This window comes from Sphingomonas sp. P4_D12 (genome assembly GCF_056401895.1).
This window is the reverse complement of sequence record NZ_JBFUIL010000010.1, coordinates 113,750-171,420: the sequence shown is the minus strand read 5'-3', so window position 1 is coordinate 171,420 and position 57,671 is coordinate 113,750. Positions and strand designations below refer to the sequence as shown.

General features: G+C 64.8%; 48 protein-coding genes and 1 tRNA gene (2 of these 49 running past the window's edge). 16 read left to right on the top strand and 33 right to left on the bottom strand.

Going from position 1 to position 57,671, the window contains the following annotated elements:
* The 8 genes from AC1DSD_RS18810 to pnuC form a co-directional block, all read right to left on the bottom strand.
* Window positions 1-1,593, bottom strand: partial view of a trifunctional glycoside hydrolase family 18/polysaccharide deacetylase/glycosyltransferase family 2 protein gene (locus AC1DSD_RS18810; protein WP_478032243.1) — the start only. The gene continues 1,788 nt to the left of window position 1, outside the view; 1,593 of the gene's 3,381 nt are visible here — the first part of the coding sequence; the start codon lies at window positions 1,591-1,593; its stop codon lies off the left edge, out of view.
* Window positions 1,594-1,665: 72 nt separating this feature from the next.
* Window positions 1,666-2,835 (bottom strand): glycosyltransferase, encoded by a 1,170-nt coding sequence (locus tag AC1DSD_RS18805; protein WP_478032241.1) that lies wholly within the window; start codon window positions 2,833-2,835, stop codon window positions 1,666-1,668.
* Window positions 2,835-3,782: a hypothetical protein gene (locus AC1DSD_RS18800; protein ID WP_478032239.1), complete on the bottom strand. Its 948-nt coding sequence runs from the start codon at window positions 3,780-3,782 to the stop codon at window positions 2,835-2,837. The genes AC1DSD_RS18805 and AC1DSD_RS18800 overlap by 1 nt, the downstream gene beginning before the upstream one ends.
* A 47-nt stretch (window positions 3,783-3,829) precedes the next feature.
* Window positions 3,830-4,588 (bottom strand): DUF2334 domain-containing protein, encoded by a 759-nt coding sequence (locus AC1DSD_RS18795; protein ID WP_478032238.1) that lies wholly within the window; start codon window positions 4,586-4,588, stop codon window positions 3,830-3,832.
* Window positions 4,589-4,698: 110 nt separating this feature from the next.
* Window positions 4,699-5,379 (bottom strand): spermidine synthase, encoded by a 681-nt coding sequence (locus AC1DSD_RS18790; protein WP_478032237.1) that lies wholly within the window; start codon window positions 5,377-5,379, stop codon window positions 4,699-4,701.
* Between the two features lie 146 nt (window positions 5,380-5,525).
* Window positions 5,526-7,337: a translation elongation factor 4 gene (gene lepA, locus AC1DSD_RS18785; RefSeq protein WP_066807655.1), complete on the bottom strand. Its 1,812-nt coding sequence runs from the start codon at window positions 7,335-7,337 to the stop codon at window positions 5,526-5,528.
* Between the two features lie 74 nt (window positions 7,338-7,411).
* Complete coding sequence (locus AC1DSD_RS18780) at window positions 7,412-7,945, bottom strand: AAA family ATPase (RefSeq protein ID WP_478032235.1); 534 nt, start codon at window positions 7,943-7,945, stop codon at window positions 7,412-7,414.
* A complete protein-coding gene (pnuC, locus tag AC1DSD_RS18775; protein WP_478032234.1) occupies window positions 7,942-8,547 on the bottom strand; it encodes a nicotinamide riboside transporter PnuC in 606 nt (201 codons plus the stop codon). The genes AC1DSD_RS18780 and pnuC overlap by 4 nt, the downstream gene beginning before the upstream one ends.
* A gap of 248 nt (window positions 8,548-8,795) precedes the next feature.
* On the opposite strand from pnuC, the gene AC1DSD_RS18770 reads away from it, so the two are divergent.
* The 3 genes from AC1DSD_RS18770 (at window position 8,796) to AC1DSD_RS18760 (ending at window position 11,253) form a co-directional block, all read left to right on the top strand.
* Window positions 8,796-9,542, top strand: a complete 747-nt coding sequence (locus tag AC1DSD_RS18770; protein ID WP_478032233.1) for a CsgG/HfaB family protein — start codon at window positions 8,796-8,798, stop codon at window positions 9,540-9,542.
* Between the two features lie 256 nt (window positions 9,543-9,798).
* Complete coding sequence (locus tag AC1DSD_RS18765) at window positions 9,799-11,097, top strand: FAD-dependent oxidoreductase (protein WP_478032232.1); 1,299 nt, start codon at window positions 9,799-9,801, stop codon at window positions 11,095-11,097.
* Window positions 11,098-11,176: 79 nt separating this feature from the next.
* Window positions 11,177-11,253 (top strand) — tRNA-Pro (locus AC1DSD_RS18760).
* Window positions 11,254-11,416: 163 nt separating this feature from the next.
* Here AC1DSD_RS18760 and AC1DSD_RS18755 read toward each other — a convergent pair.
* From AC1DSD_RS18755 to AC1DSD_RS18730, 6 genes are read right to left on the bottom strand one after another with little or no spacing between them, the layout of a single operon-like run.
* The gene (locus AC1DSD_RS18755) at window positions 11,417-13,918 is read right to left on the bottom strand and encodes an ABC transporter permease (RefSeq protein WP_478032230.1); all 2,502 of its coding nucleotides are present in this window, start codon (window positions 13,916-13,918) and stop codon (window positions 11,417-11,419) included.
* A 10-nt stretch (window positions 13,919-13,928) separates the two neighbouring features.
* Window positions 13,929-16,436: an ABC transporter permease gene (locus AC1DSD_RS18750; protein ID WP_478032229.1), complete on the bottom strand. Its 2,508-nt coding sequence runs from the start codon at window positions 16,434-16,436 to the stop codon at window positions 13,929-13,931.
* 10 nt (window positions 16,437-16,446) lie between these two features.
* Window positions 16,447-18,882: an FtsX-like permease family protein gene (locus AC1DSD_RS18745; protein WP_478032227.1), complete on the bottom strand. Its 2,436-nt coding sequence runs from the start codon at window positions 18,880-18,882 to the stop codon at window positions 16,447-16,449.
* A 31-nt stretch (window positions 18,883-18,913) separates the two neighbouring features.
* Window positions 18,914-19,594: an ABC transporter ATP-binding protein gene (locus AC1DSD_RS18740; protein WP_478032226.1), complete on the bottom strand. Its 681-nt coding sequence runs from the start codon at window positions 19,592-19,594 to the stop codon at window positions 18,914-18,916.
* A gap of 5 nt (window positions 19,595-19,599) precedes the next feature.
* Window positions 19,600-20,925 (bottom strand): efflux RND transporter periplasmic adaptor subunit, encoded by a 1,326-nt coding sequence (locus tag AC1DSD_RS18735; RefSeq protein WP_478032225.1) that lies wholly within the window; start codon window positions 20,923-20,925, stop codon window positions 19,600-19,602.
* On the bottom strand, window positions 20,922-21,146 hold the full coding sequence (locus tag AC1DSD_RS18730) for a hypothetical protein (protein ID WP_478032224.1): 225 nt from the start codon (window positions 21,144-21,146) through the stop codon (window positions 20,922-20,924). The genes AC1DSD_RS18735 and AC1DSD_RS18730 overlap by 4 nt, the downstream gene beginning before the upstream one ends.
* 384 nt (window positions 21,147-21,530) lie before the next feature.
* Here AC1DSD_RS18730 and AC1DSD_RS18725 point away from each other — a divergent pair, with 384 nt between their 5' ends.
* Together AC1DSD_RS18725 and AC1DSD_RS18720 are read left to right on the top strand one after the other, a co-directional pair.
* A complete protein-coding gene (locus AC1DSD_RS18725; RefSeq protein ID WP_478032223.1) occupies window positions 21,531-22,910 on the top strand; it encodes a sigma-54-dependent transcriptional regulator in 1,380 nt (459 codons plus the stop codon).
* Window positions 22,900-24,216: a sensor histidine kinase gene (locus AC1DSD_RS18720; RefSeq protein WP_478032222.1), complete on the top strand. Its 1,317-nt coding sequence runs from the start codon at window positions 22,900-22,902 to the stop codon at window positions 24,214-24,216. The genes AC1DSD_RS18725 and AC1DSD_RS18720 overlap by 11 nt, the downstream gene beginning before the upstream one ends.
* 9 nt (window positions 24,217-24,225) lie before the next feature.
* On the opposite strand, the gene dinB is transcribed toward AC1DSD_RS18720, so the two are convergent.
* Complete coding sequence (dinB, locus tag AC1DSD_RS18715; protein ID WP_478032220.1) at window positions 24,226-25,302, bottom strand: DNA polymerase IV; 1,077 nt, start codon at window positions 25,300-25,302, stop codon at window positions 24,226-24,228.
* Window positions 25,303-25,402: 100 nt separating this feature from the next.
* Here dinB and AC1DSD_RS18710 point away from each other — a divergent pair, with 100 nt between their 5' ends.
* The 3 genes from AC1DSD_RS18710 (at window position 25,403) to AC1DSD_RS18700 (ending at window position 28,490) form a co-directional block, all read left to right on the top strand.
* Window positions 25,403-26,890: a S41 family peptidase gene (locus AC1DSD_RS18710; protein WP_478032218.1), complete on the top strand. Its 1,488-nt coding sequence runs from the start codon at window positions 25,403-25,405 to the stop codon at window positions 26,888-26,890.
* 95 nt (window positions 26,891-26,985) lie between these two features.
* A complete protein-coding gene (locus AC1DSD_RS18705; RefSeq protein ID WP_478032217.1) occupies window positions 26,986-27,744 on the top strand; it encodes an NUDIX hydrolase in 759 nt (252 codons plus the stop codon).
* A gap of 92 nt (window positions 27,745-27,836) precedes the next feature.
* Window positions 27,837-28,490, top strand: coding sequence for an extensin-like domain-containing protein (locus tag AC1DSD_RS18700; protein WP_478032278.1), 654 nt, complete (start codon window positions 27,837-27,839; stop codon window positions 28,488-28,490).
* Between the two features lie 27 nt (window positions 28,491-28,517).
* On the opposite strand, the gene AC1DSD_RS18695 is transcribed toward AC1DSD_RS18700, so the two are convergent.
* From AC1DSD_RS18695 to AC1DSD_RS18685, 3 genes are all read right to left on the bottom strand, one after another.
* Complete coding sequence (locus AC1DSD_RS18695) at window positions 28,518-29,072, bottom strand: hypothetical protein (RefSeq protein WP_066591361.1); 555 nt, start codon at window positions 29,070-29,072, stop codon at window positions 28,518-28,520.
* Between the two features lie 231 nt (window positions 29,073-29,303).
* Window positions 29,304-29,579 carry a hypothetical protein gene (locus AC1DSD_RS18690; protein ID WP_478032216.1) on the bottom strand — a complete coding sequence of 92 codons (276 nt, stop codon included), beginning with the start codon at window positions 29,577-29,579 and terminating at the stop codon, window positions 29,304-29,306.
* Window positions 29,580-29,711: 132 nt separating this feature from the next.
* On the bottom strand, window positions 29,712-30,464 hold the full coding sequence (locus tag AC1DSD_RS18685; RefSeq protein WP_478032215.1) for a Bax inhibitor-1/YccA family protein: 753 nt from the start codon (window positions 30,462-30,464) through the stop codon (window positions 29,712-29,714).
* Between the two features lie 131 nt (window positions 30,465-30,595).
* Here AC1DSD_RS18685 and thpR point away from each other — a divergent pair, with 131 nt between their 5' ends.
* Window positions 30,596-31,138 (top strand): RNA 2',3'-cyclic phosphodiesterase, encoded by a 543-nt coding sequence (thpR, locus tag AC1DSD_RS18680; RefSeq protein WP_478032214.1) that lies wholly within the window; start codon window positions 30,596-30,598, stop codon window positions 31,136-31,138.
* 238 nt (window positions 31,139-31,376) lie between these two features.
* Here thpR and AC1DSD_RS18675 read toward each other — a convergent pair whose 3' ends face one another.
* Complete coding sequence (locus AC1DSD_RS18675) at window positions 31,377-31,913, bottom strand: superoxide dismutase family protein (protein WP_478032213.1); 537 nt, start codon at window positions 31,911-31,913, stop codon at window positions 31,377-31,379.
* 134 nt (window positions 31,914-32,047) lie between these two features.
* On the opposite strand from AC1DSD_RS18675, the gene AC1DSD_RS18670 reads away from it, so the two are divergent.
* Window positions 32,048-33,550, top strand: coding sequence for a DUF4403 family protein (locus tag AC1DSD_RS18670; RefSeq protein WP_478032212.1), 1,503 nt, complete (start codon window positions 32,048-32,050; stop codon window positions 33,548-33,550).
* A gap of 265 nt (window positions 33,551-33,815) precedes the next feature.
* On the opposite strand, the gene AC1DSD_RS18665 is transcribed toward AC1DSD_RS18670, so the two are convergent.
* The 5 genes from AC1DSD_RS18665 to AC1DSD_RS18645 all read right to left on the bottom strand — a co-directional run bounded on the left by AC1DSD_RS18665 (window position 33,816) and on the right by AC1DSD_RS18645 (window position 39,461).
* Window positions 33,816-34,898 (bottom strand): hypothetical protein, encoded by a 1,083-nt coding sequence (locus tag AC1DSD_RS18665; protein WP_478032210.1) that lies wholly within the window; start codon window positions 34,896-34,898, stop codon window positions 33,816-33,818.
* A gap of 2 nt (window positions 34,899-34,900) precedes the next feature.
* Complete coding sequence (locus tag AC1DSD_RS18660) at window positions 34,901-35,611, bottom strand: VC0807 family protein (protein ID WP_478032209.1); 711 nt, start codon at window positions 35,609-35,611, stop codon at window positions 34,901-34,903.
* A 98-nt stretch (window positions 35,612-35,709) separates the two neighbouring features.
* Window positions 35,710-36,489 carry a hypothetical protein gene (locus tag AC1DSD_RS18655; RefSeq protein WP_478032207.1) on the bottom strand — a complete coding sequence of 260 codons (780 nt, stop codon included), beginning with the start codon at window positions 36,487-36,489 and terminating at the stop codon, window positions 35,710-35,712.
* Window positions 36,490-36,724: 235 nt separating this feature from the next.
* Window positions 36,725-38,170, bottom strand: a complete 1,446-nt coding sequence (locus AC1DSD_RS18650) for a hypothetical protein (RefSeq protein WP_478032206.1) — start codon at window positions 38,168-38,170, stop codon at window positions 36,725-36,727.
* A complete protein-coding gene (locus tag AC1DSD_RS18645; RefSeq protein ID WP_478032204.1) occupies window positions 38,160-39,461 on the bottom strand; it encodes a KGGVGR-motif variant AAA ATPase in 1,302 nt (433 codons plus the stop codon). Before AC1DSD_RS18645 ends, AC1DSD_RS18650 begins: the two co-directional genes overlap by 11 nt.
* A gap of 626 nt (window positions 39,462-40,087) precedes the next feature.
* On the opposite strand from AC1DSD_RS18645, the gene acnA reads away from it, so the two are divergent.
* Together acnA and AC1DSD_RS18635 are read left to right on the top strand one after the other, a co-directional pair.
* The gene (gene acnA, locus AC1DSD_RS18640; protein WP_478032203.1) at window positions 40,088-42,778 is read left to right on the top strand and encodes an aconitate hydratase AcnA; all 2,691 of its coding nucleotides are present in this window, start codon (window positions 40,088-40,090) and stop codon (window positions 42,776-42,778) included.
* 644 nt (window positions 42,779-43,422) lie between these two features.
* Entirely contained in the window at window positions 43,423-44,115 is a 693-nt protein-coding gene (locus AC1DSD_RS18635; protein WP_478032202.1) for a hypothetical protein, read from the top strand.
* 37 nt (window positions 44,116-44,152) lie between these two features.
* Here AC1DSD_RS18635 and AC1DSD_RS18630 read toward each other — a convergent pair whose 3' ends face one another.
* The 4 genes from AC1DSD_RS18630 to AC1DSD_RS18615 all read right to left on the bottom strand — a co-directional run bounded on the left by AC1DSD_RS18630 (window position 44,153) and on the right by AC1DSD_RS18615 (window position 48,649).
* The gene (locus tag AC1DSD_RS18630) at window positions 44,153-45,844 is read right to left on the bottom strand and encodes a putative bifunctional diguanylate cyclase/phosphodiesterase (protein ID WP_478032201.1); all 1,692 of its coding nucleotides are present in this window, start codon (window positions 45,842-45,844) and stop codon (window positions 44,153-44,155) included.
* 73 nt (window positions 45,845-45,917) lie between these two features.
* Window positions 45,918-46,481: a Smr/MutS family protein gene (locus AC1DSD_RS18625; protein WP_478032275.1), complete on the bottom strand. Its 564-nt coding sequence runs from the start codon at window positions 46,479-46,481 to the stop codon at window positions 45,918-45,920.
* 25 nt (window positions 46,482-46,506) lie between these two features.
* Window positions 46,507-47,760 carry a murein transglycosylase A gene (gene mltA / locus AC1DSD_RS18620; RefSeq protein ID WP_478032200.1) on the bottom strand — a complete coding sequence of 418 codons (1,254 nt, stop codon included), beginning with the start codon at window positions 47,758-47,760 and terminating at the stop codon, window positions 46,507-46,509.
* Window positions 47,761-48,001: 241 nt separating this feature from the next.
* A complete protein-coding gene (locus AC1DSD_RS18615) occupies window positions 48,002-48,649 on the bottom strand; it encodes a Tim44/TimA family putative adaptor protein (RefSeq protein WP_478032199.1) in 648 nt (215 codons plus the stop codon).
* A gap of 178 nt (window positions 48,650-48,827) precedes the next feature.
* Between AC1DSD_RS18615 and secB the strand changes: the two genes are divergently transcribed.
* Genes secB through trpS form a run of 3 tightly spaced genes read left to right on the top strand, consistent with a single transcriptional unit; the run spans window position 48,828 to window position 51,998 of the window.
* Entirely contained in the window at window positions 48,828-49,343 is a 516-nt protein-coding gene (gene secB / locus AC1DSD_RS18610; RefSeq protein WP_478032198.1) for a protein-export chaperone SecB, read from the top strand.
* Window positions 49,344-49,382: 39 nt separating this feature from the next.
* Window positions 49,383-50,981: a murein biosynthesis integral membrane protein MurJ gene (gene murJ / locus AC1DSD_RS18605; RefSeq protein ID WP_478032197.1), complete on the top strand. Its 1,599-nt coding sequence runs from the start codon at window positions 49,383-49,385 to the stop codon at window positions 50,979-50,981.
* A 9-nt stretch (window positions 50,982-50,990) separates the two neighbouring features.
* On the top strand, window positions 50,991-51,998 hold the full coding sequence (trpS, locus tag AC1DSD_RS18600) for a tryptophan--tRNA ligase (RefSeq protein WP_478032195.1): 1,008 nt from the start codon (window positions 50,991-50,993) through the stop codon (window positions 51,996-51,998).
* 175 nt (window positions 51,999-52,173) lie between these two features.
* On the opposite strand, the gene AC1DSD_RS18595 is transcribed toward trpS, so the two are convergent.
* From AC1DSD_RS18595 to AC1DSD_RS18575, 5 genes are all read right to left on the bottom strand, one after another.
* Complete coding sequence (locus AC1DSD_RS18595) at window positions 52,174-52,878, bottom strand: hypothetical protein (protein ID WP_478032193.1); 705 nt, start codon at window positions 52,876-52,878, stop codon at window positions 52,174-52,176.
* The gene (locus tag AC1DSD_RS18590) at window positions 52,879-54,090 is read right to left on the bottom strand and encodes a toxic anion resistance protein (protein ID WP_478032192.1); all 1,212 of its coding nucleotides are present in this window, start codon (window positions 54,088-54,090) and stop codon (window positions 52,879-52,881) included.
* A 144-nt stretch (window positions 54,091-54,234) separates the two neighbouring features.
* Window positions 54,235-55,146 (bottom strand): hypothetical protein, encoded by a 912-nt coding sequence (locus AC1DSD_RS18585; protein ID WP_478032191.1) that lies wholly within the window; start codon window positions 55,144-55,146, stop codon window positions 54,235-54,237.
* Between the two features lie 7 nt (window positions 55,147-55,153).
* On the bottom strand, window positions 55,154-55,723 hold the full coding sequence (locus AC1DSD_RS18580) for an NADPH-dependent FMN reductase (protein WP_478032190.1): 570 nt from the start codon (window positions 55,721-55,723) through the stop codon (window positions 55,154-55,156).
* Between the two features lie 65 nt (window positions 55,724-55,788).
* Window positions 55,789-56,481, bottom strand: a complete 693-nt coding sequence (locus AC1DSD_RS18575; protein ID WP_478032189.1) for a DUF6058 family natural product biosynthesis protein — start codon at window positions 56,479-56,481, stop codon at window positions 55,789-55,791.
* A 164-nt stretch (window positions 56,482-56,645) separates the two neighbouring features.
* On the opposite strand from AC1DSD_RS18575, the gene typA reads away from it, so the two are divergent.
* A protein-coding gene (gene typA, locus AC1DSD_RS18570; RefSeq protein ID WP_478032188.1) for a translational GTPase TypA crosses the window boundary here: on the top strand, window positions 56,646-57,671 show its 5' portion. The gene runs 813 nt beyond the window's last position; the window shows 1,026 of its 1,839 coding nt (coding positions 1-1,026); its start codon is at window positions 56,646-56,648; its stop codon lies off the right edge, out of view.

Sequence of the window (57,671 nt, the reverse complement as noted above, 5' to 3'; positions counted from 1 at the left end):
GTGGCTGCCGACCTCATGTCCCTCGCGCACGATGCGTTCGAGCAGCCCGCGTTCGGTCAGTCCGTTTTCCCCGACCATGAAGAAGGTCGCCGGCGCGTTGTAACGCTTCAGGATGTCGAGGATCTTCGGTGTCCATTGCGGATCGGGACCATCGTCGAAAGTCAGCGCGATCTTGTTGGGACTATAGCCGGTCCGCTGGATCATATACTGGCTGGGCAACGTCAGGAAATCGACCGCGGTGATGCCGCCGTCGCGCCCGGTCGTCACCTTGCGTTGTCCGGCGGCAGGCGTCGCCCCGACCTTCAGGATCTCGCCACGACCCTCGATGTCGACATCGGTACCGTTCGGGATCGCCTCGATCACGTTGGCCGGTGGCAGCGTGGGATGCGATCGACCGAAGATCGACCAGATGCCGGGGTCTTCAGATCCCAGCCGCCACAACGCGATTCCGCCCAGGCCGGCACGCCGCAAAAAGCCAATCTGGTTGTAGGCGGACGCCGCGTCGAGGAACCAGACGACGTGTTTCTTGCCATCCTCCTCGTACGAGAAGCCCGAATTGCCACTCGCCGAATCGAAGCTCGGCATGGCGTCCGAATCGCGCGCTATCTGCCATGCTTCTTCGACCGTGACGGGATCGCCGCCACCGGGATACCAGTTGTAACCGTAACTGCCGATCGTCACGACCAGCTTCGATGCCGAGACGCCGTGCGCCGCATCGGCCACGGCGCGCGCGAACCAAGCCTGCGATGCGACCGGCCCGGGATCGCCCGAATTCTCATGCTCGTCATACGACATCAGAAAGATGCGATCGACGATCTTGGCGTATGCCGGCAGGTTCCACGACCGGTCACCGACTGGCACCGCGATCGTTATCAGCCAACCGTGTCGGTCGAATCGGGTGTTTGCCTCGGCGAGAAACGCGAGATAGTCGCGTTGCGCCGATGGCGGCAGCTGCTCGAAATCGAACATCGCGCCCGCCGCGTGGTTGGCGAGCAGCCAGGGCTCGAGCTTGTCGAGGAACGCCTTGCGCAGCGTCGGGTCGTGGAGCATCGCCGCCATACCGGGTCCGTCGAACTGCCCCTGGATCGCGTTCTGGATCATCGGCAGGATCAGCGGGCGGTGCGCAGCGCCATTGATCACGGCACGCCCCGCGGTATCGCTGAACACGGTGATAGTGTGCTTCGGTCCGGTGACCGAAACCCAGCCAGGAATCACCCAGTCGAGATCGTTGATGTGACGGCGCAGCGATTCGGCGCTCTGCCCGTCCCACGGCACGTGGAAGGCGATCGCCAGCGGAACGTTGCCGACGGTCTTGGCTTCCTTCGACCGCGTCTCGCCGGTCAGCTTACGCCCATACCAGTCGATCGTGCGGCCAGTGCGTTTGAGCAGGGTGTCGTGCGGCGGCGCCAGCCGGTGCAGCGGCCGCTCGGTGTTGATCGGCAGCAACGGTTGCGACGGCACGATCCCGATCGAGGCGCCGAACACCACCGCGGACAGTAGCAGCAGCACGATGAACGCCGCGACGCCGAGCGCGAAGCGTCGCCGCCGCCGGCCCGAGGGATCATAGAAGATTGGGGCGCCTGCTGCGGTCATCGGATGCGCGTCGTGGCACTGCCTGCGTCCGCCTTCAAGTGGGTGCGTTCGATCGGCGCGATCGGCCGCGCATCACGCCGCCGCACGCGCGACCGATCGCTCGTAAACCGCGAACAGATCGCTGAAATGCGCGTCCATCAACCGCACCTGCGGCGCCAGCGCCGCGGCACGCCGACGTTCCCCATGAAGATCGTCGCCAAGATAAGCCGTCAGCCGCTCGCCGAGATCGCGCGCGTCACATGCGGCATAGCGGATGCCGCATCCCGGGCGGTGATGGTCGGCGGCACCGCCGCGATCGGGCAGGATCAGCGGCAGCCCGCTCGCCGCGCCCTCGGCGGCGACCATGCAGAACGTCTCCGCCTCACAGCCATGGATCAGCGCGTCGGCGCTGGCCAGCATCCGCGCCAGCCGGTCGCGATCGGTGATCGCCGGGGCGACGATGATATGCGGCGACCCGCGCGTCGCGCGAATCACCCGCGCGCGATCGCGTCCAGCACCGAACAGGACCAGCCCGATGGCGTGGTGCGATCCCGCCGCCAGCACCGCCTCGCAGATCATCGGCCAGCGCTTCTCGGGCGCCATGCGGCCAAGCCCGACCAGCAACGTCGCCTCGGGCGGCAGGCCGCATTGTTCGAGCATCTCGCGGCGCAAATCCTCGTCGCGCAGATCGGGAGAGAAAACCCCCGGCTGCACGCCCATCGGAATGGTCTGGGCCTTGGTCACGCCGCCGGCGCGCAAACGCTGCGTCAAATCGTCGCTGGCGCTCACCACGAAGTCGAACTGGCGATCGAGCTTGCGCAAATGCCGCCAATACCATTCGAGCCGGCGGTCGATCGTCGAGATCGAGAACATCCCCTGCAGCCAGCGATAAGGATAGGCCGACAGGAAATCGCAATGCATGATCAGCGCGCGCGGGGCATCGCCGCGCCACTGCCCGACCATCGACGCGCTGGTCCAGGGCGAGGCGACCTCGACCAGATCGGGCCGCCATTGGTCGAGCGCAGCGTGCAGCCGGTCCTGATCGTCGAAATAATGATAATTGCGATCGAGCGGAAACGGCGCCGCAGCGATCGTCGCGATGATCGCACCGGGTGCTACTTCCTCGATCCGGTCCTCGTCGCCGGGCGCGAGAATGACGATTTCATGCCCCGCGCGGGGACCCGCCTGCAGCTTGCGCTCGACATAGGTTTTCACGCCCCCGCCGGCGGGTGTGTAGAAAGCGCAGACATCGACAATGCGCATCAGCGTGCCTCGACGTGCAGGGCTTCGCGCGCCAGGTCGGCGATAGCGAGCGCGGCGCCGATCACGACCTGGCCGGCAAAGAGCACGCCCGCGACCAGGGCGACCGTATCGGCGACGTCGGGCACATCGTGCAGCATGCCGGCGGCGAGGCCGGCAAACACCAGATCCTTGTTGGGCAGAAACGGTAGGCGAGTGACGAACTGACGCGCCGCCGACAGCAGCAACCACCAGCCCACAGACGCGCCCGGCATGACCATTGCCCACAGCAATCCGAACATCAGCGTCACCGCGATCGACCGCGCCGTGTGGATCGCCGCGATCCGCCAGAATTGGGCGCGCGACAGCGCGAACAGGCGATGACGGAACAGCATCACCGCCATCGACGAGGTGACCAGGAGCACGCCCGACCACAGGATGTGCGGGTTCATCGCGCCGAACTCTAGCGGCCCCGGCACCGCGATCGCCGCCAGCAGCAGCGCCAGGGTAACGATATTGCCGGCCAGCGCCGACAGCACCGCGACGTCGCGCACTGCCCCGAAGGGCGAGCCGGGGATCGACGCGTTGCGGCGTGCCCAGAGGTAGAATTGCAACTCGCCCGAATAGCCGAACAGCAATTCGTTCGACGCCGATTTGCGGAGCAAGGCGGTGAGCCCACCGATCAGCGGCAACGGCCATAATCCGCGGAAGATGATATAATCGGCGATCGGCTGGATCGCGAGCAGCAGCGCCATGCCCACCCAGAAGCCGGCTGATACCGGCAGCAGTTGATCGAGCGCGATCAGGTCGGCTCGACCCAGAACGCGTGCAACGACGAAGATGATCGCGATCGAGAGGATGGGCCCCGTCCAACGAAGCCAGGGGGCAGCAGCGCGATCCCCCGCGCTTCGTGCCCAATCGGCAACCGTGGCGGCCTCCATTCCGCGTACGGCCCGTGACATGTCGTTCATTCGATCGCTACCTTACCCGTCCCTTTCCCGTGTTGGTCTCTGGCCGCTCACGCCCCCATGGCCGGCAGAAGTTCGCTGTACCGCGCAAAACGCGCCCCGCGCGACAAACTGGCAACCGTGCGCGCGATACTGTCCGTCAGTGCCGGTACGTTGGTGTCTCCAGGATGAACGGCGAGGCGCATCCATGGACGGCGCGGCAAAGCGGCGCGCGCCACAGCCGCGACGGCGAGCGACGAAGCGATCCGCCAGCGGCTGCGGCTGGCCCAGGTGATCACCGGCCCCTTGGCGACGACCTCACCGGTCGTGGGACGCCACACTTTCATGTGATCCTCAGCAAGCGCGAAGCCTTCCTCGCCCAGCGCCCGCATCGCGCCCTCGCCATAGAGCCAGGCGGGCGCGACGAATCCGGTCGCCGGTCGGCCGATAATGTCCTCGATCAGCTTGCGCCCATCAGCCATCCGACTGCGCGCGGTATCGTGATCGAGGCCCAGAAACTCCCCCTCACCGGCGGTCATCCGCTTCGCCTTGAACTTGGCCAGCGCGCCGTCATGCTCGCTGCGGTCGAGGTGGAACCAGCCATGGACGAACATGTCGACCCCGGCGTCCGACCAGGCCCGCAGCCGCGAGGCGAAGGGCGTGCCCCCGCGGATCGGTGAATCGCCCCAGTGATCGGGCACGACCAGCATCGCATAACGCGGCGCCGGCATGTCGCGCGAGACGAGCTCGGCGAGCCGATCGACCTTCCCCTCGAACTTCGGGGAAACGTCGTGGATCGAAACTAGCAGGGAGGGTTCTGGGCGGGGCATAAGGGAATGGGCAACAGCGTCGCGTCGGGTTGCGCGCCGCTAGGCCCGTTTCGGGTGGACCGCAAGTGCAGGAATGTCGCAGCCTGTCGCCGCGATTTGCACGCGGAAAGCTAAGCGGCGCTGCGCGTCCCGAACCAGAGCACATGCCGCGGGCCCTTGCCGTTGCTGCGGGCGCGGGTCACGACCTCGTCCACAACGAACCCACATGAGCCGAACTTGCGGGCGAACCGCGGATCGGGCGCCGCCGACCAGATCGCCAGGATACCGCCCGGGCGCAGCGCGCGCCACGCCGCCTCAAGGCCGCGTTCCGAGTAGAGCCGACCGTTGCTCGGGCGGGTCAGGCCGTCGGGGCCGTTGTCGACGTCGAGCAGGATGGCGTCATATTGGCCTTGCCCGGTATCGATCAGCGTCGCCACGTCGTCCCCGACGACGCTGACGCGCGGATCGTCGAGACAGCCGGCAGCGAGCTCGGCCATCGGGCCGCGTGCCCAGTCGATGATCTCGGGTACCAGTTCGGCCACCGTCAACTTTGCATCGGCACCCAGCGAGCGGAGTGCGGCGCGCAAGGTGAAGCCCATGCCATAGCCGCCGATCAGCAGATGCGGCGCCTTGCGGGCACCGAGGCGTTCGCACGTCGCGGTCGCCAGCACTTCCTCCGATCCGCTCATCCGGCTGTTCATCAGCTCGTTGCGATCGAGCACGATCATGAAATCGGCGCCACGGCGGAACAGCCGCAGCTCGTCATTGGTGCCGGGGATGCGCGCGACATCGATTAGTTCGCGGGGGATCATATGGTGTTTTCCTGGTCACCCCCGGCCTTGTGCCGGGGGCCAAGGTGCCGCGATGGAAGTCATTGAACCTCTTGCCTTTCGGCCTGCCGCCCGTTGGCCCCCGGCACAAGGCCGGGGTGACGGCTGGGACGGACGCGCGGTTAGCCTCAGCTCTCGTCACCCATCCTGAGCGCGGCGATGAAGGCTTCCTGCGGAATCTGCACGCTGCCATATTCGCGCATGCGCTTCTTGCCTTCCTTCTGCTTGTCCAGCAGCTTGCGCTTGCGACTTATATCACCGCCATAACATTTGGCCGTAACGTCCTTGCGCATAGCGGCAATCGTCTCGCGCGCGATCACCTTGCCGCCGATCGCCGCCTGGATCGGGATCTTGAACAGATGGCGCGGGATCAGGTCCTTGAGGCGCTCGCACATGCCGCGCCCGCGGCTTTCGGCGGTGCCGCGATGGACGATCATGCTGAGCGCATCGACCGGCTCGTTATTGACCAAGATCGACATCTTGACGAGGTCGCCCTCGCGATAGCCGATCTGATGATAGTCGAAGCTGGCATAGCCGCGGCTGATCGACTTCAGGCGATCGTAAAAGTCGAACACCACTTCGTTGAGCGGCAATTCGTAGGTCACCTGCGCGCGGCCGCCGACATAGGTCAGGTTCTTCTGGATGCCGCGCCGGTCCTGGCAGAGCTTGAGGATCGAGCCGAGATATTCGTCGGGGCAATAGATCGTCGCCTCGATCCACGGCTCGCTGATCAGCGCGATCTTGTTGGGATCGGGCATGTCCGCCGGGTTGTGCAGCTCGATATGGCCCTGCCCGTGGGTCAGCTCGATCTGATAGACGACCGACGGTGCGGTGGTGATCAAGTCGAGATCATATTCGCGGGTCAGCCGCTCCTGGATGATCTCCAGATGGAGAAGGCCGAGGAAGCCGCAACGGAAGCCGAAACCAAGCGCGGCCGAGGTTTCCATCTCGAACGAGAAGCTGGCGTCGTTGAGGCGCAACCTCGAAATGCTCTCACGAAGCTTTTCGAAGTCATTGGCATCGACAGGAAAAAGCCCGCAAAACACCACCGGCTGGACTTCCTTGAAGCCCGGCAGCGGCGCGGTCGCCGGACGCTTGGTGTCGGTCAGCGTGTCGCCGACCCGCGCTTGCGCCACGTCTTTGATCTGCGCGGTGATGAAGCCGATCTCGCCGGTGCCGAGCTCGGTCAATTGCTCGATCTTGGGCCGGAAACAGCCCACGCGGTCGACCAGATGCTGGGTGCCGGCCTGCATGAAAGTAACTTGCTGGCCCTTCTTGAGCACGCCGTCGATCACGCGGACCAGAATGACGACGCCGAGATACGAATCGTACCAGCTGTCGACCAGCATCGCCTTGAGCGGCGCGGATGCGTCGCCCTTGGGATGCGGGATGCGCTGGACCACCGCCTCGAGCACTTCGGCGATGCCGATCCCCGATTTGGCCGAGGTCAGCACCGCGTTGGAGGCGTCGAGCCCGATCACTTCCTCGATTTCGGCCTTGACCTTTTCCGGCTCGGCCGCGGGCAGGTCGATCTTGTTGATCACCGGCACGATCTCATGGTCGTGCTCGATCGATTGATAGACATTGGCGAGCGTCTGCGCCTCGACGCCCTGAGCGGCGTCGACCACCAGCAGCGCGCCCTCGCACGCCGCCAGGCTGCGCGAGACTTCGTAGGCGAAGTCGACATGGCCCGGCGTGTCCATCAGGTTGAGCGTATAGGTCTCGCCGTCCTGCGCCTTGTAGGACAGGCGCACGGTCTGTGCCTTGATGGTAATCCCGCGCTCGCGCTCGATGTCCATATTGTCGAGCACCTGCTCGGACATCTCGCGTTCCGACAGGCCGCCGGTCGCCTGGATCAGACGATCGGCAAGCGTCGACTTGCCATGGTCGATATGAGCGATGATCGAGAAATTGCGGATTTTGTCGAGCGGCGTGGACACGATGATCTTTGCAATGAAGAGGGATTTGCCGCGCCGATAGCAGGCATGCGGCCAAACGCCAAAGGGCAAGGACCCTAAGCGCCTGAGAGTGACTTCTCGGTGCCGAGGATGGCGCGAAGCGCGGTCAGATAGCGCTGATCCCCCTCTCCACTCACCATCGTCCAGCGCACGCCGCGGCGTTCGAGCACTTCCATCGACAGTTCGTAGAAGCGTCGGCGCTTTTCCGGGGTACCGAACATTCGCGTGCCGTCGTCCACCCAGGGAAGGTCGATATCGAACAGCAGATAGAGATCGGCGAAGCCGTTCCACGAATCGAACCATTTATCGTGGCGCCCGAACAGCATCTCCGCCCAGACCTCGGTCATCAACGGGTCGGTGTCGAGGATCACCGGCGTCCGCCCGCTGGCGATCGCCTGGCGCGTCTGGGCGTCGTGCGCCTGGGCGATCGCGACCAGATCGGCCATCGTCCAGTTGGTGCCGAACGCCTCCGTATAGGTGCGGCCATATTCGACCACACAGGCCGAGCCGAAATGGCGCGCCAGTTCGGGCGCCATCGTGGACTTACCGGTGCTTTCTGGACCGTGGAGGCAGATCGAGCGGAGCTTCATGCCGCCGCCCTTTGCCGCGCGGCGTTCCAACCCGCCAGCCCCAACAGCGAAATAGCGAGCAGCACGACGTAAAGCGCGGTGGTAATCCACAGTCCCTTCGCCGCGTACAGCCCGATCGACAGGATGTTGGCGGCGATCCACAGCCACCAATTTTCCAGCTTGCGCACCGACATCAGGATCTGGGCGGCAACGCTGGTCATCGCCACCGAGGCATCCCACCACGGCAAAGCGGCGTCAGTGAAGCGGTGCATCAGCCAGCCCCAAGCGCCGACTGTCACCAGAATGCCCGCCAGCCAGCCCAGCCGCGCGTTCGCGGTCAGTCGTTCCACCACGACCTCGCCCGCGTTGATTTCTGACCGCCGCCATTGCCACAAGCCATAGAACTGAACGACCAGAAAGAAGAGCTGTAGCAATGTGTCACTGTAGAGCTTCGCATGGAAGAACACGACGGCATAGATAGCGACGCCGACGATCCCGAACGCAAAATTCCAGATACTTCGCAGCGCGACCAGCACGACGTTTACGAGGATCAGCAGTGCAGCGACGCCTTCGACCGGCGACATCTCGCTCAGGAATTCGCGGACGATATCGAGCGATGCCATCGCGCCCAACGATAGCGCCGCACATGTCGGCGGCAAGGATTTCCGTGCGGCCGCCAGCCGGAACCGGGCAAACCAATGACGGAAAATGCCTATTTCGGATCATCACGCTCTGCTAGATATGGATCAGGATGCAGGGCGGGTCGCATCTCCCGCATCGTCAAGCATGCGTCACGGCAAAGGCCGGGCACGTGCGAATGGGTCATCCGCGCCGGATCGCTCGAGGGGCATCGGTGCTTGGGGAGGTTTAGATGCGTAAGTTGATGATAGCGGCCGCCGCTGCCGCAATGGCGTTTTCCGTTTCGCCGGCGTTCGCCGGACCCGACAGATCGTCGGGCCGCAAGGACCAGGATCGCGGCATGCGCGAAATGCCGCATTGCGCGAAGCCGCTCGGCACGATCGCGATGGTCGAGCCCGAAAACCAATGGTGGCGGCAATATAGCCTGGGCAGCCCGGAGGCGATCATCAAGGTGTTCGTCCAGGAATCGCATTGCTTCACGTTGGTCAATCGCGGCCGCTCGATGCAGAGCCGCGCGATGGAACGCGCGCTGGCCGATAATGGCGAGCTTCAACGCGGGTCGAACATGGGCAAGGGCCAGGTCCGCGCGGCCGACTTCCTGCTCGAACCCAATATCGTTACGACGAACGACAATTCGGGCGGCAGCAATGTCGGTGGTGCGATCGGCGGCGTCCTCAGCCGCTTCGGCGGTGGTGGCGCGAATGTGATCGGCTCGCTCGCAGGCGGCATCAACATCAAGAAGGGTGAAGCCAACGTCACTTTGTCGGTGGTCGATTCGCGCACCACCGAAGAGCGCGTCGTCGAGGGCTATTACCGCAAGACCGATGTCGGCTTCAGCGCGTCGACCAGCGCGAGCTGGTGGGGCGGCTTCGCCGGGGCCGGCGGCGGCGGATATCAGAACACGCAGATCGGCCAGGTCATCGTGCTCGCCTATCTCGACGCCTACATCAAGATGGTCGACCAGCTCGGCGGCCGGTAACAACGACACGATAGGTCTACTAACCCCTCTCCCGCGTGCGGGAGAGGGAGGGGCCCGCCGCCGTCAGGCGGTGGGAGGGTGAGGGTCTTCTTTCCTCTTCGGTTCGGTCAAAAAAGAAGAAAGAAGACCCTCACCCAACCCTCTCCCGTAAACGGGAGAGGGCTAATGTAATTTAACGCTTCCCCGCACAATCCAGGCCGTTGCCGATGACGGATACACGCCCTAAGCATCCCCTCCTGACCTATCAGGAGGGGCCATGCGTCACGTTGCGATCATCGGATCGGGTCCCGCCGGCTATTACACCGCGGAAGCGTGCCAGAAGCAGTTCGGTGACCAGGTCCGGGTCGACATCATCGACCGCCTCCCCGTCCCCTATGGCCTGATCCGCACCGGCGTCGCGCCCGACCATCAGTCGATCAAAGGCGTGTCGCGCCGCTACGAAGCGACCGCGCTGTCGGACAATGTCCGCTTCGTCGGCAACGTGACCGTCGGCACCGACGTCACCATCGCCGAACTGGTCGGCCTCTACGACGCCGTCGTCCTCGCGACCGGCGCGCCCGCCGACCGGCCGCTCGGCATTCCCGGCGACGATTTGCCCGGCGTGACCGGATCGGCGGCGTTCGTCGGCTGGTATAACGGCCATCCCGATTTCGCCGACCTCGCCCCCGTGCTGAGTGGGCCAGGCGCGGTGATCGTCGGCGCGGGCAATGTCGCGCTCGATGTCGCGCGCGTGCTCGCCAAGACCGGTGCCGAGTTTGCCGGCTCCGACATTGTCGGCCACGCGCTCGACTCGCTCGCGACGGCTTCGCACGAAAGGATCACCATCCTGGCGCGGCGCGGCGCGCACCAGATCGCGATGACCCCCAAGGAGCTTGGCGAGCTCGGCCATCTCGAACGCGCGGTACCCCATGTCGACCCGGCCGATTTGCCGCCCGAGGCCGAAGACGCCGCGCTCGAGCCGGGGCTGCGCAAGTCGGTGACGCATTTGCGCAATTTCGCGACGCTCGACGTGGCCAAGCCGATCACCATCGAGTTCGACTTTTACGCGATGCCGGTCGCGATCGAAGGCGACGGCAAGGTCGAGCGCGTCATCGTCGAACGCACCGTGATCGACCGGGAGGGTCGCGCCAATGGCACCGGCGAAACCTATGTCATTCCCGCTGCTTTGGTGGTGAGCTGCATCGGCTATCGTACCCCGCCGATCGACGGCGTACCCTATGACGCCAAGCTCGGCCGCTTCGCCAATGACGAGGGCCGGATCGCGCCCGGCCTCTACGCGGTCGGCTGGGCGCGGCGCGGGCCGACCGGGACGATCGGCACCAACCGTCCCGACGGCTTCATGATCGCCGAGCAGATCGCTGCCGACACGCCCGACGATTACGGCAAGGAAGGACGCGCCGGGCTCGACCTGCTGCTGCGCGACCGCAATGTCGACGTGGTCACGTTCCGCGACTGGCAGAAGATCGAGGCAGCCGAGATCGCCGCGGCGCGCGACGGTTCGCCTCGCGAGAAGTTTACCAGCATCGACGCTATGCTGGCGGCGCGGGGAGTCTGACTCAAGCGCTTGCGCGACTCCCCGGGCATGGTTATAGGCGCCCCCTCGCACGGCCGGGTTCGCCCGGAATTGCGCCGGTCGGGGAATAGCTCAGCCTGGTAGAGCACTGCCTTCGGGAGGCAGGGGCCGGAGGTTCGAATCCTCTTTCCCCGACCAATTTTCCCGAAAAAGCGAACGTCCGGGGGACGTTCGCCGGGAAAATTCCCGAGCGATAGCGAGGGCGGATAGCCCGCCGCTCCTCAACATCCTGATGCCAGCATAAGAAAACGCCGGGACGTCTCCGCCCCGGCGCCGCAGTTTTCAGGCCCTCCCCTGAACCCTATTCGTAGCGCAACGCCTTGATCGGGCTCGCTTGCGCGACCCGGACAGCGTGGCCGGCGATCGTCCCCGCCGCGATGATCACTGCCAGCAAGCCTGCCTCGACGAACGGCAGCGGCGTCAGCGTCACTCGCGTGTCGAAGCCGTTGAGCCAGCCGCGCATCAGCCACCACGCAACCGGCCACGCCACCAGGTTGGCAATCAGCACCGGCCGGCTAAATTGCCACACGAGCAGCCGGACGATGTCGCGGGTGCGTGCACCGAGCACCTTGCGGATGCCGATCTCCTTGGTGCGCCGTTCGGCGGTGAATGCCGCCAGCCCGAACAGGCCCAGACAGCCGATCACCACTGCCAGGATCGCGAACATCCCGAACAATTGCGCGCTCTTCTCGTCGATATTGTAGAGATCGTGGACGATATCCTCGACGTACCTGGCGCTGAGCGGCACGTTGGGCACCGACCGTTTCCAGACCCGCTCGACCGTCGCCCGCGCGGCCTGCGGATCGCCGGTGAAGCGTACCATCATCTGATTGAACGCGCCGCCGGTGACATAATAATAGAGGATCGGCTGAACAGGATCGCGCGCCGATCGGTAACGCACGTCGGAGACCACCCCGACGATCGTCGCCATCACCAGGCCTGCCTCATTGCTGACCATCGGCGCCTGGATCTGTTTCCCCAGCGCCGCCGCGGGCGAGGCGAAGCCCAGCCGTCCGACCGCCGATTCCGACAGGATGATATTGGTGCCGCGCGCGACGAGCGCGCGTTCGGCATTGAGGTCGGGCGGGTTGGGTGTGGTCGAATCGTCCAGCGCGATCGCCTCGGAGAAATTGCGGCCGGCGATCACCCGCATGCCCAGCGTGTCGAAGGCATGCGTGTCGACGCCGTAAATGCCCAGCGTCACCGGCTTGCCGCCGGGCAGATTGACGTCAGTGGTGGAATTGTTGCCCGACGCAATGCCCAGAGACACGCGCGCGGCATCGACGATCCCGGGCTGCTTGCGCAATTCCTGAAGCAAGGTCGGCGCCACGGCTTCGACTTGCGCGCGCTGGATGCCGTTGAGCTGAAGCAGCCCCTGGCGCTTGTAGCCGGCATCGACATTCCGCGCATATTGCGTCTGCGCATAGATCACCGAGGTGCAGATGATCAGCCCGATCGAGACCGCGAACTGGGCGATCACGAGCAGGCTGCGCAGCCGCCCGCTACCTTCGGCATCGGCGGCCGACTTGTTGGCCTTGAGGATCCGCGCGGGCTCGAAGCGCGAGAGATAGAAAGCGGGGTAGAGTCCGCCCGCCAACCCGACCAACAGGGTCAGCGCGATCACCGGCAGCAAAAGGCCCGACATGCCAAAATAGCGGAAAGTCATATCGGCATCGAGGAACGCGTTGAGCGGCCGGATAGCGAGTTCGGCCAGTGCCAGCGCGATCAGCATGGCGATCGCCGACACCAGCATCGATTCTCCGACGAACTGGACGATCAATTGTTGGCGGCTGGCGCCCAGCACCTTGCGCAACGCCACCTCGCGAGCGCGCTGCGAGGCACGCGCGGTCGCCAGGTTGGTGAAGTTCATGCACGCCATGGCCAGGATCAGCAGCGCGACCACCCCGAAGGTCAGCACCGATTGGCGATTACCGTTGGGCCGCCCCTGCCCATTGCCTTTGCTAAGGTGGAGATCGCGCACATTGATCAGGTGGAAATTCTCGAATTGGCCCTGATTGGTCACCGGATTGCTGCCGACGTCGTCGGGGATGTTGCGCTTTTCCCAGGCCGGGAACTGCGCCTCGATCGCCTTGGGGTCGGTGCCGGGTTTCAGGCGGACATAGATTTCGCCGTTCGACCAGCTCCAGAAATTCACCACACCCGGTGTCTTGCGGAAATAATCGGTCGGATCGATCCGGACGACAGCGGTCATGTCGAAATGGCTGTTCTTGGGCAGGTCCTTGAACACGCCCGTCACGCGATAATCGGCGGTCATGTCGCCGCTGGCGACGGTGATCGTCTTGCCCAGCGGGTCGCTGTCGCCGAACCGCGCCTGAGCCTCGCTCTCGCTCAGCACGATCGAATGCGGATCGTCGAGCGCGGTCGCGGCGCTGCCCCGGACGAACGGCGCGCGGACGATGTCGAACAGCGGGCCGTCGGTGATGAGCGACTTCTTGGCGGCGGTCGGCGTGCCGTCCTGCAGGAACGTGACGTTTTGCGACGACGCCCACACCACGCGCTCGACCTGCGGAAAATCCTTCTTGAGCGCGCCGCCGGCGACATAGGCAGTGGTCAGCGACAAGCCCGGCTGCTGCCCTTGCGGCGAGGGCAGATATTCGGTCGCCAGCTCATAAGTGTTCTCGGCTTCGGGCAGCCAATTATCATAGCTGAATTCGTAGCGGACATAGGTCAGGATCAGCAGGCATGCCGCCAGCCCGATCGCCAGTCCGACGATGTTGATGACGGCATAAACACGGCTCTTGAGCAGAGCGCGGATGCCGACGGTCAGGTAATTACGCCACATCGGGGCTCTCCTATTCGTACCGCAAAGCGTTGATCGGGTTGGTCCGCGCGACGCGGATCGCGTGACCGGCGACGGTCGCCAGCGCGATGCCGAGCGTGAGCGCGCCGGCGACGGCAAACGGCGTCGGGCCGAGCGCGATCCGCGTGTCGAAGCCGTTGAGCCAGTCGCGCATCAGCCACCAGGCGACCGGCCAGGCGATCAGATTGGCGATCAGCACCGGCCGGCTGAACTGCCAGACCAGCAGTCGCACGATGTCGAGGGTGCGCGCGCCCAGGACCTTGCGGATGCCGATCTCCTTGGTGCGCCGCGCCGCGGTGAACACGGCGAGCCCGAACAAGCCCAGGCAGCCGATCACCACCGCGAGGATCGCGAAAGCGGCGAACAACTGGCCGCGCGCCGCCTCTCGTTCATATTGCTGGCGCACCAGGTCGTCGGCGAAGCTTGCCTTGAACGGCACGTCGGGAATCTGACGGCGCCACACCTGCTCGACCGCATCGCGCATCGTCGCCGGCGCCACACCGGCATAGCGAACCGCGATCTGGCTGAACCCGTTGCGCTGCATGACATAAACGATCGGCTGCAACGGCTCGCGCAGCGACCGGAAACGGGCATCGGACACCACGCCGACGATCGTGCACGGCACCTGGCCGAATTCGGGCAGCGTGAGCTTTCCCGACATCTGCTTGCCAATGGCGGCTTTGATGTCGGCGAAGCCCAGGCGATGCGCGGCACTTTCGCTGACGACGACGTTGAGCCCACGAGCGACGAGCGCCCGTTCGGCGTCCGGGTTGACCGGATGCGGTGTCGTTGCATCGTCACGGCCGTAGTTCAGCGAGAAGTCGCGACCCGCCAGGATCCGCATCCCCATCGCCTGGAAAAAGCCCTCCTGCACGCCATAGGTGCCGAGCTCGATCGCGCTCGAGCTGCCAGCCAGGAAGTAGGAGGTGATCGAATTGTTGCCCGGCGCGACCGCGATCTGCGTTCCCGCCGCGGCACGCACGCCCGGCAGCTTGCGGATCTGTGCCACCAGCGACCAGGCCTGGTCGTCCGTCACGCCGCGGAAGGACAGATTCTCGACCTGGAGCAGGCCGTCGCGGCGATAGCCGGCATCGATCGTGCGGGCGTAGACCGTCTGGGCGTAGATCACGCTGGTGCACACGATCAACGCGATCGACACCGCGAATTGCCCGATCACCAGCACGTTGCGCAGCCGGCCCGACCCCTGCGAGTCCGCGGCCGACTTGTTGGCCTTGAGGATCTTCGCCGGCTCGAACCGCGACAGATAGACCGCCGGATAAAGTCCGCCGACCACCCCGACCAGCAGCACCAGCGCGATGCCCGGCAGCAGGACGCCACCCAGCCCGAAATAATGCAACTGGATGTCGGCATCGAGGAAGCGGTTGAAGAACGGCAGGATCAGCTCGACCGCGGTGAAGGCGACCAGCAGCGAGATCAGCGAGACCAATACCGATTCGCCGACGAACTGGACGATCAGCTGGCGCGGGCTGGCGCCGAGCACCTTGCGCAGCGCCACTTCGCGGGCGCGCTGCGACGCGCGGGCGGTGGCGAGATTGACGAAGTTGACGCAGGCCATGCCGAGCACGAGCATCGCGATGATGGCGAAGGTCGTCACCGTGGCATTGTCGTTGCCCGGCGTCATCGCGCCATTCTGCGCCTTGCCAAGGTGGATATCGCGCAGGTTGACGAGCTTGTAATCCTGCCCGTCGCCAGGATTGTAGCGCTGGCCGTTGGTCACCGTGTCGGGAATGTTGCGCTTTTTCCACGCCGGGATCTGCGCCCTGATCGCGTCGATATCGGCGCCTGGCCGCAGCTTGAAATAGTGCCAGCCTTCCTGGTCGTCCCAATTGGTCAGTACCTGGGTCCGGTCGGCGAACTGAACGTCCATGTCGAACCGGGCGACCATCGCCGCGCTGAAGCTGCTGTTCTTGGGGATGTCCTTGAATATGCCGGTGACGCGGTAATCGACATTGCCCGCATTATCGACGACGGTCAGCGTCTTGCCGATCGGATCGGCATTGCCGAACCGCCGTTTCGCCTCGCTTTCGCTCAGCACCATCGAATGCGTGTCGTTGAGCGCGTTATGCGCATCGCCTTTCACGAACGGCACCTGGACGATGTCGAAGATGTTGCCGTCGACCATCCTGATCAGGCCCTGCGACGGTTCGCCGTCCTGGATCACGATCGGCGCAAAGCCGCGAACGAACACGACTTTCTCGATCTGCGGGAAATCCTTGGCCAAGGCACGACCCGCGGCGAGCGAGCTCATCTGCAGGTACATCTCCTCCCCGCCTTGCGGCGTGGGGTGATAATAGGTCTGCAGTTGGTACGCCTGATCGGTGCCCTTCAGCCAACCGTCATAGCTCTCTTCGTAACGGACGTAGAGCAGGATCAGCACGCACGCCGCCAGCCCGATCGCGAGGCCGAGGACGTTGATCGCCGCATAGACGCGGCTCTTGAGCAGCGAGCGGATGCCGACAATAAGGTAGTTGCGCCACATATGGCTTCTCCTATTCGTAGCGCAAAGCGTGGATGGGGTTGCGACGCGCAACGCGCACCGCCTGGCCAGCGACGGTCGCGACCGCGATGACAAAAGCGAGGCCACCGGCAATGAGAAACGGTGTCGGGGTGAGCGCGATGCGCGCGTCAAACCCGTTGAGCCAATCGCGCATCACCCACCACGCGGCCGGCCAGGCGATGAGATTGGCAATCAGCACGGGCCGGCTGAACTGCGCGACGAGCAGGCGGACGATATCGCGGCTGCGCGCGCCCAGGACCTTGCGGATCCCGATCTCCTTGGTGCGGCGCGCGGTGGCGAACGCGGCCAAAGCGTAGAGGCCGAGACAGGCGATCACGATCGCCAACAGCGAGAAGCTCGCGAACAACGCGGTGCGGGCACGCTCTGCGGCATAAAGGTCGCGGACGACGTCGTCGGTGAAGCGTGCCTCGAACGGGATTTCGGGCTCGAAATGTCGCCAGATCTTGGCGAGCGCAGCCATCACCTCGCCGGGCCGCGCGGCGGCATAGCGGACCAGTACCTGATTGGTGAGGCCAGGGTGATAGGCGTAGACGATCGGGTGGACCGCATCGCGCGCGGTGCCGAACCGCGTGTCCTCGACCACGCCGGCGATCGTCGCGGGCACCCTGGCTGCTCCATCGAACCAGACGTCGATGACTTGGCCGATCGCGGCTTGCGGCGCTTGGTATCCAAGCTTGCTCGCCGCCGCACGGTTGATCGCCACGTTGATCCCGCGGGTGGCGAGTTGGGCCGATGTCTCCTCCGCGATGCGATCGGCGGCCTGGCGATCGCCGAGCATTCGCCCGGCGAGCAGCTTTACATCCATGGTCTGCAGAAAATCGCCATCCACGTTGTAGACCGTCAGCGAGGCATATTGCGACGCACCAGGCGTGCGGGCGAGCCACACCATTTTCTGGGTCGCATCGCCGGGGACGAATCCGGTCCGCCCCACCTTGGTCACCCCAGGGATCGCGAGCATCGCCCGTCGCGCGGCGTCATATTCGCTGCCCTGGGTGTAGCGCCAGGCGTTGGCGATCTGGATCAACCCATCGCGGCGAAAGCCGGGATCGACCTGTTCGACGAAGCGGGTCTGCGACCAGATCACCGCAGTACTGGTCACCAGGCCGATGGCGATGGCGAACTGGACGATGACGAGCGCCATACGCAGCCGTCCACTGCCGGCGGTTTCGGTCGAACCACGATTGCCGTTAAGCACGGGCGCCGGTTTGAACCTGCTCAGATAGAGTGCCGGATATAGTCCGCCGGCTAGGCCGGTAATCGCGAACAATGCCAGTACCGGAAGCAGCATGCCGTCCTTGCCCAGATAGCGGAGCTGCATATCGGCCCCCATCGCCTGTGCGACAGACGGCATCGCGAGCTCAGCGATCGCCATCGCGATCAGCACCGCCACCGCAGCAATCAGTACGTTCTCGGCCATGAATTGGGCGATCAGTTCGCGCCGCCGCGCGCCGAGCACCTTGCGCAACGCCACTTCGCGCGTCCGCTGGAGCGCGCGCGCGGTCGTCAGATTGACGAAGTTCATCACCGCCATGCCGAGCGTCAGCAGCGCGACGACGGCGAAAGTGACCAGCGCGCGCGGATCACCCGCCGGCGTAAGCGCTGCTTCCTGTGCCATGCCAAGATGGACGCCGGTGACCGGCTCCAATCGCAGGTCGAACACGTCGGCCATCGGCACGACGCGCTTCTCCCAGCCCGGGAGTGCCGCGTTCACCATCGCCGCGTCGGCACCGGCGCGCAGCTTGACGTAATGTATCTGGTCGAAATTGCCCCAACCGCGCCGCTCGACGGGCATGTTGGCGGCGTCGCCGCGATACATGATGCCGATACGCAGGCTGGTGTTGCGCGGAAGGTCGCGCAGCACACCGCTTATCTTATAGTCGCGCTTGCCAGAGCCCGCGCCGAGCGTGAAGCGCCTGCCCAGCACGTCGGCGGTGCCGAATTGGCGGATCGCCTCCTTCTCGGTCAACACGATCGAATTGGTGTCGGGCAAGGCAATCGCCGCCGACCCGTAAGCGAACGGCAGATCGAAGACTTTGAAGAAATTGCCGTCGACCGTCGTCGCGTCGATGAACACCGGCTGCCCATCGCGTTCGGTCACGGTCTTGCCCGCCGAAAGCGAAGTGACCGCTTCGACTTGCGGGAATCCGGCGGCAAGCTGTTCCCCGACCGGGAACGCGCTCGCCTGCGTCCGCACATCGGGCTGGCCGGGTGGGTGGATCGTCGTTTGGACCTGAAACAAGCGGCCGCTGTCCTTCAGCCAGCCGTCATAGCTCCGCTCGTACCGAATATAGCCGAGGATCAGCACGCAGCCGGCGAGCGCCAGCGCCAGCCCGCCGATATTGATCGCGGCATAGACGCGATTGCGCATCAGGATGCGGATCGCGATCAGCAGATAATGGCCGAGCATCGGTGCCAATCCTCTACCGCCCCGTTGCCGTTCAGGCCGCGCGGCGCCGTTCCTGGAGGATGCGGCCGTCGAGCATGTTGACGACGCGGCTGGCGTAATCGGCGTGCGACGGCGAGTGCGTGACCATGACGATGGTCGAGCCCTGCGCATTCAGCGTCTGGAGCATCTTCATCACTTCCTCGCCGTGATTGGTGTCGAGGTTGCCGGTCGGTTCGTCGGCCAGGATCAATTTGGGTTCGGCGACGAGCGCGCGGGCGACGGCGACGCGCTGTTGCTGACCGCCCGATAGCTGACTGGGGAAATGCCGCGCGCGGTGCGCGATGCCGACGCGGTCCATTACTTCCTCGGTGCGGCGGCGGCGCTCGGCGGCGGGCACGGCATGATAGAGCAATGCTAGTTCGACATTCTCGCGCACGGACAATTCGTCGACCAGGTTGAAGCTCTGGAAGATGAAGCCGATCGACGCCTTGCGGACTTCCGCCAGCTTGGATTCGGACAGGCCGGCGACTTCCTTGCCGTCGAACACGTAGCTGCCGCTGGTCGGGCTATCGAGCATCCCCATCAGGTTGAGCAAGGTCGACTTGCCGCAGCCCGACGGCCCCATGATCGCGACGAACTCGCCGGGCATGATGTCGAGGTCGATCGCGTCGAGCGCGGTGGTCTCAACGGTGTCGGTGCGGTAGGTCCGCGACAGCGCGCGCATATGCAGCATGGTATTCACTCCTTCGCGTTCGAAAGGTCGAGCCGATCCTTGTCGGCGAAACCGGTATAGGGACTGGTGATCACGCGCTCGCCGGCATCGAGCCCGTCGAGCACTTCGATGAAATCGGGGTTGCGGCGGCCGAGCCGGACCTGCCGCTTCACCGCGCTGTTGCCGTCGGGCGCGACGACGAAGACGTACGCGCCGCCGCTCTCATTGTAGAAGGCGCCATTGGGGATCAGCTTGGCCGGCGCGGGATCGCCGAGCGTCAGCTTTGCTTGCAGCGTCTGGCCGCGCTGCACGCCTTGCGGCTCGTCGCCGAGGAATTGCAGATCGACCTGGAACTGGCCGTTCTGGACCTGCGGATAGATTTTCATCACTCGCGCGCGGAAGGTCTTGCCGTTCCAGTCGACGCTCGCCGACTGATTGACCTGGACGCGCCCGAGATAGAATTCGTCGACGCCGGCCTGGAGCTTGTTCTTGCCCGGTGAGTCGATCTGGCCGATCCGCTCGCCACGCTGGAGCGACTGGCCGATCTGGATCGAGAAGCCCGACAATTTGCCGGTCACCGGTGCTTTGAGGTTGAGCGCATCGAGATTGGTGCGCGCGATGCCCAGACCCGCCGACATCGACTTCATCGATGCCTTTTGCTGGTCGAGCTGGCCCGACTGCAGCCGTTCGTCGCTTGACTGGCTGCGCTGGAGCACCGCGAGGCGGCGCTGCTGATATTGGTAATTGTCGGCCGTGTCGTTGAACTGCTTGCCCGACACATAGCCCTTCGCCGCCAGCGGTGCCTCGCGCTCATATTGGCGGCGCGCCGTGGTCAGCGCGAGTTGGGCATCGAGGATCGCGCGCTCGTTGGCCAGGCGGGTCTGCGACAGCGCCAGCTCCTGGCTGCGCATGTTGTTGATCTGCTGCTCGACCTCGGTCTGGCGCGCGAGCGTCGAGAGCTGAAGTTCGGCATTGGACAGCATCGCGATCGGCTGGCCGGCGACGACATCGGTGCCGTCCTCGACCAGGACCTTGTCGACCCGGCCGCCCTCAATCGAGTCGATATAGACGGTGAGCAGTGGCGTCACCTTGGCGCGTAGCGGGATGAAGTCCTCGAAGCGACCGGTCTGCACGGTAGAGATCGTCAGCCGGTTCTTGGTCACCGTCTGCGACCCCGCGCCGGGCATGAACCACCAGAACAGCAAGGCGAGCACCAGCACAGCGCCGGCGCCGATCGCGATCTTGACGTTGCGCGACAGGCCGCGGCGCTCGACCACCTTGTCCATCTGGCTGCCGCTGACCGCCCGGTCAGGGGTGGCGGACGCCGCCGCCTTCAACGACGCGATATTCACGAACGCTCGCTCCCGATTTGCAGCAGGAATAAAGAGTGTCCGTTTCCGGACACGGGTGTCCGGAAACGGACAGTGTCACTCTGGAGCGAGAAGGCGATCCGGACCGAGGAAATCTGGATCGCGCCGCTCCAGTGCGACGCCGGCTGAAAGAACAGCACCCAGCTCACGCCGAGTAACACGAGCACCGTGAGGAGTTTGCGGTTGGCTGCCGTGTCTTTCATCGGTTCTGTCCACTTGATTAGGTTGCCAGTACCTCAGCAGGATGCGTGCCAATTGGGTTTGGGTGGTGCTGGCCAAGCCTTCTTTCCCGTCGTCACTCCGGCCTTGCGCCGGGGTCCGCCGCGCCTCCGGGTATGACCGCCGTTGGGCATACCAGCCTCTCCCCGTCATGCCGGGCTAGTCCCGGCATCCACCGTGCCCTGCACCCCTCACCTTGGGATACGCGGCACGGTGGACCCCGGCACAAGGCCGGGGTGACGCTCTTGGGAATCGGGCCACGATTTCCTTTCCCGTTGGCCGCAGGGGATATCCGAACGCTCCCCCAAAACCCTCTGGCACGGAAATTGATTGTCCGTATTCGGACAGTGGCTGTACGGAAGCGGGCAATGGCGGCACCGGAATTCGATCTCTGCATCATCGTCGACGACGACGAGGATATCCTGGTGGCGGCGCGGCTCGCGCTACGCGGGCTGTTTCGCGAGTTGATCACCGTGTCGTCGCCCGAGCGCGCGATCGCCGCCACTGCCGGGCGCCAGCCCGACGTCATCCTGCTCGACGCCAATTTCGCGCGCGGCGCGACCGATGCGCGCGAGGGGCTCGCATTGCTCGATCGGCTGCTGACCAACGATCCCGAGGCGATCGTGGTAATGATCACCGCGCATGCCGGGGTGAATGTCGCGGTCGAGGCGATGAAGCGCGGCGCGACCGATTTCGTGTCGAAGCCCTGGGAGAATGAGCGGCTGGTCCAGACGGTGCGCACCGCCGCCGCGCTGCGCCAATCGCGCGCCGCCGCCGATGCGCCGACGCCGACGCCGGCATCATCGAGCGCGGCGCGCGGGCCGTCGCCGCTGATCGGCAGCGCCCCCTCGATGGCGCGCGTCCATTCGCTGATCGCGCGCGCGGCGCCGACCGAAGCGAACGTCCTGGTGCTCGGCGAAAACGGTACCGGCAAGGAATTGGTCGCGCGTGCGCTGCACCAGCAATCGCACCGCGCCGATCGCGAGATGGTGACCGTAGACCTCGGCGCGATCGCGACCGAGCTGATCGACTCCGAATTGTTCGGCCATATCAAAGGCGCGTTCACCGACGCGCGCACCGATCGCGTCGGCCGCATCCAGGCGGCCGATGGCGGCACCTTGTTCCTCGACGAGATCGGCAATCTGCCGCTCCATCTGCAGCCCAAATTGCTGACCGTGCTCGAACAGCGCAAGGTCACCCCGGTCGGGGCGAACCAGCCGATCCCGGTCGATATCCGGGTGATCGCGGCGACCAATATGACCCCGGCGATGCTACGCGACGAGCGCCAGTTCCGTCAGGACCTGCTGTTCCGGCTCAATACGGTGGAAATCGACCTGCCGCCGCTGCGCGACCGCCGCGAGGACGTGCCGGCGCTGATCGATCATTACCTCACTCTCTACGCCGAGCGGTACAAGCGACCGCGCCCCGAATTGTCGCCACAGGCGCTAGGAGCGCTGGTGGCGCATGACTGGCCCGGCAATGTCCGCGCGTTGCGTCACGCGGTCGAGCGCGCGGTGATCCTGGCCGGCGATGGTCCGCTGGAGACCGACGCCTTCGCCCTCGCCCCAACGGCGATGCCACGGGTCACCGCCGAGCCGGTAATGTCGGACCTCAATCTCGACCGCGTCGAGCGGCGGCTGGTCGAGGAAGCGTTGAAGAAGCACGGCTATAACATCTCGTCCGCCGCGCATGAGCTCGGCCTGTCTCGGGCCGCGCTGTACCGCCGAATGGAGAAGCATGGGCTTTGACCGCCGCTTCGCGCTGATCCTGGTCGGCTGGCTGGTCGCCTGCCTGCTAGCGCTGATCGCGCTGACGGTGGCGATCGCGACCCCGGGTCTGGCCGCGGTCAGGATCGTCGCCGGCCTGCTGGTGCTCGGCATGGTGGGCGGCCTGCTCCACCATATCGACCGCACCAATCGCACCGTCGCACGCTTTGTCGAAGCCTTGCGCTACGGCGATTTCTCGACCCGGTTCGACGGCCGCGGCGGCGCCGGGTTCGACACCTTGGGCGGCGCACTCGACGCGGCGATGCGCGGGCTGCAAGCGCAACGCGACCGAACGGTCGAGGAGTTGCGCTTCCTCGAAGCGCTGACCGACGATGTTCCGGTGGCGCTGCTCACGGTCGATGCCGATCACGGCGTGACCTTGGTCAACAAGGCGGCGCGACGCCTGTTCGCCGCGCACCAGGGTACCCGGCCGGAGGATTTCACCGTTTATGGCGAAACCTTCGCGTCGCGCCTGGCCGATGGCGCCGCGCCCGCGGCCGAATTGCTGTTGCTGCGATCGGCGACCGGACCGCAGCGCGCGATCGTGCGCAATGCCTCGCTCGAGCGGCTGGGGTTGACGACGCGCGCGATCACGGTCGAACCGGTCCAGGGCACGCTCGACGCGATCGAAATGGCGGCGCAGACCGACCTGGTCCGCGTCCTGACGCACGAAATCCTCAATTCGCTGACGCCGGTGACCTCGCTGGCGTCGAGCACGGCAGAGGTGCTGGCCGAGCAGGAGCCCGATCTCGATCTCGCGCGCACCGCCGCCGGAACGCTCGCGCGCCGCGCCGAGGGGCTGGAATATTTCATCCGATCCTACCGCGCGGTCGCGCATGTTCCCGACCCACGCCGCCAGCGGTTCAAGGCGGCATCGTTCGTCCGCGACCTCGAACGCCTGTTCGCCGCTGAATGGCCCGACATCGCGCTCAAGACCGAGGTGACGCCCGATCTCGAACTCGATGCCGATCCCGATCTGCTCGCCCAGGCGCTGATCAACCTGTTGCGCAACGCCGCCCAGGCGACGCGCGAGCGCGACGAGCATCTGCTGGTCGAACTGCGGTTGCTCGGCGACCGCACAGGGACGCGCATCCTGGTGGCGGATCGTGGTCCGGGCGTGCCGGAGGCCATGCGCAACGAGATCTTCCTGCCGTTCTTTACGACAAGGGCCAAGGGCACCGGCGTCGGCCTCAACCTGGTACGCCAGATCGTCATCGCGCATGGCTGGACGATCGAGGTCGGCGAAGGTCCGGAAGGCGGCGCGGAGTTCAGGCTGTTCGTGCGCTGACCGACGCCATCAGGAAATCGTGTCGGGAAGCAGATTCAGCTCCGGCTCCCCTGCCCCCTCTTCTTCCAGCGTCGCCAAGGTCACCCCGACGAGCCTGATCCCCGCCCGCAGCGGAAACAACGTCGCCACCAACCGTTCGGCCACCGCGATCAGATCGGCATGGCTGGCGATAGCAACGCTCAGCGTTTTGCTCCGCGTGACGATGCGGAAATCGGCATAGCGGACCTTCACCACCACGGTCTTGCCCGTCGTCCGGGTTCGCTCGCACCATGCCCAGACCTGATCGGCCATCCGCCGCACCTGCTCGATTACCTGGTCCGGCGTGGTCAGATCCTGTTCGAAGGTGGTTTCCGAGCCCGATGATTTACGCGGCCGGTCGGGGGTGACCTCGCGGTCGTCCTCGCCATGGGCGATCTTGTGGTACCACAGCCCCGATTTGCCGAAATGCGCCTGGAGGAACGCCGGATCGCGTTCGCGCAGATCGGCGCCGGTGACGATCCCCAGCCGATTGAGCTTCTCCGCGGTGCGCGGCCCGATGCCGTGGAAGCGTCCGACCTCCAGGCCGGCGACGAACTCGGCGCCGGTTCCGGGCGGGATGACGAATTGCCCATTGGGCTTGTTGTGGTCCGAGGCGAGCTTGGCGAGGAACTTGTTGTACGAAACCCCCGCCGAAGCGGTCAGCGCGGTCACGTCGAAGATGCGCGCGCGGATCTCCCGCGCGGTGGCGGTCGCCGAAGGCAGCGCGCGCAGATTGGCGGTGACGTCGAGATAGGCCTCGTCGAGCGACAACGGCTCGACCAAAGGGGTATAGTCCTCGAATATCTCGCGAATCTGGCGCGACACGCTGCGATAGACGTCGAACCGGTGCGGCACGAAGATCAGATCGGGGCATCGGCGTATGGCGACGACCGATGGCATCGCCGAGCGCACGCCGAACGTGCGCGCCTCATAGCTCGCCGCCGCGACGACGCCGCGCCCGGTCGCCGATCCCACCGCCACCGGCCGCCCGCGCAACGCCGGATCGTCGCGCTGTTCGACCGAGGCGAAAAAGGCATCCATGTCGATATGGATGATCTTGCGTACCACAATGGACGAAATGACGCCCCCTCATGCCCTTGGCAACCGTCGGCGACCGGCGCAGGATGGTGCCGGGGCTCGCGAGAGGCGCCGGGTTGAGAGGGGTCATATGAGAAATAATCGCTTTGCCAGGGGCTTGAGCGCGATCGCCGCGCTCGCGATGGTTTCGAGTTGCGGCGGTGGCGGATCGGCGAGCGGAACCGGAGGAACCCCGACCCCTACCCCCAGTCCGACGCCGACCGCGACTCCGACACCGACGGCTGCGGGCTGCACATTGCGCGAGCGCCAGGATTGGGCCTTCGCGCAGCTCAAGGAATGGTATCTGTTCCCCGACACGCTGCCGGCAAGCCTGGACCCGACGCCCTATACATCGGTCGAGGATTATATCGACGCGCTGACCGCGACCGCGCGCGCGCAGCACAAGGATCGCTATTTCACCTATCTGACCTCGATCGCCGAAGAGGATGCCTATTACAATTCGGGATCGAGTGCTGGCTTCGGCATCCGGTTGGGGTTGACCAGCAGCAACCGCCTGTTCGTGACCGAAGCATTCGAGGGCGGGCCCGCGCTCGCGGCGGGGATCGATCGCGGGACGGAAATCGTCGCGATCGGCACCAGCAGTGCGAACCTGCGCAACGTCACAGACATCATGGCGACGTCCGGTTCCGCCGGGCTGACCGAGGCGCTGGGTCCCGACACAGCGGGCACGTCGCGCGTATTGCGGATAACGTCGTTGACCGGCGCGACTAGCACCGTCACCGTGACCAAGACCCAATTCGCGCTCGACCCGGTGTCGAGCCGCTATGGCGCCAAGATCATTTCCGATGGCGGGCAGCAATTCGGCTATATCAATCTCAGGACCTTCATCAATCCGGCCGAGCAGCCGCTGAAGGACGCCTTCCTGCGGTTCAGGACCAACGGCATCACCAACATCATCATCGATCTGCGCTACAATGGCGGCGGGTTGATCTCGGTCGCCGACCTGATGGGCGACCTGATGGGGGCCAACCGCGCGCCGACCGACGTCTGGGAATACATGACCTTCCGTCCCGAAAAATCGGCGTATAACAGCAACCACACCTTCACGCCGATGTCGCAGTCGATCGCGCCGACCAAGATCGCGTTCATCGGCGGCGGCGGCACCGCGTCCGCGAGCGAGCTCGTGATCAACGGCATGGTGCCCTATCTCCACGCCAATGCCGCGCTGATCGGCTCGAACACTTATGGCAAGCCGGTCGGCCAGATCGCGCTCGACAAGACCGCGTGCGACGACCGCTTCCGCGTCATCGCCTTCGCGATCCAGAACGCGGCGCATAACGGCGCTTATTATGACGGCCTCGCCAGCTTCATGGAGGCGAGCTGCCAAGCCGGCGACGACATCTCGTACCAGCTCGGTGACCCGAACGAGCAATCGACCCGTCGCGCGCTCGATTATCTGGAAGGCAAGAGCTGCACCCCGGTGACGGCAAGCACCGGCGCACCCGGTACCGCATCGCAATCGAGCAAGACCCAGCTATCGGTGATGGAACAGTCGCGCCAATTGCTGACGCCCGATCGGCCGTCGACCCCGCAGCGCGAAGTGCCGGGGCTGTTCTAGAAGCCGAAGCGAAAGGACGCTATCGGCGAGCGATCGAGCGAGGGGGAGGTCGGCAAGAGGTTGCGACGGACTGGCTACGGCTTAAGTTGGCCGCAATGCCCGAAACCCAGTCCCCCATTCCCGCCGCAACCCTGATCCTCTTGCGCGATCGCGGCGGCATGCCGCCGGAAATCCTGATGGTCGAGCGCGCCAAGGCGATGGTGTTCGCCGGCGGCGCGCTGGTCTTTCCGGGCGGGCGAGTCGATCCCGGCGACCGGGCGCTGGCGGCCGAACTCGGTCGGGATGCCGAGGATGCGCCGGCGCGGATCGCAGCGATCCGCGAAACGATCGAGGAAGCGGGCGTGCCGGTGGGGCTCAGCCCGGCACCCGACGCTGCGACGCTGACCGTGCTGCGCGAGGGTCTTCATGCCGGCGAGGCGTTCGGCCTGTTGCTCGATCGCCATGGTCTGTCGGTCGATCTCGACGCCTTGACCTGGTTCGCGCGCTGGCTGCCCGCGCATGCCCATATGCGGATCTTCGACACACGTTTCTACCTCGCCCGAGCGCCCCAAGACGCCGCCGCAGCGACGGTCGATGCCACCGAGAATGTGCGCCTGTTCTGGGCGAGCGCAGCCGAGGTGCTTGCCGAGTGCGATGCCGGCCGCGCGACGGTGATCTTCCCGACCCGCCGCAACCTCGAACGGCTGGCGCAATATGACAGCTTTAGCGAAGCCGTCGCCGCCGCGCATGCCTTCCCGCCACGCACGATCACGCCGTGGAGCGAAGAGCGGGAGGGCGTGCCGCATCTCTGCATTCCCGACGATCTCGGCTATCCGGTAACGAGCGAAGCCCTGACCAGGGCGATGCGGGGATGACACGCCGCCGCAGGCGTCGCGCGCGCCGGGCGCGCCGTGCCCAACGGCGCGGTTGGACCACGCTCGCCATTTTCGCCGCATTGTTCGTCCTGATGCTCGGCGTACTCCATTTTCGCAATCGGCCGCAGGATCTGCCCTGGACGGCGCTCGATCTCGGCCAGCCGGTAGGGCTGTTCACCGGGAGCAAGCTTGCCGCGCTCGACGGTGATTATCCGCAATGCCGCGCGCTGCTGGAACGTGCCGGCGTGCACTTCGCCGAACTCGAGCCGATCGAGAAAGGACAATGCGGCTATGCCGATGCGGTGCGGCTCGATCCCGGCGGCGCCCGCGCGATCGGGTTCGATCCGACCAAGCCGGGCATGGCATGCCCGGTCGCCGCGGCGCTATCGATGTGGGAATGGAATGTCGTCCAGCCCGCCGCCTTGCGCCATTTCGGCAGCCGCGTCGCGACGTTCGAGCATTTCGGGACGTATAATTGCCGCCCGATCGCGGGCAGCACGCATCTCAGCCAGCATTCCTATGCGCGGGCGATCGACATTGCCGGGTTCGTGCTGGCGGATGGGCGGCGGATCACGGTCGCGCGCGACTGGCAGGGGGATGACGAGAAAGCGGCGTTTCTGCGCGAGGTTCGCGATGGCGCATGCGGGCTGTTCTCGACCACTTTGTCGCCCGACTATAACGCCGCGCATCACGACCATCTGCATCTCGACGAGCAGCCGCGCGGCGGGTGGCGGGCCTGTCGCTGAGGAGCGTCAGGCCCGCCTGAAGGAAGTTCAGTTCGGCAGTGCTGCCGAGGTGTCGACCTTTTCGACCCAGGCCGGGAAGAAGCTCGGCTGACGGTTCGACCAGCCGGACGCGGTCGCCGCGGCCTCGCTGATCGACTGCAGCAGCTTGCGGCGCAAATCGGGGTGAAGGTGCGGCAACGCCGCCGCCGCGCAGAAGGCGCCGGGCAGCCACGGCCGAACCTCGGCACCGATCAGGCGCTCGTAGAGGAAGCGATAGGCCGAGAAAGTGGTCAGCCGGCCCTGCCCCAGGTCGAACGCGCTGACCGTGATCAGCGGCGCCATGAAGATCTCGACCGAGTCGAGCCCGCTATCGTCGGGGACGATCGTGCGAATCTCGTCGAGCCGGTCATAGACCCGCGCCTGGGCGCGAATCGATGCCGCCTCCACGGTATCGCGCGACCAGCGCGACAGCGCGTCCTCACGCTCCAGCCCGACATCCAGGCTGCGGCGCACATAACGCTGCGTCGCTGCTGAAAAGCCCGCGAACTCTTTAATCTCGGCCAATGTCATCGCGCCGTCGGCCGGTCTCTTGCTGGCACTCATCTCGAACACCCCACCCGCTTACCAATGGAAGGGCATCATGCGCTCAGATGGTTAACGCCATGCTTAACGCGTCGTCGCCCTGCGTTAAGCATGGAATCATAGACTGTGTTGCGGCGCAACAAAGTTTGCGACGAAGCGAGCTCTACGCGCAGATCGGTCAAAAAGTGAGGGTTTTGGGCAACGCTTTGTTACGCCGCCGGCGTCCCGGGTGTCCGTCGCGACGTTGGCGGGTCAGCTATCCTGCTGCCGCTCCGCCTCGGCCGCTTCGTCGAAACCGGAGGATTTGGGCGGCTCGCCCTTGTCGCCGGGTTGCGTCGCCGATGGCGGGTCCGAGGCATCCATCGATTCGTCGAGGCCCCGGTCGAGCTGGGCGTCCTGGTTCTCGGGGTCCTTATCGAGCCGCTTCTGGATCGATTGGTCCTGGCCGGCGTCCTGGCGCGGGTCCTGTGCGACATGCTCGGCGCCGTCGGTCTTGCCGTCGCGCTCGATTGCTTGATTGTCGGTCACGTCACCCTCCTACTCGGCCCGAATGGACCTGATGTTACGCAAGCAAAACGTACGGGTGACGGGTGATGTTCCAACGAAAAGGCCCGGCGAATCGCTTCGCCGGGCCAATTTTCGCGTCGCTGTCGCGTCCGGTTAGTTGCGGCTCGAGCCGAACAGGCGGAGGATGAACATGAACATGTTGATGAAGTCGAGATACAGGCTAAGCGCCGCCATGATCTTGGCGCGTCCCTCATCGGCAGTCCCCGCCACATAGCTGTAAATCGCCTTGGTCCGTTGCGTGTGCCACGCGGTGAGGCCGGCGAAAATCAGCACGCCAACGACACTGATGACCATATCCATCGGCCCCGAGTGCAGAAGGAACTGGTTAACCGCCATCGCGACGATGATGCCGATCAGGCCGACGATCATGAACGACCCGACTGCCGTCAAGTCCCGCTTAGTCGTGTAGCCGTACAGGCTGAGCCCGGCAAAACCGGCCGCAGTGGCGAAGAACGCGCCTGCGATCGACGAGGTGGTATAAGCGATAAAAATTGTCGAGAGCGACGCGCCGAGCAGGGTCGCATATGTCCAGAATAACGCCTGAAGCGTGCCCGCCGACATGCGAGACTGCCCAAAGCTCATCGCGAAGACGATCCCCACCGGCGCCAGCGCGACAATCCAGCCGAGCGGCGACAGCCCGCGCGTCTCCATATTGACCAGCACTTGCCACGCGCCCGTATAGGCGACACCCAGCGCAACGACGCCGGTCAGTAGCACGGCCGAGGCCATGTAATTATAGACCGACAGCATGTACGCCCGCAGTCCCTCGTCATACGCGGCGCCGCGCGTGTCGACCGCCGCACCGAAGGGCGCCATGCCGGAACGGGGATCAGACCAATTGGCCATCGAAAACTCCTTTGCCCGGCCACAACGGCCGGATGCGGCCAATATCGTTGGTCCTGGTGCGCTATTCAAGCGAAACACGACATGCAGCAACATTCGGAAACAATCGGCAAATGGGTTAAGGACGTTTGGCCATGCATCGCCTGTTCGTCGCGCTCCGTCCGCCGCCCGACATCCGCCGCCGCCTGACCGAGCCGATGGGCGGCGTTCCCCATGCGCGCTGGCAGGATGACGAGCAGCTTCACCTGACGATCCGCTATATCGGCGAGGTCGACCGCCCGATGGCCGAGGATATCGCGCTGGCGCTGGGTCAGGTCCATGCCGCGTCACCGCGCGTGGCGATCCAGGGTGTCGGCGCGTTCGACAAGAAGGGGCGAGTCGATGCCTTATGGGCAGGCGTCGCGCCGCACGACGGCCTGGCGCGGCTGCACAAAAAGGTCGACCAGGCGCTGGTCCGGCTGGGCCTGGCGCCCGAGGGGCGCGCTTACCTGCCGCATATCACGCTCGCGCGCGTTCCGCGCACCGCGGGGTTCGGGCCGGCGATCGAGCGCTGGATCGCCGATCATGCGGCATTTTCGAGCGAGGTCTTCGAGTTCGGGCATCTGACGCTCTACCAAAGCCACCTGACTGGGGAAGGCGCGCGGTATGAGCCGATCGCGCGCTGGGCGCTGGATTGAGCACTAACGTCATCCCCGCGAAAAACGCCTCCGTTTGAAGATTTAGAAGGGATCGACTTCGCACCCCAATTCGTCATGCCGGGCTCGTCCCGGCATCCACCGGGCAGCTAAGCCTAGCCCTTGAGCCTCGTGTCCCGCGCTTGCGGCACGGTGGACCCCGGCACAAGGCCGGGGTGACGCTGGGAGTTGGGCGCGCTGAACATCGATCCGCCCCAAATACGGGGACGTCGTCTAAGCCCTACCCCTTCGCCAACACCCCGCAAGCGACCCGCGCCCCGCTATTGCCCGAGGGATCGGTCTTCAAATCGTCGCCCGCCGCATGGATGACCATCGCCGCGCCGTCGGCATCCATCAGCGCGTCGAAGCTCCCGCCGGCCAGCCGCGTGGTCAGCGTGCCGCGCCCGTCGGCGCCGATCATCAAATTGGGCATGTCGCCTTCGTGCGGGCCCTGCGGGTTCATCGATCCGTGCTTCATGTTGGTCGGGTTCCAATGCCCGCCCGCGCTGGCGAAATCGGGCGCCTCGCACTTGCCGACGGTATGAAGATGCGCGCCGTGCATCCCGGGCGGCAGATCGCGGGCATCGACCGACACGCTGAGGCCGCCATCGACTTCGCGCACCGTCACCTTGCCGACGTCCTTGCCCGTCGCGGTCATCAGAGTCGCGGTCGCGATCCGACCGGCGGCCACGGACGGGGCTTCCGTGCTCGTCCCGTTGGTCGTGCATCCCGCCAGCATTATCGGTGCGAGCGTCATCATCGCCGCCAGTCCGCGCATCCCGTTTCTCCCTGTGGTCCGATCGCGACAAGTATCGGCGCGGCGCGATTGTTCCGCAAGCGTCGCGCGGCAGCGATTTTGCTCGCGGCCCGCTTGCCCCATGCTATCGGTGAGGGCGACAGGGAGAACCAAATATGCGCGGCAAGTGGTTGCTGTTGCTGACGATCGCGCTGGCGGCATGCGGCCGCGACGAGAACGATCCGCGGCCGCCGCGGGTCGATACCGCGCCGGTGATGCCGAAGCTCGCCTCCACCCTGGTGGTGCCGGTCGACGTGCGGCTCGCCGACCTGGAGAGCGAGCTCAACCGCGCCACGCCGCAGACCTTGTGGTCGATCGACCAGCGCGAGGAGAAATGCGTGCCGGCGCAACGCCTGACCGCCTGCGCGATCAAGCGCAAGGACGGCAGCTGCCGGATCGGCATCAAGAAGCTGAAGGTCACGCCCGATCTGTCGTGCCGCATCGTCGGCCAGGTGACGCGCGGACGCATCGCGTTGGGCGGCAGCGGGGGCGATATCGTCATCACCTTGCCGGTCCGCGCCACGGTCAGCGCGCAAGACGTCGGCGGGATCATCAAACGCGAGACCGCGACTGGCGCCGCCAGCGTCCGCGCGGTGGCGAAATTGGGCATGACTCGCGCCTGGCAACCGACCGCGACGGTGCGCATCGCCTATGACTGGACCAACCCGCCCGGCGTCACGATCCTGGGCAAGCGCATCACCTTCGTCAGCAAGGCCGACGCCAAGCTGGCGGGGGTGATCGCCGGGCTGGAACGCAGCCTGCCGCAGCAACTCGCCAAGGTTCAGGTGCGCGACAAGGTGGCGGCGGCCTGGCGCGGCGCGTTCAGCACCTTGCTGCTCAATCGCGACAAGCCGCCGGTGTGGATGCGCGTCACCCCGCAGCGGCTGGGGGTGCAGGGCTATAGCGTGCAGGGCCGCAACCTGCTGCTGACCATCGCGGCGGAAGCGAATGCGGAGACCTTTGTCGGGATCAAGCCCGACGCGCCGCCCCCCGCGCCGCTGCCCCCGGCGTCCCCGCGCATCGGGCAGCGCGGCCTAAGGTTCAACATCCCGGTGCTCGCCGATTATGGCGAGCTGGAGCCGGTGGTCGAACGCGCGCTGGCCAAACGCGCCGCACGGGGCATCAATTTGCCCAAGCTCGGCGCGGTCGATGTCAAATTCGGCGACGTGACGATCTACGCGACCGAGAATGGTCGGCTCGCGGTCGGCGTGCCGGTCCGCGCGAAGCTGAAGAGCGGCTATCTGGGCGAGCGGCGCGGCGAGGTCTGGCTGACCGGCCTGCCGTTCAACGAGCCCGATTCCGAAGTGATCCGGGTCGACGCCTTGCAGATCAAGACGCGCAGCGACAGCAAGGCGGTCGACCTGATGGTCGCCTTGTTCACCGATCCCGAGACGATCGGCTCGATCCAGGCCGCGCTGACCGAGAATTTCGCCAAGGATTACGATCACGTCCTGACCGCGGCGCGCCGCGCCTTGGCCGAGCGGCGCGAAGGCGATTTCCAGCTCACCGCCAAGATCGACGAGGTCCATCATGGCCGGATCATGGTGACCGGCGGCGGGCTGTTCCTGGCGGTCGAGGCGCGCGGGGCGGCGAGTGTGCTGTATCGGCCGCGGCGGTGAGTGGGCGGGTTAGCTTGGTTGGGGACTCATATTCCCGTCGTCATCCCCGCGGAATCCTGCCGTCACCCCAGCGCAGCCTCCCGTCACCCCAACATACTCCCGTCACCCCAGCGAAAGCTGGGGTCTCTGGCGAAGGCGCGATACTGCTTGAGATCCCAGCTTTCGCTGGGATGACGAAGTAGGTGATGCACCTCCGCGCCTCCGCGCGACCCCTCTTCCCTTCTTAGCGCCTTAGCGTCTTTGCGCGAGAAAACCCCGACCGACCTCAGTCCGCCGGACACGCCCCATCCCGCACCCCACTGACACTCCCCACCCCGAGCACGATCTTGGCCCGCCGCTCGAACGCCAGCGCCTGCCACCGCCCGCTATTCCCAACAGCAGTACGGCTGCGCAGGAAGGTCAGGCTCATCAGCTCGTACTGCTCCGGATCGATCCGCCCGGCATCGATCAGGCAATTCCACGCCGCGACGTTCCATTGCCAGTCGTGCGCTATGCCGTCCGCGTCGATCGTCCGCGCCAGCGCGCCATACCAGTCGACGATCGCGCGCAGCCGCGGCCAGCGCTCGGCCTCGGGCATCACCGCCAGCTTGGCGCGGAGCCGCGCGATATCCTCGTCGGCGGGAAAGCCGCCCTGCTGCACGCGCGTGTCGATCGCCCAGCGCACCTTGCGCATCGTGATCGGCTCGCCAGCGAAGATCCGCAGCACATCGAGCCGCACCTGATCGAGCAAGGCGATATAGGCGTCGCTCTGCACCTGGAGCATCGCGTCATTCTCGAACAACGCGGTCAGCTCGGCGGCGAGCACCGGCGACAGCGTGCCCTTGGCATCCTCCGCTGCCAGGATCGCATCGCGGCATTTCTGCGCGATCGGCACCGCGAGGCAATCCTTCGAGAACAGCAATTTGCCATAGATCGGCGCTAGCGCGTTGCGCGTCCGTTTGAAGTCGCGCCGATGCCGGAACTGCTTGCGCCACGCGGCAAGCACCGGCTGCAGGCTGCCCGTCCCGAAATTCCACTGCGCCATCCCGACCGAGATCAGCTGGCTGTCGAAATTGCCGGTCGGCGTCGCCCAGCAGCCCGAGGTCTCCGGGATCGAGGTCTCGTGCATCCGCGCGAAGATCGCGGCGCGGTCGAGCCCGATCTCGGCGAGCCGCGCGACGGCGGCGGGATCGATGCGGATACTGGGCGTGTCGGCGACGGGGCGGCAGGGAGGCGGTTCCTGCGGCGCGGCCGGTTCAGCTGACTGCGGCACGGGCAACGCAGGCGCAGCGCCCGGCCCGGTCTGCGCCAATGCGGGAGAGCCCAGCGCGACCAGCATCGCTACCGCTGCCGCTGTCAGGTGCCGCATCCTCACCCGCCCCCGCCGGCTTCGGCGCCGGCCGCACCCTGCGCCATCGCCGCGCGCCGCGCCTCACCGCGGCGCCGCGCGCGCTGGCCGTATAGGAAGGTCCACAGCGTCAGCGCGCCCATCGTGGCGTAGCCGACGATCGGCCCGACGATCAAATAGGTGCGGATGCTCAGCGCAAAGACCAACGCCACCGACACCGCGACATTGGCGAGCAGGCCCAGGCCCCATACCAGGGTCATCACCGTCATCGTGCGGCGGAAACCGGCATGGACCTGGAGCGCCTCGAACTCCTGCGCCTCGTCCGCCGACTTGCGCATCATGCTCGCCCGCGCGAGCTGGTAGATCAGCGGCTTGCCGATCAGCGCCGAGCCGAGAAAGACCAGAGCGATCACTCCGGTGACGAGGTTCTCGCGCAGCTGCAGGAACTTGGGCCCGCCGCCGCCGATCATCGCCAGCAGCGACAGCACGATCCCGGCCACCACCAGCACCGACAGCGCATCGACCCGGCGGTGGCGCGCGAACTCGACCAGGCTCCACGCGATCGGCGGCGCCGACGAGAGGAGCAGCGCGCGGACGTCCCCGAGCGAGGCTTCGGCGTAGGAGTAGATCACGAAGGGCAGGATGAAATTGACCAGCGCCTCGACGAGGAGGTGGCCGCCGTTGGTGCGGAGGTAGGTTAGGATGCGGGGAATCACGCCGTCACTCGCGGTCACTCGGGGCTCCTCGTTGGTCTGGCCATGAGAATAAGGCAGCGGGCAGTCACGGCAAGCCGGGCAGCCGGCGTTCGCCAACGGTTCGGTGATATCGGGCGTCAGGTCATCGCCTGAACATCGCGGACTTCCTGGCGGATCTTGGCGACGACCGATGGGTCGAGACCGGATGGCGCATAGGTCACCGACCCCACGTCGCGTCCCGACAAGTCGCCATAAAGGACCAGCGCGAACAAATAGCTGCCGGCCAGGCTCGGATGGTTCCCATCCTCGGTCAGCGCGATCTCGGGATGGTCGCGTTCGACCGCTGACCAGATCTCGGCGACATTCACCAGATGGGCGTCGGCCCGCTCGCCCAGCGCGTCCGTGCTGGCCCGTATCTCGCTTTTGAGCTCCGCCCGTCCGCTGCCGTCGGGATCGCCATCGCCCCAAAGCCGCGACTCATAGGCCCAGTTGACCACCAGGCGCGCATGGCCGCTCGCGGGATGCGCGGCATCGATAAGCTTGGCACCGTAGACCTGAAAGCTATGGGCGAGTTCGTCGGAGGATTGGGCGCGGCTCTCGCCCTGCAGGATGACGTCGTCCCAACGCTGTTTCAGCAGGCGTTGCGTCGCATCGTCGTTCCAGAGGATTTCGAAACTAGCGCCGGCGGGCGCGTCGAGCGTGATCTCCAGTTTCTGCGGATCATGGGCCGAGTCAGCCATGGCCCGGACCATGTCCGGCATGTCGTTGAAAGAAGTGCGGCTGTTGCCGAGGATGAGGATGGCGCGCGCCGGCCGGCTGTCGAAACTGTCCTCGGCGCGCGCGATGAGCGCCTTCGCGGAGAGCGGCTGGCCGAACTGGAACCAACCCAGGCCGCAGATGAGCAGCGCGAGGAACACGGAGGGCAGCAGACGCATGACGCTGTATTTGAGCGATAAAGCCGAAGATTCGGTTGATGAAGGGGGTTCTGCGAGCCTTCGCCGGGATACCCTTTAGGGGTAATTGCACGTGTCGCCGTGACCCCGGAGTTCCTTGCTGTTGGGGTAAGAGGATAGGGCTGCAAGGTCGCTTGGCTCGAGCCTCACCGCAGACAGGTTGGTGTATTTATAGACGATCACCGTAATTCAGTGAAAGTCAGCGCCGTTTTGGCGCCACACCGCCCTTTCGCTTAATCTTAGCAGCAACGCGGTAAATATCTGGTATGTTAATTCGATCGTATGCCCGTCGCTCGGCAATGCCCAATCCAATTAGAGCTTCCATCAATGCGACCTCACCAGCCCAATGATCAAATTCCAAATCTACTATGCTCAATTGAATGGGCGCCGCGGGGCGTTCAGGGTCTGATCGCGATTGAATTTTATCGATTACCTTGTCATGCTCCCAACGGATCAAAATCTCTTCTTCCTCACAGGGCACGGTCAACCCCCCAAGAGGGGCGAGGGCATCCTGTATCCACGGATGATCTTCCTGAATTTCTTCTCGACGAGTTTCAGAAGCCTTAAGGACGCCCTGGTTTATTCCTACATAATCGATAGCCAACATCGTCCGGTCTTGCGCAGCTCCTGCGGCCTCCTTGATCGCGATCAGGAAACTCCGGAGACTGGTATCTCCGTGGCCGTCAGCCAAGTGTTTCGGAACCCAAGTATAGGTAAGTCCTCGCTTCCGATTAGTTCCCATGAACTCTCCAGCAAAAGCCGAAAAGAACTTTTGCTGAATATTTTCATCCCTACGAAGAACCATTGGGAGATCGCCAACCGTCTCCAACCTAAACGACTTAGCAATTTCTTTCGCAGATTTCTCGGAAATGTCTGCCCTCCACAATCTAGTGAAGAGCGCGCCGTAAAGATCCGTCCACTTCCAATCTAACTCTACCGCTCCTGTTCTCAACTTGGAAAAGTCAGAAAACGTTTTGCGACGCATGTCCTCGAACTGATCTGTTCTCATGAACATCTTAATTCTAATGGAGTTACGAGACGACATCTCCAAGGCGACACGGGCAAGCCCAATCGTTAGCTTTCGAATGGTATCCCAATCGTTGGCCAATACATCAAGAGCATCAAATACCAGAAGAAGTTTACGAGATTCTAGGGATGGCCGATCTTTATCGAAGATTATCTCATCGTACGTTTCCGGATCGTTTTGAAGCCACTCCACTCGCTCCGAGAGTCTTCTAGGCCCTTTCTCAGGCGCAAGCGCAGCCAGAACCACACTGCGCCATATCCATGTAGGGTCCTCTACGAGCGCTAAGGCGCGTTTTAAGGAAGCTGGGGATGGAGCAAGTGTTCCAGCCCCTTGGGCACCCTCATGAAAGCCAAGGCGCACATCCCATTTATCAAGCTGCAATTGCGGATAAAGCTCCGCCGCTTTGCTGCGCGCAGTTTCATCAGCCAAAACCGCAGCCCAGAAGCTTTTTCCTACTCCGCGCCCGCCAACAACAAGCGCACGCTCCGGATCCAATGCGTCAGCATGAGACGCCGGAGCATAGAGTTCCTCAAGCGAGGGCGCTTCAGCGGCTTTATGCGCAACCGACGGATGAAGGGATTTCAGCACATCCCTGATTGCCTCCTGATCAGTCGCCACTCACACCCCCAAACGCCAGTTCACTAAATCTGTCCAAAAATGGACCAAAACTTCTTTCGAAGAAATCTTTTCCCAAGAAGGAAGAAGAGGTCCTAGGATCGATCTCAACATATTCCAGATCAAATGGGATAGGCCAAGCATAATGAGGCGCCGAAGGATCATCTATATCGAAATTAAATGCCTCCAAATCATCTCCCTCAGCTTCTTCATAGAGAGTTTCTGCGAACACCTCATATGACTTCTCTCTGAACTTTCTCCAACTATCTTCTCCCCGGCCAGCCTTTGCATGAATCATCCGCAATTTATAGCGCCAGTCAAATTCCCCATCTTCCACAAAATTGGCCAAATGCGAAAATAGATACCGATAGCATTCAAAGGTTTGCGGAGTATCAACTCCAAATAACAGCACACTTCCGCCAAGACCCAATACCGTTGGCGCTGACGCCTCGCTAAGACCTGCCCTAGCGTCTATCAAAATAATAGAACTCCTACCTCTAGCAGCGAGGCGCGATATAACACTTCGAGCTTGCGACAGATACGAAACGGCGCGACCGTCTTCATATCCCTCCAGGAAGGCTCGCCCCAACTTCGGCAGAAAGTTTGCGGGACTATCTCTCCCTCGTACTCCTACAGCTGGCATCACCTCGATTAAGCCCCTACCTGCCGTGAGAGGGGAAGGGGCTATACAGCGCTCAATGAATTGGTGATCTATTGCTTGAATTCTCTCTTCGACCAAGAGATCAATCAAACCAAACTCAGGATAATCCTGATCATTAAGCATTAATGACCCGAGACCAGGAGCCTCAATGTCAAAGTCGACTATAAGAACATTTTTTCCAGCCTGAGATAACGCGCTAGCAGCAATTATTAGCGCCGTTGATCGGCCGACACCACCTTTACAGCTAAAGAATGTTACAACAGGGACATCATTTGATACCGGAACAAAATTTGGTTGATTCCAGTCTTGTCCAATTATTCGGCGGTCGAGCAAGTTGATTTCGATGCGAACTTCGCCGACCAACACAGCCTGCCTGATTACGCCCTCATTCTCCAATAAGGTATCATCGAATAACTGTTCGGGTGTGGCCGATGGGAGTTCGGAATATGGGCCGAGCAGATGTATGACCGAGACATCAAACGCGTCACGCGCACCCGCGGCAACCTCAGATCGGATGATAAAGGTCAAACGACCTTCCGCGTCCCTTAAAATCAGCCCCTTGTCGATCGCATCTGGACCGAGCCTATCTCGAGCAAGAGACACAAATTTGGGCAAGGCATCGTCAAAAAACATCAACATCGCCCTCGTTATCGGCGTAAATTTGCCGCAGCTAAACTACGCTTAGCCATCTTTTCCCAAACCTCGAACTGGGCTTGGCCAACCTGCCCGTCCTGAAAATATCGAAACGACACATTCCAGTCACTGAGGAAGCCGCCCCTCGTTGCCTCCAACAAGTTGCGCATGGGGTTCTGTCGGGCATTTCGCCCTGCGAACCTCCTCCTCGCCGCAGCCGCCAAGTCAGGAAGATGCACGCGAAGCTCGCCGTTCTGAGGTTCCGCAATTCCTAGCGCATGTTTAATCGCGCACTCTGCGGCAAATCCAACGAGGTGGCCCGCCCCATCGTACCTTCCATCGCCCGCCAAGCGAACCGCATCGTCGTAGTGCCTGACGGCAGCTTGCTCATAGCATTCGGGCATTCATTATCGTACCGGTCCTTTTGCCGTTCGTCGATACGGCACGGTCCAAACCTCTTCCCTCACCCCCACCCTTCCCCCACCCCCTCCCCCCTGCTATCGGCCTCGCGACTCACGCATTCGCCCGTCCGGGCGCGCTCGCGCGGGACGCCGGCCTTTTCAGGCCTCAGGCGCCCGCCTCCCCGCCGCGCCCGCGACCGGCCACACAGGGAAAGGACCCTTTGAATGACCGCCATCGGCCAGGACACGCTCAATACCCGCGACACGCTCAGCGCGGGCGGCAAGAGCTACGATTATTTTTCCCTGGCCAAGGCGAGCGCCAAGCTCGGTGATATTTCCCGCCTGCCCTTTTCGATGAAGGTGCTGCTCGAAAATCTGTTGCGGTTCGAGGACGGCGTCACCGTCACGCCGGCGGATTGCCAGGCGATCGTCGACTGGCAGGCGAACCCGGTCGCGCCCGACCGCGAGATCCAATACCGCCCGGCGCGCGTGCTGATGCAGGACTTCACCGGCGTGCCCTGCGTGGTCGATCTGGCCGCGATGCGCGACGCGATCACCAAGCTGGGCGGCGACGCGGCCAAGATAAATCCGCAGGTCCCCGTCCATCTGGTCATCGACCATTCGGTCATGGTCGACGAGTTCGGCACGCCCAAGGCGTTCGGCGATAACGTCGACCTGGAATATGCGCGCAATTTCGAGCGCTACGAATTCCTCAAATGGGGATCGAAGGCGCTCGACAATTTCTCGGTGGTGCCGCCGGGCACCGGCATCTGCCACCAGGTGAACCTCGAATATGTCGCGCAGGCGGTGTGGTCGTCCAAGGAAAAAGGCGAGCGTGCCACCGCGGGCGCGACGATCGCCTATCCCGACACATTGGTCGGCACCGACAGCCACACGACAATGGTCAACGGGCTGGGCGTGCTCGGCTGGGGCGTCGGCGGGATCGAGGCGGAAGCGGCGATGCTCGGCCAGCCCGTGTCGATGCTGATCCCCGAAGTGATCGGCTTCAAGCTGACCGGCGCGCTCAACGAAGGCATCACCGCGACCGACCTGGTGCTGACCGTGACGCAGATGCTGCGGCAAAAGGGCGTGGTCGGGCGGTTCGTCGAATTCTATGGCCCCGGCCTCGACAGCATGACGCTGGCCGACCGCGCGACGATCGCCAACATGGCGCCCGAATATGGCGCGACCTGCGGCTTCTTCCCGATCGACGACAAGACGCTCGATTATATGCGCCTTACCGGCCGCCCGGACGAGACGATCGCGCTGACCGAGGCCTATGCCAAGGCGCAGGGCATGTGGCGCGACGCCGGCGCCGCCGATCCGATCTTCACCGACACGCTCGAGCTCGACATGAACGAGGTGGTCGCCAGCCTGGCCGGGCCGAAGCGCCCGCAGGACCGCGTCAGCCTGAACAAGGTCGATGAAGTGTTCAACGGCGACCTCAGCAAGATCTATCACAAGGAACGCCCGCAGCGCGTCGCGGTCGAGGGCATGTCGCACGATATCGGCGACGGCGACGTCGTCATCGCCGCGATCACCAGCTGCACCAATACCTCCAACCCATCGGTGCTGGTCGCCGCGGGTCTCGTCGCGCGCAAGGCGCACGCCAAGGGGCTGATGCCCAAGCCGTGGGTCAAGACCAGCCTGGCGCCCGGATCGCAGGTGGTGACCGATTATCTGGTCAAGGCGGGGCTGCAGGCCGATCTCGACGCGATCGGGTTCAACCTGGTCGGCTATGGCTGCACCACCTGTATCGGCAATTCGGGGCCGCTGGCCGCGCCGATCTCGGCCGCGATCAACGAGAACGATCTGGTCGCCGCCTCCGTCCTGTCGGGCAACCGCAATTTCGAAGGCCGCGTCAGCCCCGACGTGCGCGCCAACTTCCTCGCTTCTCCGCCGCTGGTGGTCGCTTATGCACTCAAGGGCACGGTGACCGAGGATATGGTCGAAACCCCGATCGGGCAGGACCAGCAGGGCGTCGACGTCTATCTGAAGGACATCTGGCCGACCAATCTGGAGATCGCCGATCTGATGGCGGCGAATATCGACTCCGGCATGTTCAAGCATCGCTATGGCGCGGTCTATGAAGGCGACGAGAAGTGGCGCGCGATCGACGTGCTGGGGTCGGACACCTACACCTGGCGCGCCGGGTCGACCTATATCCACAACCCGCCCTATTTCGACGGCATCACGATGACCCCGGCGCCGGTCGCCGACATCATCGAGGCGCGGCCGCTGGCGATCCTGGGCGATTCGATCACCACCGACCACATCTCCCCGGCCGGATCGATCAAGGCCGACAGCCCGGCGGGCAGCTTCCTGCAGGAGCATCAGGTCAGCCGCAGCGACTTCAACTCGTACGGCGCGCGGCGCGGCAACGACGAAGTGATGGTGCGCGGCACCTTCGCCAATATCCGCATCAAGAACGAGATGGTCCCGGGCGTCGAGGGCGGCATGTCGCGTTACGACGGTCAGGTCCTGCCGATCTATGACGTGGCGATGAAGTTCAAGGCTGACGGCGTGCCGATGGTGATCGTCGCCGGCAAGGAATATGGCACCGGATCGTCGCGTGACTGGGCGGCGAAGGGCACCAATCTGCTCGGCGTCCGCGCGGTCATCACCGAGAGCTTCGAGCGTATCCACCGCTCGAACCTGGTCGGCATGGGCGTGCTGCCGCTGCAGTTCGCGGACGGCGTGACGCGCCAGACGCTGGGGCTGACCGGCGACGAGACCTTCACCATCCGCAACGTCGCCGGCCTGCGCCCGCGCCAGGATGTCGAGGTCGAGCTGACCCGCGCGGATGGTACCCAGACGACGTTCACGACGCGCTGCCGGATCGATACGGTCAACGAGCTGGAATATTTCCTCAACGGCGGGATCCTGCAGTACGTTCTGCGGAACTTGGCGGCGTAAGGGCCTCTGTTCCCCTCCCGCTCGCGAGTTCGAGGTCGGTCATGCCCCCGGCATGACCTGGTCGACGCGGGGCGTCGATCACCTCGAACTGGGTTAGGGGAGGGCATGTCGGTGCGGAGCTGTTCGCTCAAGTTACACCCCGTCATGCCGGACTCGTTCCGGCATCCAACGAGCCGCGGGCGCCGGGCTTGAGGCACAGTGGACCCCGGGACAAGCCCGGGGTGACGGCGGAGGTTGGCTACGCTCGTCCTACCCCGTCATGCCGGGCTCGTCCCGGCATCCACTGGGCCGCAGGCGCGTCAGCCTGAGATACGCCGCACCGCTATCCTACCCCGTCATGCCGGACGTGTTCCGGCACCCAATGGGCCGCAATGGCTTCAGCTTGTGGCGCGTTGGGCCCCGGCACAAGGCCGGGGTGACGATGGGATTTGAGCCAGCTTCGGGGACTCATCGGGCTGCCTGGCTCGCGAGCGCCAACACGCCCTCCCAGCATCAGGTGAAACAGCCCCCGGCTGTTTCAGCTCGTCCGGGGGACGAGCGACCTGCATGCTCCCAACGACACCGCTGCCACCCCCTAACCGATTGACGGCGCACGATGATCCCGGCCATAGGCTCGGCCTCGCCTCGGATGGGAGAAGACGCGGATGGGTGCGATATCGGCGGTCTTCTATTTCCTGGGCCATCATCCCTTCCTGGCGATGCCGCTCTATCCCCTGGTCGCCTTGGCGATCGGCGCGTTGCTCGCCCGGCTGACGCGATGGCGAGGATGGATGTTCCTGGGCGTGCCCGGCCTGATCCTCGCGGCGATGAGTCCGTTCTTCGGCTCGGCGGTGAATGCGATGTTCCTCAATGCGGTCGGGACCACGGGAACGGCGGTGATCGTCCATTCGGAAGAAACCAGCTCGACGCTGAACGACAACAATATCTGGTATTACCAGGTCGTGGTGCGGACGGCGGACGGGCGCAATGTCGAGACCGATTTCGACACCATGACCGCGGCGCTCTATCCGTGGCGCAACGAGATCCAGATCCCGCCGGACGGCGAGCGCTTCGTCGTCAAATACGTCCCCGCCTTCCCCCGCAACATCGCGATCATGGTCGACCAGTCGCCTTATGGCCGACAGCGCCTGATCGCGCAGGACAGGGCGCCGGTCGAGACCGCCACGGCGAAACTCGAGGCCGCGCCCGACGACCCGAAATTCCGCGACGACCTCAGGCAGGCGCTCCGTGAATTTATCGCCCGCCACGCGACGGACGCCGACCCGGCGCTGCTGGCGAGCTATCGCGCGCGGCTGGCGGCCCTGGACGCAACATCGGCGGCCGCGCGGCACAACTGACGGATTTCCCGAAACGCCTGTGGGTCGCGGAGGCCGCTCAGCCCACCGACACCGCGCCGGTATCCCGATCGCGCGCGGCATTGCGGGACCAGGTCAGGAACGCTTCCTCGTCCATCGGCTGGGCGATGACATAGCCCTGGATGACGTCGCAGCCGATCACGCGCAGTACATCGGCCTGGTCGTCCTGTTCGATCCCTTCGGCAACCGCTTCGCAGCCCAGGCCGTGGATCAGGCCGATCACCGATTGCGCGATCAGCCGCGTCTCGCGGCGCGTGGTGACATGTTCGATCAGGCTGCGGTCGAGCTTGATGCGGTCGATCGGCAATTGGCGGAGACGCGACAGGCTGGAATGGCCGGTGCCGTAATCGTCGATCGCGATCGTCGCGCCGTCCATGCGCAACGCCGCGATCGCCTCGATCACGTCCTCCGAACAATGCATCGCCAGCGTCTCGGTGATCTCGAGCTCGAGCAACCGCGCCGGGGCGTTGCTCGCCAGCATCGCCTCGCGCAGGCGGCGGAAGAACATCGCATGGTCGAGCTGACGCTGGCTGATGTTGATCGCCAGCCGCTGTTCGACCCCCAGATCGGCCCAATGGCGGATCGTCGCGGTGACGCGGCCGATCACCCATTCGCCGATCTCGACGATCAAGCCGGTCTCTTCGGCGCGAGGCAGGAAGCTGCCGGGCAGCTTGACGCCCTCGGTCGGGTGCTGCCAGCGCAGCAATGCTTCCGCGGCGACGATACGGCCGTCCTTCAGCGATACCTGGGGCTGATAGACCAACGTGAATTGGTCGCGGTCGATCGCGGTGCGCAGATCGACTTCGAGCTGGGCACGGTCGGCGAGTTCGGCGGCGAGTTCCTCGGAGAAATTCTCGGCGCGGCCACGGCCGGTCGCCTTGGCATGGTACATTGCGGCGTCGGCGGCGCGCATCAGGTCGTGCAGGGTGGTGCCGTGATCGGGGCGGAGCGCGATGCCGATCGAGGCACCGATCTCGATCTCGGCACCGGCGATGTCGAACGGCTCGGTTAGCGCGAACAGCACGCCGCGGCCGATCCGCGACGCTTCGCGCGGATCGTCGAGGCGGGGGAAGAACATGGTGAATTCGTCACCGGCCAGGCGGCCGATCAACGGCTTGTCGGTAACCTCGTCGATCGAGATGCTGTCGGCCACCGCGCGCAGGCGATTGGCGACCATGCCGAGCAGCATGTCGCCGGTGGCGTGGCCCATCGTATCGTTGACCGCCTTGAAGCGATCGAGGTCGATGAACAGCAAGGCGGCGATCTGGCCGATCGGCATCTGGGCGAGCTGGCGCTCGGCCGATCGGCGGAAATGGGTGCGGTTGGGCAAGGCCGTGACGGGATCGAACATCGCCAGCCGGTGGACGCTGTCCAAATTCGCCGCGACTTGCTGGAACAGGCCATGCATCGCCTCCGCCAGATGCGGGACGGCGGCGCCGATATCCTCAGGGATAGGGCTGTCGAGGTCGCCATGCGCCGCCTTGGCGATGCGCGCGATCGCGGAGTCGATCGCCGCCGCGGTCGAGGCGATCGAGCGCTCGGCGGCGGCCCAGGACAGCACCGAACAGACGATCGCCGGGATCAGCGCGCGGCCCATCGTGTCGGCGCTGAGTTCGCCATGCGCGGTCGCCAGCAGCGCGAGGATGAACACCATCGCGCCGGCGCACAGTGCGAATACGATCGCCCGGCCTTTCAGCGATGCTGATTCCATTGCGCCCGAAAAGTCCCCGTCTGGTGGGCTGTCGAAGCGCCCCCGATGAAGACAACAGTGTGACGGGAAAGGGTTAAGAAATTCGTGCCCCGCGGGGTCTGCGCAGCACAATATATAGTGCTCCCGACCCGCCATGGCGCGGGTTGGCGCCTCTGACCGCGGCGATGGAGTCGGCATGACGCGAGGCGTGCAGCCAGTCGCCGACCGCCGCACGGATCGCGCCGCGCGCATGCGGCCGCTCGCTATCGGGCCGCGGCGGCTTGCCGGTGATCAGCAGGATGACGCGGTCGCCGCGCGCGACCGATCGGCCGAGCGCATCGTCGAGCATGGCATAGGCCGAATTGAGCGTGTGGCCGTGCAGATCGACCGTCGCATCGGGCTGGACCATGCCGCGCGACAATCGCTTGTCCCAGCTGCCGTCGAGGGTGGTGCCGGGGGTGGGGGTGGTCGGAGGCGCGACCTTCTTAAGCCCCTCCCCTTTAGGGGAGGGGTTGGGGTGGGGCCTAGCAACTTGGCGACCGGCCTGAGGCACTGCCCCACCCCCAACCCCTCCCCTGAAGGGGAGGGGCTTTTCGGGCTTTTCTGCCTTCCCAGGCTTCACCGCCTCGCGCCCGGGCATCGGCTTCACCGTCGCCATCACCCGCGCCCATAATGCGCGCTCCTCAGCGCTGAGGCGTCGTTCCACCCCCGCCCCCCTGCAGGCGCGCGAGCGTACCGACCGGCACGAACAGGAATGCGGTACCACGGCCGGACATGCCGCCGGCGATCGCCTCGGCCTCCTTGCCCGCGCCCCAGAAAGTATCGACGCGATTGGCACCCTTGATCGCGCCGCCGGTATCCTGCGCGATCCACAAACCGGTCGCGTCGGTGCGGTCCATCGACAGGAAGACCGGCGCGCCCATCGGAATGAACTTGGGATCGCTCGCCACCGTCACGCCGCCAGTCACCGGCAGGCCCATCGCGCCGAGCGGCGGGCCATCGAGCAGGCGGAAGAAGACATAGCTCTTGTTGGCGCGCATCACCTCGCGCCCTTCGTCCGGATGCGCGCGCAGCCAGGCGACGATGTCCTGCATCGTGGCATGCCCCGGCTGGAGCATCCCACGATCGCGCATCAGCGCGCCGATCCCGGTGTAATCGCGGCCGTTCTGGCTGTCGTAACCGATGCGGATGGTCGATCCGTCCGGCTGGCGTAATTCGCCCGAGCCCTGGACCTGGAGGAAGAACAAGGCGACCGGATCCGCCGCCCAGGCAATGATCGGCGCCTGGGTCATCGCGCCATTCTCGATCTGGGTGCGATCGTAATAGGGAATGAAATTCTTGCCCTCGACCCGGCCGCGGATCGACTTGCCCTTGAGCGCGTCGGAGAATTTGCCGAGATCGACATCGATCAGATCGGTTGGGCGGCCGTAGATCGGCACGTCATAGCCTTTGCGGCGGTCGCGCGATCCGGCGATTTCGGGAATGTAATAGCCGGTCGCGAACGCCTTGCCGTCGCCGACCTGGACCGTTTCGAAATTGGTCGCGAAGAAATTCACGGCGTCGCGATCGCTGGCCGATTGCGCCGCGTTGCAGGCCGGTGCCCAGTCGGCGCCGCGAGTCAGGCCCGATTGGTCGGTGCGGCGGACGAGCTCGCGGCAACTCAAGCGGAACGCGGCGAGCGCGCGGGCGGCACGTGATTGGCTAATCCCCAGGCTCGTCACCGAAGGTCCCGCGACGGCACCCGCTCCCGCCGCATTGGCGCCGGCCGCGACGATGGTCGGATTGGCGACCGGCGGCAGCGGCTTGGCGGGAATCGGTTTGCGGACCGGCGCGGGAACCGAGGACGTGGTGGTCGATGGCGGCACGATCCGCCCGCCGCACGCCGACAAGAGCAGCGCGAGGCTCGTCATTACGATCAGCTTGCGCGTGACTGCCATGTGCGAAAACCCCTTTACTCGATTTGGGTATCGCTAATGACCGGTCCCTCCCCCCGAAACAAGGTCGAGGTCAGATTCCCCTCCCTGCAAGGGAGGGGTTAGGGGTGGGTTTAGCGCCGGGCGAGGCTCGATGCCTCGACCGGCGCTGTTTGGCGAAAGGTCGATGAGTCTTTTTTTGGCGCGCAGACGCGCGCACCCACCCCCAGCCCCTCCCTGGAAGGGAGGGGAGTCGATGAAGCCCTCAAGCCTCGTCGGTGTCGGCCAGCTTCCAGTCGGGATCGCCGCTGCGTAGCGGGCGGGTAAAGGTCCAGACGTCATGCGTCTCGACCGCGTCGGTCAGCGACCCGGCGACGACATTGCCGTCGGCATCGCGCGTCACCGCGGCGATATCGGCGTCGAACGCCACCGTCACGCGCGCGATCTTGTTGTCGACCGATGCGTCGGTGATGATCGCGCGTTCGATCGTGACCAGCCGGTTGTCGAGCACGTGCCCGGCCTCCTTGCGCGCCTTGATCGCCTCGACAAAGGCGTCGCGGACATGGTCCTCGGTCAGCCAGCCGAGCGTTTCTTCGTCACCCTTCCAGAACGCTTCGAGCACCATGCGATAGGCGTTCTTGGCGCCATCGAGGAAACCGGCGACGTCGAACGAGGGATCGGCATGGATCACCGCGCGCAATCCAGTTTGCGCCGCGCTCTCGATCGTGCGCGGGCCGGCGTCGCGGAAATCGGGGCGCGGTTCGGCATTGCGGGCCAGCGTCAGCGGCGGGCCGGGGCGTTCCTCGGCGGGATTGCGCAGCACCGGCTCGTGCCCGGTCCGCTTGCCGAGCACGGCATACAGACGCAGGCCCAGGAACAGGGCAACCATGGCAAGGATAACAATATAAACCACCGGGCCTCCAATTTGACCGCTATGCAACATAGGCACAAGAAACGCGCTATTCAAATGTTCCCGTATGCGACCTGCCGTTGAACTGCCACGATCCCCCTGCTAGTCGCCGCTCACTTCGCGCGAGCCCACGGGCCTGACCCACGCGGAATACCCATTCAAGACGAGAAAGCAGCTACTCATGGACGATCAGGACACCTCCGGCGCGATCGACGCCACGCTTCCCAACGGCGCCGATAACGGGCCGGCCATCGGCATGATTTCGCAATATGTGAAGGACCTGTCGTTCGAGAGCCCGACCGCACCGGCGGTCTTCAGCTCGGAGAATCAGCAGCAGGCGCCGCAGATGGACGTCGAATTCGGCATCGGTACCAGCCAGGTGGGCGACGAATTCCACGAAGTCACGCTGAAGATCGAGGTTCGCGCCAAGATGGGCGAGCAGACCGCGTTCATCGTCGAATTGACCTATGCCGGCCTGTTCGGCGCGCGCAACGTGCCCGAGGAGCATCTGCGCCCGTTCCTGCTCGCCCAGGCCCCGACCCTGTTGTTCCCCTTCGCCCGCCGCATCGTCGCCGACGTGACGCGCGACGGCAATTTCACTCCGCTGCTGCTCGACCCGATCGATTTCGGTACTTTGTACCAGCAGCAGCTCGAAGCGCAGGAACAGCAGGCCGAGGGCGTCGTAGGCAACGCCTGACGCTCGCCGGTCCGGCGGGGACTCCGGCGGAGACAGGGCATGAACCTGGCGAAATCACTGGGATCGGTCGGCGGGCTGACGCTCGTCAGCCGCATCCTGGCGCTCGTCCGCGACACGTTGCAGGCGACCTATGTCGGCGCGAGCTTCGCGTCGGACGCCTTTTTTGTCGCGTTCCGCCTGCCCAACATGTTCCGCGCCTTGTTCGCGGAAGGCGCCTTCTCCGCCGCGTTCATCCCGATGTTCAACCGCAAGGTCGGGGAGAAAGGCGAGCTGGCGGCCGGGCTCGCCTTTGCCGAAGCGGCATTGGCGGTCCTGCTCCCGTTGCTCTCGATCTTCACGATCGTGATGCTGGTCGCCGCATGGCCGGTGACCTGGGGCCTGTCGGGCGGGTTCAAGAACCCGACGCATGACCAGTTCGCCTTCGCGGTCGAGCTGTCGCGCTACACCATCCCCTATCTGATGCTGATCTCGCTGGCATCGCTGCTCGGCGGGATTCTCAACTCGCTCAACCGCTTCTGGGTCAACGCCGCGGCACCGATCCTGCTCAACATCTCGATGGTCGGCGCCCTGTGGTTCTTCCACGGCTCGGGCCCGGACGCGGCCTACGAAACCGCGCGCGCCCAGGCGATCTCGGTGTCGGTCGGCGGCGTGCTCCAGCTCGCCTGGCTGCTGTTCGCCTGCCGCCAGGCCGGGGTCAGCCTCAAGTTCCGCAAGCCGGTGATTGACGATGATATGCGTCAACTGCTCAGGCTGATCCTGCCAGCGGCGATCGGGGCGGGTGCGGTGCAAGTCAACCTGGCGATCTCGACCGCACTCGCCGGTCGCCTGCTCGACCAGGGGTCGATCTCGTACATTTATTATGCCGACCGGCTGAACCAGCTCCCGCTCGGCATGATCGGCATCGGGCTCGGCACGATCCTGCTCCCGACCGTCTCGCGTCTGCTGTCGACCGGCAAATATGACGAGGCGATGGACACGCAGAATCGCGGGATAGAACTCGCGCTGTTCCTGACCTTGCCGGCGACCGTCGCGTTCATGGTCGGCGCCGAGCCGATCATCCGCGGGCTGTTCCAGCACGGCGCCTTCACCGCCGCGGCGACTACCGCCAGCGCCGGGGCGCTCGCCGCTTTCTCGGTCGGGCTACCGTCCTATGTGCTGGTCAAGGTGCTGACCCCGGGCTTCTATGCGCGCGAAGACACCAAGACGCCGGTCCGTTACGCCATGATTTCGGTCGCGGTGAATTTGGTCGGCAATCTCATCCTGATCCCCACCCTCCATCATGTCGGCCCGCCTCTCGCCACCGCGATCGCGTCCTCGGTCAATGTCGGCATGCTGTATCTTACGCTCCGCAAGCGCGGGCATTTCGTCACCGATGCCCGATTGCGTCGCCGCATCCCGCGTCTGCTGCTCGCCGCGATCCTGATGGGCCTGGCGCTATGGGGAGCCGAACGCTTCGTCGACCCGTATCTGACCGGCAGCCTGATCCGCCGCGGGCTCGGCCTGACAGCGCTGGTCTCGGCCGGCGGCGCGGTGTACGCGGTCGCCTGCTTCGTCACCGGGGCCTATCGCCTCAGCGACATCAAGGCATTGCTCGGTCGCCGCCGTCCGGCCAAGGCGACCGGCCAGGAACAACTTTAAGGGAATCTCATGCGCGTCGTTTCCGGCATCCAGACCACCGGTCGCCTTCACCTCGGCAATTATCTGGGGGCGATCAAGCAGTGGGTCGCGATGCAGGACGAGGTCGCGGCGGCCGGCGGCGAGTCGATGTACTTCATGGCCGACTTGCACGCGCTGACCGACCGCGTCGCGCCCAAGGAGTTGGCCGACAACACGATCGAGATGACCGCGACGATCCTTGCCGCCGGGCTCGACCCGGAGAAGTCGATCATCTGGAACCAGGCGCGGGTGCCCGCGCATAGCGAGCTCACCTGGTTGCTCAACAATGTCGCGCGCGTCGGCTGGCTCAACCGCATGACCCAGTTCAAGGACAAGGCCGGCAAGGACCGTGAAGGCGCCAGCGTCGGGCTGTACGATTATCCCGTGCTGATGGCGGCGGACATCCTGCTCTACAAGGCGACGCACGTGCCGGTGGGCGAGGACCAGAAGCAGCATCTGGAACTCACCCGCGACATCGCGGCCAAGTTCAACAGCGACTATGGGGTGGAGGTCTTCCCGCTCCCCGAACCGATGATCAGTGTCGCGGCACCGCGCATCATGAGCTTGCGTGATGCGACCGCCAAAATGTCCAAGTCGAACCCGTCGGACATGACCCGGGTCAATCTCAACGATTCGGACGACGAGATCGCGCAGAAATTCCGCAAGGCGAAGACCGATGCGGAGCCGCTTCCCGACGCCGTCGACGGGCTGGAGGAACGCCCCGAGGCGCGCAATCTGGTGACGATCTACGCTGCGCTGGCGGATGTCGCGCCGGCCGACGTGCTGGCGCAATATGGCGGTCAGGGCTTCGGGCAATTCAAGCCGGCGCTCGCCGATCTGGCGGTAGCGAAGCTCGGGCCGATCCGTGACCGCCTGGTGCAACTGCTCGACGATCGCGGCGAAGTCGTGCGCGTGCTGGAGCGCGGCAGCGAGCGCGCGCGAGCGATCGCCGGACCGGTCCTGCGCGAGGCGCAGGATGCGATGGGGCTGCAGCTTTAGAGTCTGGCTTCGACTCTCCTTCTCCCCTTGTGGGAGAAGGAGGGAGGCGCGAAGCGCCGGAAGGATGAGGGGGAATCGGCGAAAGTTGTGAGTCTCCCCCTCATCCTTCCGCGCCTTCGGCGCTCCCTCCCTCTCCCACAAGGAGAGAGGGAGAATTAGCCCCCCTCCTACCCGATCAAACCGTGCTCTTGTCGCCCTGGTACTTGATCTCGAGATACCGCCCGCGCGTCGACAACGCGTCGAGATCGCCTTGCGCGAGTTGCGCCGCCATCTCGTCGATCTCGCGGCCGATCACACCCAGCCCTTCGACCAATTGCTGGTCGGGGCTCTTGCCATTGCGTTCGACGCCGCGCAGCGCCGACGGCACGCGTTCGTAGCCTTTGATGAACTCGGGCAATTGCTCGCCGACCAGCTTGCGGATTTCCGCCGCGGCCGGCTCGTTCTCGTCGAGTCCCGCCAGCTGCGGGGTCAGCGCGTTGAGCTTGATCCCGATCTGATCGACCAGGTTGATCGCCGGTGCCGGCAGTGCGGGCCGCTGCGAATCGAGCCAGCGCCCGGTCTGCGCGGGCAATGCCTTCAGCTCGACCTGGCGCAATTTCTCGAAGGTCGGCGCGCGTTGCGCCGGAGTCGCGAGCAGCACCATCGTCGCCACCACCATCGCGACGATCATCAACAGAAAGCCGAACATGCCGATCGGCCCGACCACCAGGCCGAACGCTACCGCCAGCCCGACGATCGCCGCATCAACGATCGCCGCCCGCGTCACCCGCTGGCCGACATCACTCACCCGCACGCTCCGCCCGGGTCCGGCACGATAGCGCTCGGACGTGCGGTCGAGCGTCTCTCGCGCCCGGGCGATCACATCGTCGGTAGAGGACATTTACACCGCCTCGAGCTTGAAATCGGTCTGCGGACCTTGCAGCGCGGCCTGCGACTGGCCCTCGGCCCGTGCGATATAGCCTTTCGACTTCTCGACTTCGGTCGACAGCGTGTTGACCGTGGTCTTCATCGAATCGAGCGCCTTCATCTTGAAGGCGTCGATCGCGTCCATCGTGTCGTAGATATTCTGGAACGCGCGCTGCAGCGTCTCGACCGGAATGGTCGAGGCGGCCGCCTGCTCATGGATTTGCGCGGTCTGCGACTTGAGCAACTGACCGGTCGAATCGATGATGTTGGCGGTCGTCGTGTTGAGCTGGGTGATCTGCTCAAGCACCAGTTTCTGGCTGGTCAGCGCCTGCGCGACGGTAACCGCGGTGCGCAGTGCCGAGACGGTGGTGGTCGACGCGCGGTCGACGCCCTTGATCAGCTCGACATTGTTCTTCTTGACCAGATCGAGCGCGAGATAGCCCTGCACCGTCACCGCCATCTGGGTGAGCAGGTCCTGGGTGCGCTGACGCGCATAGAACAAGGCACTTTCGCGCAGCGCCTTGGCCTTGGCCGGATCGGTCGCGTCGAGGTCGTTGGCCTTGTCCTCGAGCTTCGCGTCCATCGTCTTGGCGAGATGGATCATCTGTTCGAGCCGGCCCATCGCCGCCCACAGATTGGCGCGTTCGGTCTCGATCGCGGCATTGTCCATCAACAACTCGTCCTTGCCCGAGCCGAGGCTCTTGAGGATCGAGGAGATGTGGGTCTGCGACGATTTGTACTTGTCGAAATAAGTGTTGAGCCCGCCGCCGAAAATCTTGTCGAGCAGTCCGCGGCCGCCTGAGATCAACTTGCCGTTCTTGCCGGGATCGAGCTTTTCGATCGTTTGGCGCAGCTGGATCAGGTCGGCACCGACGCCGGTGTCCTTGTCCATGGCGCGCACCGGACGGTCGAGGAACCGGTTCGACTGCGACGCCGCTTCGCGGATTTCCTTTTGCCCCATGCTGGTGATGGCATCGACGCGCTTGCCGAATTCGGGCGAGTCGACGTCCTGGGCGACCAGGTCTTCGACGAACTGATCGACTCGGCGTTCGAGTTCGCTCCGCTTGGCATCATCGACCGGCACCAGTCCCGCCGCCTTGGTCGCCGACACCGCGGTAACGGGCTCGGGAGGCGTCAGAACCAGATCGGGTTCGGCCGTGACGGTTTCGGTCGGGGTCGTCGCCATTCTCAGTCCCTCTTCGCGATGGTTCGTGGAGTCTGGCCACGAATGGTCGCGCGTTCAAGTGTGTTGTACATGTAACACGCGCTGCCGGAATGGCAAGATGTGCTGCGCTCCGCGACCGACGGCACCACTGACATGGACGATCCGCTATTTGCTGCCGGTATTCGCAGAACTAGGCGGCACGTCTCCCGTCGCCAGCCACCGCACGACGTTGCGGATGAAGCGCTTATTGCCCTCGGCGCCCGGCGCATTGAATCCCATCGGTTTTTTCTTGGACCCGAGCAGTTGCGCCGACCACGCGCCGGCCTCCGCCAACAGGACCACTCGCCCCTTCCCAACCGCCAGCGTCGCCCCGCGCAGGTCGCTCCCCGTCATTGGCCGTGGCGGCTTGTCGGTAACCAGCATCTTCCAGCTCGAATCGAACCGCAGCAGCGGTGTCGCGGCAGCGGGCGCAGTGAAGGCAGCGCCATAAAAGGTCTGGATCGGCGGGAGCCCGCGCGTCAGCGGACCGTCGACAAGGCCGCCATTGGCGAAGCTGAAATATTCCTCCTTGGGAACATGTTGCGCGGCATATATCTCGATATCGAAGCCGAACGACGAGGCCAAAGCACGCAGGCTGCCCGCATAGGGCGGATGATCGGCAATCATCAACAGCGCCCCGCCGCCTTTCACCCAATCGGTGATCGTCGCGATCTCCTGCGGCGTGAAGGCGGAGGTCGATTGGTATTTGGGCGCCTTGGGCGGATCCTTCGGGTTTACCGGATCGACGATCACCAGCACGGCCGATTTGGCGAGACTGGCGGCGGAGATCGGCTCGTCGAAATCGCGGACGACATAGCCGTCATGGGTCAACAGCGCCCCGAACGGCGCATAGTCGGTCGCCAGGGTCTGGCGCTCGTCATGCCCCGAATCGACCATCACGACCGGCCCTTTGCCCGCCGCGAAGGCTGGATCGGCGACCTTGGTGTCGGCATCGGGATCGACGACCTGTTGCGCCAGCGCCGGCATAGCAGGGATCGCAAGCGCCGCGGCCAGCGCGAAATAGATGATCCTCCGCATGTCCGTATCAGTCCCCCCGTCGCGCCGCCTTCAGCGCGCTGCCCCACCATAGCAATTCCTCGAACAATGCCGAGAGGCGCCTGTCCTCTATTTCACCCGCATTGAACCGATCCCCCTCGCGCAGCTTCGCCGCACCCTGGAGATGGACCGCGCTGCTGAGCGGCGCCATCGCCATTGCAACGGTGACCTGTCGCAGCTGCTCGACCGAGCGCGCGCCGCCCATCCCGCCATGCGCGACGAACGCGACCGGCTTGCGGCCCCATTCGGCATAGACGGTATCGAGCGCGTTCTTGAGCACCGCGCTCATGCCGTGATTATATTCGGGCGCGACCAGGATATAGCCGTCGGCGCCGCCGATCCTTTCCGCCCAGGCGCGCTGCTTCTCGCCCGTATAACGTCCGGTCGCGGGCGGATTAGGCTCGGCGAACATCGGCAGATCCCATTCGGCCAGGTCTAGCAGCTCGGTATCGAACTCGGTCCGCGCGGCGATCCGGTCCATTACCCACTTGGCAATCGGCAGCGAGATGCGCCCTTCGCGGACGCTGCCGACAATTACCGAAATCCTGAGTTGCGCCATGATCGCCTTTCCTGTGTCGTCCCGTCATCGCCGGGCGCCGCGAAAGGATCAAGCGTCGGCCTCAGTCAGGCATAGGGCCGATCGTCGCCGAGGTTCTGTTTGCGCAGCAGGCGATCGATCGTCCGTCCGGGCGTTCCGGACGGGCGTTGCCAGGGGGCGAAGGGCAGCAATAGTCCCGCCAATGTTTCAGCCTCGGCGAGCAAGGCAGCGGCATCGTAATCGGGCTCGGCGAGCGCCGCCTTCAGCCATGCGGCGAGCGATTCCTTGGCGATGCATGTTTCCGCGGTGAAGATGCGCAGGCAGACGCCGTAGCCGCCCTGAATCCAGGACGCCCATTCGTCCCGCGCCGCGGCGCGTGCCGCGCCGAGATCGACCGCATCGCCCGAGAAGCAGGTGGCAAAGGCGAGGCGCGCATATCGCTGATGGCCGAGCGCCGATGCGAACCGATCCGCGAAACTATCGAGCAACATGGCAGCGGCCTCCGCCGGCGAACTGCCGCTGCGCGTCGCCAATTCCGCCTGGCGCAATCCCCAGGCGGCGCCGGGGCTGAACCAATGCTCGCCCGCGGGCGCCGCACCGTCCGCGCCGAGCGCGCTCCACCAGCTATCGGCACTCCTGGCGTAGATCGGCCCCGGCGCGCAGTTGGCAGCGATCAATTGCTCGATCCGCGCCGGCGTCACGCCCACCGCCTCGGCGAGATTGTCGAGCGTCCAGAACCAGCGCTCGACATAACGGCGAGCGTCGTCATCAATGTGCATGGCCGTCTTCCTTTGAAACGCCCGACGGATAGCGAGAGCGGACCGTTCGATGCTTCGGCGGTCGCCGAATGATGGCGTAGGTACCCACGCCCCTTCCCGCACCGCACAATTTAAGCTATGCGCGCCCCCGAACCCGCCTTCGGGCGCTCCAATCAGGATATCTCATGAGCCTCCGCAACGTGGCGATCATCGCCCACGTCGACCATGGTAAGACCACGCTCGTCGATCAGCTTTTCCGTCAGTCCGGCACTTTCCGCGACAACCAACGCGTCGAAGAGCGCGCGATGGATTCGAACGATCTCGAAAAAGAGCGCGGCATCACGATCCTCGCCAAGTGCACGAGCGTCGAGTGGGACGATCATGCCGGGCACAAGACTCGCATCAACATCGTCGACACGCCTGGCCACGCCGATTTCGGCGGTGAGGTCGAGCGCATCCTGTCGATGGTCGACGGCGTCATCCTGCTGGTCGACGCGTCCGAAGGCGCGATGCCGCAGACCAAGTTCGTCACCGGCAAGGCGCTCGCGCTGGGTCTCCGCCCGATCGTCGTGGTCAACAAGGTCGATCGCCCCGACGAGCGTATCCAAGAAGTGCTCGACGAAGTGTTCGACCTGTTCGTCAGCCTCGAAGCGACCGACGAACAGCTTGATTTCCCAGTTCTTTATGCCTCTGGCCGCAACGGTTACGCGAACGAGGATCCGAGCTTGCGCGAAGGCACGCTGGCCCCGTTGTTCGAAAAGATCGTCGAGCATGTCCCCGCCCCCTCGGCCGATCCGGACGGGCCGTTCAAGTTCCTCGTCACCCTGCTCGATCGCGACAATTTCCTCGGCCGCATCCTGACCGGCCTGATCTTCTCGGGCTCGGTCAAGACCAACCAGCAGATCCACGCGCTCGATAATGATGGCAACGTCGTCGAGACCGGCCGCGCGTCGAAGATCCTGACCTTTCGCGGGCTCGAGCGCGTGCCGACCGACGAGGCGCAGGCTGGCGACATCATCTCGATCGCGGGCCTGACGCACACCACGGTGTCCAACACGATCTGCGACCCCGAAGTGACCGAGCCGCTCCACGCGCAGCCGATCGATCCGCCCACCTTGTCGATGCGTTTCGCCGTCAACGACAGCCCGATGGCGGGCCGCGAGGGCACCAAGGTGACCAGCCGCATGATCCGCGACCGCCTGTTCCGCGAA

Bases quoted from the DNA above. Each gene is read 5' to 3' on its own strand.
- AC1DSD_RS18805 (WP_478032241.1), bottom strand. From the start codon at position 2,835: ATGCGCATTGTCGATGTCTGCGCTTTCTACACACCCGCCGGCGGGGGC.
- AC1DSD_RS18800 (WP_478032239.1), bottom strand. From the start codon at position 3,782: ATGAACGACATGTCACGGGCCGTACGCGGAATGGAGGCCGCCACGGTT.
- AC1DSD_RS18795 (WP_478032238.1), bottom strand. From the start codon at position 4,588: ATGCCCCGCCCAGAACCCTCCCTGCTAGTTTCGATCCACGACGTTTCC.
- AC1DSD_RS18790 (WP_478032237.1), bottom strand. From the start codon at position 5,379: ATGATCCCCCGCGAACTAATCGATGTCGCGCGCATCCCCGGCACCAAT.
- AC1DSD_RS18780 (WP_478032235.1), bottom strand. From the start codon at position 7,945: ATGAAGCTCCGCTCGATCTGCCTCCACGGTCCAGAAAGCACCGGTAAG.
- pnuC (WP_478032234.1), bottom strand. From the start codon at position 8,547: ATGGCATCGCTCGATATCGTCCGCGAATTCCTGAGCGAGATGTCGCCG.
- AC1DSD_RS18770 (WP_478032233.1), top strand. From the start codon at position 8,796: ATGCGTAAGTTGATGATAGCGGCCGCCGCTGCCGCAATGGCGTTTTCC.
- AC1DSD_RS18765 (WP_478032232.1), top strand. From the start codon at position 9,799: ATGCGTCACGTTGCGATCATCGGATCGGGTCCCGCCGGCTATTACACC.
- AC1DSD_RS18755 (WP_478032230.1), bottom strand. From the start codon at position 13,918: ATGTGGCGTAATTACCTGACCGTCGGCATCCGCGCTCTGCTCAAGAGC.
- AC1DSD_RS18750 (WP_478032229.1), bottom strand. From the start codon at position 16,436: ATGTGGCGCAACTACCTTATTGTCGGCATCCGCTCGCTGCTCAAGAGC.
- AC1DSD_RS18745 (WP_478032227.1), bottom strand. From the start codon at position 18,882: ATGCTCGGCCATTATCTGCTGATCGCGATCCGCATCCTGATGCGCAAT.
- AC1DSD_RS18740 (WP_478032226.1), bottom strand. From the start codon at position 19,594: ATGCTGCATATGCGCGCGCTGTCGCGGACCTACCGCACCGACACCGTT.
- AC1DSD_RS18730 (WP_478032224.1), bottom strand. From the start codon at position 21,146: ATGAAAGACACGGCAGCCAACCGCAAACTCCTCACGGTGCTCGTGTTA.
- AC1DSD_RS18725 (WP_478032223.1), top strand. From the start codon at position 21,531: ATGGCGGCACCGGAATTCGATCTCTGCATCATCGTCGACGACGACGAG.
- AC1DSD_RS18720 (WP_478032222.1), top strand. From the start codon at position 22,900: ATGGGCTTTGACCGCCGCTTCGCGCTGATCCTGGTCGGCTGGCTGGTC.
- AC1DSD_RS18710 (WP_478032218.1), top strand. From the start codon at position 25,403: ATGAGAAATAATCGCTTTGCCAGGGGCTTGAGCGCGATCGCCGCGCTC.
- AC1DSD_RS18705 (WP_478032217.1), top strand. From the start codon at position 26,986: ATGCCCGAAACCCAGTCCCCCATTCCCGCCGCAACCCTGATCCTCTTG.
- AC1DSD_RS18700 (WP_478032278.1), top strand. From the start codon at position 27,837: ATGCTCGGCGTACTCCATTTTCGCAATCGGCCGCAGGATCTGCCCTGG.
- AC1DSD_RS18695 (WP_066591361.1), bottom strand. From the start codon at position 29,072: ATGAGTGCCAGCAAGAGACCGGCCGACGGCGCGATGACATTGGCCGAG.
- AC1DSD_RS18685 (WP_478032215.1), bottom strand. From the start codon at position 30,464: ATGGCCAATTGGTCTGATCCCCGTTCCGGCATGGCGCCCTTCGGTGCG.
- thpR (WP_478032214.1), top strand. From the start codon at position 30,596: ATGCATCGCCTGTTCGTCGCGCTCCGTCCGCCGCCCGACATCCGCCGC.
- AC1DSD_RS18675 (WP_478032213.1), bottom strand. From the start codon at position 31,913: ATGCGCGGACTGGCGGCGATGATGACGCTCGCACCGATAATGCTGGCG.
- AC1DSD_RS18670 (WP_478032212.1), top strand. From the start codon at position 32,048: ATGCGCGGCAAGTGGTTGCTGTTGCTGACGATCGCGCTGGCGGCATGC.
- AC1DSD_RS18665 (WP_478032210.1), bottom strand. From the start codon at position 34,898: ATGCGGCACCTGACAGCGGCAGCGGTAGCGATGCTGGTCGCGCTGGGC.
- AC1DSD_RS18645 (WP_478032204.1), bottom strand. From the start codon at position 39,461: ATGTTTTTTGACGATGCCTTGCCCAAATTTGTGTCTCTTGCTCGAGAT.
- acnA (WP_478032203.1), top strand. From the start codon at position 40,088: ATGACCGCCATCGGCCAGGACACGCTCAATACCCGCGACACGCTCAGC.
- AC1DSD_RS18635 (WP_478032202.1), top strand. From the start codon at position 43,423: ATGGGTGCGATATCGGCGGTCTTCTATTTCCTGGGCCATCATCCCTTC.
- AC1DSD_RS18630 (WP_478032201.1), bottom strand. From the start codon at position 45,844: ATGGAATCAGCATCGCTGAAAGGCCGGGCGATCGTATTCGCACTGTGC.
- AC1DSD_RS18625 (WP_478032275.1), bottom strand. From the start codon at position 46,481: ATGGCGACGGTGAAGCCGATGCCCGGGCGCGAGGCGGTGAAGCCTGGG.
- mltA (WP_478032200.1), bottom strand. From the start codon at position 47,760: ATGGCAGTCACGCGCAAGCTGATCGTAATGACGAGCCTCGCGCTGCTC.
- secB (WP_478032198.1), top strand. From the start codon at position 48,828: ATGGACGATCAGGACACCTCCGGCGCGATCGACGCCACGCTTCCCAAC.
- murJ (WP_478032197.1), top strand. From the start codon at position 49,383: ATGAACCTGGCGAAATCACTGGGATCGGTCGGCGGGCTGACGCTCGTC.
- trpS (WP_478032195.1), top strand. From the start codon at position 50,991: ATGCGCGTCGTTTCCGGCATCCAGACCACCGGTCGCCTTCACCTCGGC.
- AC1DSD_RS18595 (WP_478032193.1), bottom strand. From the start codon at position 52,878: ATGTCCTCTACCGACGATGTGATCGCCCGGGCGCGAGAGACGCTCGAC.
- AC1DSD_RS18590 (WP_478032192.1), bottom strand. From the start codon at position 54,090: ATGGCGACGACCCCGACCGAAACCGTCACGGCCGAACCCGATCTGGTT.
- AC1DSD_RS18585 (WP_478032191.1), bottom strand. From the start codon at position 55,146: ATGCGGAGGATCATCTATTTCGCGCTGGCCGCGGCGCTTGCGATCCCT.
- AC1DSD_RS18580 (WP_478032190.1), bottom strand. From the start codon at position 55,723: ATGGCGCAACTCAGGATTTCGGTAATTGTCGGCAGCGTCCGCGAAGGG.
- AC1DSD_RS18575 (WP_478032189.1), bottom strand. From the start codon at position 56,481: ATGCACATTGATGACGACGCTCGCCGTTATGTCGAGCGCTGGTTCTGG.